This window comes from Grimontia kaedaensis (assembly GCF_023746615.1).
GTDB classification, from domain to species: Bacteria; Pseudomonadota; Gammaproteobacteria; order Enterobacterales; family Vibrionaceae; genus Enterovibrio; species Enterovibrio kaedaensis.
On the sequence record NZ_CP082276.1, the window covers coordinates 1,555,432 to 1,613,102 of the forward strand.

Here is a 57,671-nt window from a genome sequence, read left to right on the forward strand (position 1 = left end):
CTTTATTGTGTATGTCAATAATTACCAGAAGTTAAAAAATAGCGACTGATTAAATAATAAACCTCTCGTTTTATCCTATAGCTCTGATTTACAACCTGTATATAATTTAAACAATAGATATGCTTAAACTATTTTAAGATTGATCAAAATAACCACAATTAATGCGATTTAAAAATATACTCCATGCAATTTATTGTAATTAACCTAAATATTATTGTGACATGTGCCGCATCAAAAGAAACAAAAATAAACACATACAGCTAATGTAAAACATTGTTTATAAAGGACTTTGATCACATTATTAGGTTTGGGATTGTAAATTATTAAAAAAATGTGATGTTGATTCTAAAAACACAGCTCTTATTATTCCTCCAGTTGGTTAGAAAATAATAGAGAAGTAGAAATGATCGAACTAAGTGTTGTTATTCCCACCTATAACAGAAGAGATCTTCTTTCACATACGTTAACGGCTTTATCTGAACAAACCCTTCCTAAAGAAACTTTTGAAGTTATTGTTGTTGACGATGGCGGAATGGATGACTCCGAATATATTGCTCTGTCTTTTTCAGACCGACTAAATATTAAGTACTTCTGGCAAGAGGACAAAGGCTTTCGAGCGGGAAAAGCCAGAAATGTAGGCACTGCTATTGCAGAAGGGAAATACATCGTTTATCTCGACACTGGTGTGCTTCCAGGCACTGGCACCTTGGAAGAGCATCTGTTCCGACATAAGGTTTCCACGCACCCTATCGCGATTGTTGGTTATGTTTATGGCTTTGATCTTGATGACGAAGGCATTAAGAAAATGGAATCTGTCATCACACCTACAAACGTCGACCAAATTCTAGCAGAGCTGGATTCACAGGGCGCTTACGATATCCGCCAATCTCAGTACGATGACCTTGGCCACAACATCTGCGACTGGCCTGCGCCTTTTGACTTATTCTGGACTTGTCACGTCTCTGCAGAGCGCGAGCAACTGATCAAGGCTGGTCTGTTTGATGAAGGTTTTAATAGCTGGGGGGGCGAAGATGTTGATTTAGGTGTTCGTCTTTTCATCAACAACAACATGTTTATCGTTGATAAAGCGATGTCTTCCTTCCACTGGCCGCATCCAAAAGAAGTGAAAGATACCGGTGAAAGCTCACGAAGCGCTGCTGAGCGTATTCACAGCAAATACAACATCTGGCAAACCAGCTACTACGGCTTGGATCATGAGATTAACGATCTCCCATTAAACAAGCTGATCAAAGTGCTGAAAAGCAGCCCTAATCATCCTATGACTGATCCCTCTTTGTATAAACCACAACCTAAAACCCAGCCAATCGTAGCCCAGGAATAAGACCCAGATTTATGCCGTGTGTTTATGAAAATATCTTCCCCGTGTCTGAAGGAAGAACAACGGAAGATGTCCGAAGTCTTTTTCGCGAACAGATAGCTCTGGACGAGGACGCCACCTTTATCGGAGACCCCCATATTGCATTTACGCTCGCAAGGGACTCCGATAACTACGCCAGAGATGCTCAGTACTCGCTGATTGATGCACAGGATTTCGCTCAAAGCATTTCCATTGGTAAAGGGACGGTTTTGTACTCCGAAGACAATCTAGCCTTCGAAAACCGCGCAGTGCGTCTGACAGTTGTGAAGGTCAATAGCAGTCAGTCCGGTAAGATTTCGATCGGTGAAGGTTGTGTCATGCAAGGCACAGCGATTGTTTCTTACAACGAAGTAGAAATTGGCGACAAAGTTTTGTTTGGCCCAAAAGTCACTATTATGGACAGCAGTGGTCACCCGGTAACAGGACGTTGGAGTAATGATGAAGCGGCACGCACACGCGTCGCCAAAGTCACCATCAAAGACAACGCCTGGATTGGTATGGGAGCCACGATCCTCAAAGGCGTAACCATTGGTGAAAATGCCGTTGTTGGCGCAAACAGCGTTGTTTATCAGGATGTGCCCGACAACTGTATAGCAATAGGAAACCCCGCGACCATCGTTAAACAGCTGGACGCTGTTTCCTAACCTTTTCGCAGATCCTTCATTCTTCTAACTGAAGTCATCAAGCCCTCGAAAAGCTCGAAGGATCTGCTTTTTTCGGATACTCCTATGTCAAAATCTCACACCTTGTCATTAAGACTTCAGGCGAATGGACCTTTATTCGCCCTCGCCTTACCCGTCGCTATCCAAACCGCTGTATTTTCCAGTAAGAGTGTCGTTGACACCTTGATGCTGGGTGGGATTGGAGAGTTGGAAATAGCCGCTGTAGGCCTCGCAGCCAAAGCGCAAATGATCATCAGTTTCTTCATCATTGGTTTGAGCATTGGTGGCGGACAGGTCGCTGCACAATGCTTTGGCGAAAAGGGAGCAAGCGGCGAGAAAAAGCTCCTCAACACCGTTTTAATCACTCTGTTGCTAAGCCTGGCGACAGCGGCATGTTTCTTCGTTCTGCTGTTCATTTTCCCGGAAGCCCTCATGGCATTGGGCACCCAGTCGCCTGATGTCATTGCTAAAGGTGCCGATTACCTGAAGCCGATCGCATTCACCCTTTTCTGCTTTGCCGTGACATCATCTCTGGCTTGTGGTTTGCGAGCCATGCACCAACCCGGCATTGCCACTAAAGTGAGCCTTATTGGTGTCGTCCTCAATCTGTTCCTGAACTGGGTTCTGATCTTTGGTCACTGGGGAATGCCAGCAATGGGAATAAAAGGCGCGGCTATCGGCACTTTGATCAGCGCCGTAGTTGAGTGTCTGCTGCTCATTGGCTACCTAAAACTCACCAAGCACCCTCTCGCTATTCTTCGCCCTTCCCAATTCACCACATTGAAAGTCAGTGATATTCGGATAGTAGGCAAGCTTTCAATAACTGCCGCGATTAACAGCGTGGTTTGGGCTGCTGGTCTTTTCATCTTTCACGCCATTCTTGGGTATAGCGATGCGGATCTTCTGGTTGCGCTTTCCGTATTGGCACCTATTGAAGCTCTAGCCATGTCCCTGTTGATCGGTTTGGCGACAGCAGGTTCGATTCTGGTGGGAAATAAAGTGGGCGCAGAACAGCAAGGCGAGCTTTCTGATACCGTGCGTGCCAACATCATTACCAGCTTGGTGGTTGGGATATGTTCAGCGGTGTTATTGATGTTGTTCAAAGCGCCTTTGGTATCGCTGTTCTTTCACAATAACGTTCCTTCAAATGCAGAGGCTTTGGCGCTCAGCCTTTACGACATTATGGCCTTTTCATTGGTCATAAAAAGCCTTTCTATGATGCTTATCGTGGGTGTACTGCGGGCAGGCGGAGATGCCTCATTTTGTCTGTTCACCGATATTTTCGCCCAATGGATTGTGCTGTTACCCTGCGCCTTTTTGCTGACTCACTGGCTTCAATGGCCTGCCGTTTATCTGTTTGGCTTGGTGCTTGTAGAAGAAAGCTTAAAGCTGGTTGTGTGCCTTTGGCGACTCAAGTCAGGAAGATGGGTTCGTAACCTTGCCGCAGCGATGAGTTGATCAAAAAAGGAGCCAATTTGGCTCCTTTTTCAGTAAGGTTTACTTGGTGTTTTTAGGACTCAATGTTGCCCAAGGATTAGCACGATCTTCGCCTGATGGTTTGCGTTCACTGCGTTTGTTGGATTGCGGCTTTCTTGATGATTTTGCCACCTGCTTTGGCTTGCTGTTTTTCACGGGTTTTTCGGCCCCCGCTTTTGGCTCTCGCTTATTCTTCGGCACGTAATTCAGAATAGAAATAGGCACAGGTTTTCTTGGGGCAAAACCGCAGATTTCACGTCGTTCAATCAAATGCCCCAGACGGCTTTCAATCATGCAAAGGTTCTTGAAGTCATCTTTTGACAGAAAAGAAATCGCTTCACCTTGCGCACCCGCACGGCCAGTACGACCAATTCGGTGGATATAGTCATCGGCTGGGAATGGCAGGTCATAGTTGATCACGCGTTTAAGTTCTTCAATGTCGATACCACGCGCTGCAACACCCGTTGCCACTAAGAATTTCAGTGTACCGGCTTTGAATTCTTCCAAAAGTTGTTCACGCATTGCCTGACTGCGACCACTATGGAAAGACTCAGCTTCAATACCGCGCTTGCCCAACTGCTCCACCAGCTTTGCAGCGCCATGTTTGGTCTCGATGAAAATCAGTGCTTGGTCCCAACCATTTTCAGTGATGAGATGCGCCAGTAGCGTCGATTTCTTGTCTTTATCGACCGTGGTTAGCCATTGCTCGATTTCGGCTTTGCTATTACCCTCTGAGCTAATTTCCACTGGGTTCGGTACCGCGGTTTTAGCAAGAAAACGGACTTTGTCTGACAATGTCGCCGAAAACAACAGGTTTTGGCGCTCAGCCGGCAAGCGTTCAATGATTTTGTTGATGTCTTCAATAAAGCCCATGTCCAACATACGATCAGCTTCGTCCAGCACCAGACATTCCAGCTCATCGAAGTGAACAGCACGCTGTGACATCATATCCAGCAGACGGCCTGGCGTTGCCACCAGAATATCCACGCCTTCGATCAGACTTTGCTTTTGAGATGCTGAGCTCGTACCACCGTACATTGCCAATGTTTTAAGAGACGTCTTCTTGCCGTATTGATTGGCATTCTTTTCTACCTGCGCGGCCAGTTCACGGGTCGGAGCCAGCACCAACGCGCGCACACGTTTTTTGCGTCGAGTTTCGCCCTGACTCAGCATTTCCATCAAAGGCAGCAGAAAGCTTGCCGTTTTACCGGTGCCAGTCTGCGCCGTTGCCAATAGGTTCTCACCACGCAAAATAACAGGAATGGCTTTTTCCTGAATAGCAGTTGGATGCTGATAACCCAATTCAGTCACAGCGGAAACGATCGGTTGGCTGAGGCCCAGTTTAGAAAATGACATGAGAAATCTCGGCATAGTTGAGAAGACAAAGTATGGCAAAACGGCAAAAGCGCGCCTGACCAGAGGGCGCGCATTCTAACATGTGGAAGATGAAATGACAGTGCTAGGGTCTGCTGGGCCCAGGGCTGAGTTGGCCCTAAGCCTTAATTTTTTCGATCAGCTGTTCGCATTCACCCAAGGTGAGATAATGTGGAACAGGATAATTCCAGTTAGCTTCGCGAATGGCGCTCTTAGCTATCTGGGTGATGTCTTCCGATTTGATGTCCGGCAAGGAACGCGGCATGTTCATTGCCTCCTGCAGTGACACCACATAATCCACAAAGGCGCAGGCATTGGTTTGGTCATCCTTGCTTTCATCTCCTACTTCAACCATCTTAGCCAAATTCGAAATACGTGCTTTGGCGGAAGGTATCGACACTTCCAACACATGGGGTAAAGCCAGCGCGTTGGCTGCACCATGAGGCGTACCATATTTGGCACCCAGGTTGTGGGCAATGGCATGTGTGTAACCCAGACTCGCTTTCGTGAATGCCAATCCTGCGTAATAAGATGCCATCGCCATATTCAGCCTGACTTTCAGCGATTGGCCATCCCTGTATGCAGCAATCAAATTTGCATGAATGAGTTTCAGCGCAGCTATGGCGTAAGCATCCGTCTCTGTGGTGGCGTTGAGCGAGATGTAGGCTTCTACAGCGTGCGTCAGTGCATCCATCCCGGTTGCTGCAGTAATATGCGGTGGCAGCCCTGTCATCAACTGTGGGTCCAGCGCTGCCATCAGAGGCACCAGTTTAGGATCCATTAAGGGCGTTTTCTGGTGATTGGCTGGGTCAGAAATGACTGCGGCAACGGTCACTTCAGAACCGGTTCCTGCCGTCGTAGGAATCACGAACAAAGGTGCTGGTGAACGCCATACTTTCAACAACCCTGCCAGCTTTTTGATTGCTTTATTGTTAGTCACCCGCGCAGCAATCACTTTGGCGCAATCAATCGGTGAACCTCCACCCACAGCGAGAATCCCCATACAACTTTCTCGCTTGTAAACTGCCAGGCCTTCTTCTGCCTGCGGGTACGTCGGATCAGGCGTCACTTTATCAAACCTGACAAATTCGACACCATGACGACGTAAATAACCTTCCACTTGGTCTACGATTCCCACCCCCACCAAAGCTTTGTCGGTAACAAGTAAGAGCTTTCCAAGGTTCATCAGACTAATAGCCTCACAAAGCTGTTCCGCACTTTCAGCCCCTGTAAAAAGCGTGGGGCGGGGAATAGGAATGACACGCGCCGCTATTTTCAGTGCCTTCATATAGCTTTTGTGAGTTGCTTTCACCAACATGGATAAAACCTCCGGTTACTGTCATTTCAGACTAGGCAAGCATTGGAGCGTCCACTAGGAATTCCCCATAAAAAACAGCGATTCATCACGCAGAACTCATATTTCGGTCAGAGACAGATCTCAATAGGACCGATGAAATTGGTCATTAGTTCACCGGGTGTTATGTTGATTAAACTTAAGCCACAAGGACGGAAATACACTGATGGGACAAACCACCAAATCACTCAACGACAAACAAATCAGTTTTATTGAACAGCAGAAAATCTATTTTGTTGGCACTGCTGCCGATTCCGGCACAGTGAATGTTTCCCCCAAAGGTGGCGATTCGCTTCGCGTGATCAATAACAAAACCCTGGCTTGGCTCAACCTGACAGGAAGCGGCAATGAATCTGCAGCACATGTGATGAAAGACGCCAGAATGACCGTGATGTGGTGTGCTTTTGAAGGTGCCCCATTGATTCTGCGCGCTTACGGGCAAGCAAGGGCGCTACATAGAAACGATCCGGAATGGGAGATCTACATTTCACTGTTCCCGGAAAGCATCGCTTCCCGTCAGGTGTTTCTGTTGGACATTGATATGGTACAAGCTTCCTGCGGAATGTCTGTGCCCTTCTATAGCTATGAAGGTGATCGAGAAGAGCTAGCCAAATGGTCTGAGCGCCAAGGCGCGGAGGGCATACAAAAATATTGGTTGAAAAAGAATCAGGTCAGCCTTGATGGTTTTGAAACCGACATCGCCACTAAAGCTGGTATCAGCGTCGACGAATAGTCATTTCGAGCGCGGCAAATGTCGCGTTCTCACCCCCGCTTCTTGTCCATAAATTTGGCTTTTAGGACTAATTTTGCATATTTATTAGTTCTTCCTTGAATAATTGAATATACATTACTCATGCTTGCTGCTGAATATTGAACGGAATCACAACATTAAGTCAATTCGCAGGCAGTGGTGTACCGCAAGCCGTCATAGAATAAAGGAAGTTTTCCTGCCGGATATTCACAATGACAACAAAAATTATTCTGGACACTGATCCTGGGACCGACGACGCAATGGCGATTCTCTTTGCAGAGGCAAGCCCGGCGATCAAGTTGATTGGCTTAACCACAATCTATGGCAATGCAGACATCGACACCAGCACGAAAAATGCCCTTTACCTCAAGCAACGTTTTGGTTTCCAATGCGATGTGGCAAAGGGCGCAACGCAGCCTTTAAAACGAGAACCTGTTGGCGCAAGTGTCGCCGTACATGGCGAAAACGGGTTTGGTAATGTCCCCATCGAGCCACCCACCATCAGCGCTGACTCCCGACCTGCCCACCAGTACATTATCGAAATGTTGAAGGCTTCGCCTGGCGAGATCACCTTAGTGGCTATCGGTCCGCTGACCAATCTTGCACTGGCACTCCAACAGGCACCGGAAATTACCAAACTGGTAAAAGAAGTTGTGATTATGGGTGGCGCTTTTGGTACTCATGAGCACACGGGCAACGTGACACCTTTCGCCGAAGCCAATGTCCACGACGACCCCCATGCGGCGGATATCGTTTTCACTGCTGATTGGCCAGTCACCGCTGTCGGCCTTGATGTGACCCATGAAGCCTTCTTCTCAGCTGACTACATTGACACATTGCGCGATACCTGTGGCGAGGTTGGAGAGTTTATGTGGGACATAAGCCGCTTCTATCTCGACTTCTACAAAACACGTATGGGCGTTGATGGCTGCTTTGTGCACGACCCATCCGCCATTGCATATGTGATTGACCCAGACTTGTTTGAAGTGCGTAAAGGTCCAATCCGCGTAGTATGCGAAGGCCCCGCTGAAGGCCTGACACTGCAGAAATACAAAGATACGGGTCACAAGACAGATGAGTGGGCAAACTATCCCCAACAGAATGTGGCGGTGAGTGTCAACGATCAGGCTTTGCTGGATTTGTATCTCGACGCCATCACCAGCTACAGCGATTAGTCGCTAGGGTCTGTTGAACCTAATCCCCAAAAACTAAAAGGGGCGAGTGCCCCTTTTTTAAATTCACCATTTTTGTCCGTTATCTGCACGAAAACTGATAGCGGGTAACATGTCGATAGACCTCACCTTCCGCCAATATACCACCTGCTTTTTCCCACTCGGGGTGATTCGGGCCATCAGGTAAAAACTGAGTTTCGAGCGCAATACCAGCGTGGTTCAAATAATCTCCACTTGCTCCTTGGGTACCCTCAAGAAAATTCCCTGTATAAACCTGAATCGCGGGCATTGTCGTCGCAACGGACATCGCTAAGTCTGCCGAGGAAGAAGCAAGTCTGGCTACCTGTCTTTCACCATCAAAGTCTTTTTCATCAAACCAGAAAGCTTGGTCGTAACCCGCAGCCATGCGCTGCGCCTCGTCCTTCATGAAATCACGTTCGATTGTTTTTGGCTTGGTGAAGTCGAGCCCGGTATCTTTCACATCCTGAACTTGGCCTATTGGAATAAATGCTTCATCTGATGCCAGAACACGCGCCGCAGCCAGCCATAAAGTATGCTTCATGATGCTTTCACCACTACTTTCCCCATCGAGGTTAAAGTAAGCATGGTTGGTCAAACTCACTGGGCAAGTGCGGTCGCACTGTGCCTCATAATCGATAGAAAGCGAATTGTCACTGCTGAGGGTATAGGTGACGGTTACAGATAGGTTTCCCGGGAAACCTTGATCGCCATCCGGTGAGATGAGTCGGAAAGCTACTGAGGTTTCAGATTCGGCAATAACATCCCAGCGGCGTCTATCGAACCCTTCTGCGCCGCCATGTAAGGTATTGCCAAGGTTGTTGGTTGTCACCTCAAAGATTTGCCCATCCACTTCAAACCTCCCGGCCTTAATCCGGTTGGCAAAGCGTCCAATAGTCGCGCCTAAATAGGCGGATTGCGCTTGGTGAGCTGGCATGTCCTTGGCACGAAGCAAAACTTCTCTTTTTTCGTTACCAACAGGCACTCTGCAGCTTAACCACGTAGCACCAATATCCATCAGAGAAGCCGTCATACCCACCGCGTTTTCCAGATGGATAATTCTGGCCGGTAAGCCATCGAGTGCAGGCGTGTCGCTCATCGAGGACGTCAAGGCTTCAAGGTAGGCTTCAGACATTCACTGATCCCGCACCTTCGCTGGCATGGCAAACGTAAATTTCTGCGCGAAGCCCCGTGGCTTTTTCATAGTGCAGCTCAACCACCGATTTGACTGTTTCCACCAGTGAGGCAGGTACTAAAGACACCACACATCCGCCAAACCCTCCGCCTGTCATTCGCACACCGCCCTGCTCGCCAATCGCCTCTTTCACAATCTCCACCAACGCGTCGATTTCCTTCACTGTGATTTCGAAGTCATCCCGCATAGATGTGTGGGACTCTGCCATTAACACAGAGAGCGCGGTGATATCTCCAAGACGAAGCGCCTCAGCCGCATCTAAAGTCCGCTGGTTCTCTGTGATGACATGACGGGCCCTTCGAAACACCACGTCGTCCAATGCTTCACGGCGTTCGTTCAACGTATCCAGCGATACGTCACGCAGGGCTTTTACTTCGAAAAACGCTGATGCTTCTTCACATTGACGACGCCGGGTGTTGTATTCGCTATCGACCAAACCACGTTTTTTGTTTGAGTTGATGATGACAACGGCGATGTCTTCTGGCATCGAAACCGGTTGAGTTTTTAGGGAGCGGCAATCAATCAGCAGAGCATGATCTGCCTGACCTTCTGCAGAGATCAATTGGTCCATAATGCCGCAGTTGCAACCAACAAATTCGTTTTCCGCTTTCTGTCCGTTTAACGCGATTTCAGCCTGAGAGATGGGCAAGCCATAAAGCAATTGAAAGGTTTGTCCCACCACCACTTCTAAAGCTGCCGACGAACTCAATCCCGCGCCTTGCGGAACATTGCCACTCACTACGAGGTTCGCGCCGCCGAAATCCAACCCCCGTCTTTTCAGGCAATCCACCACTCCACGCACATAGTTCGCCCACATTTTCTCGGGGAGAAAGGCAATATCTTCATTCAGAGAGAAACTGTCTTCCTCGTTGCCATAATCCAGTGCGATGACCTTGACCAAATCGTCGTCCCGGCGGCTTGCAGCAATGACTGTTAGATAATCGATAGCACACGGCAAGACAAAACCATCGTTATAATCTGTGTGCTCACCAATCAGATTGACCCGGCCTGGTGCTTGAATAAGGTGACTCGGCGCGTCGCCAAAATGCTGGGAAAAAGCAGCCGAAGTTATCGTTTTTAAATCCGTCGCCATTGTGCTCTTCATACCCTGAATGGTTCCTTATTCTCGGCTTTTATAATGAATGTCGCTGAGGGCACGAAGCCTTTCCGCGGCTTGCTCTGGTGTAATATCGCGCTGAGATTCAGCCAACATTTCATAGCCCACCATAAATTTTCGTACCGTTGCGCTGCGGAGCAAAGGTGGATAAAACAGGGCGTGCAGTTGCCAGTGTTCTATGTCTGAATCATCTTTAAAAAATGGCGCATAGTGCCAACCCATAGAATAAGGAAACGGGCACTGGAAAAGGTTATCGTAACGCGACGTGAGTTTTTTCAATGCCAGCGCCAAATCTTCACGCTGTTCTTCCCCGAGATCATTCAAGCGTTTTGCCGGTACTTTTGGTAGCAACATGGTTTCAAAAGGCCATGCTGCCCAAAATGGGACAACAGCAAGCCAATGCGTCGTTTCCACTACGATGCGCGTTCTTTCTTTCTGCTCTGACTCTACGTATTCCGCCAACAAGTTTTTTCCGTGGCGTTCAAAGTGCGTTTTCAAGAGTTCGTCTTTTTTGGCAATTTCATTAGGCAGGAAACTGTTTGCCCAGATTTGTCCGTGAGGGTGAGGCTGAGAACATCCCATCGCTTCGCCTTTATTCTCGAACGCCTGAACCCAGAGGTAGTCTTTACCTAAAGATTCAATCTGATCGTTCCAGGTTTCTATGACCCCCCGAATCGCCTTTAGGGAAAGCTCTGGTAGCGTTTTACTGTGGTCCGGTGAAAAACAAATCACCCGACTCAAACCACGTGCACCTTCGATTTTGAACAGCGGGTTGTCGCTTTCCTCCGGATTGGGAGAATCCGTCATCAAAGCGGCAAAATCGTTGTCAAACACAAAAGTGCCCCCGTAGGCCGGATTTACATCGCCAGAGATCCGTGTGTTACCGGGACAAAGAAAACAGCTGCTCTCGTAAGCAGGAAGTGTCTCTTCTGGCGGTTTTTCATCCTGTCCACTCCATGGCCGTTTAGCGCGATGCGGAGAGACCAGCACATATTGTCCGGTCAAGGGATTATATCGGCGATGTGGGTGATCGGTTGGGTCAAACGGGGTATTCACTGTATCAAATGCCTTATTTCTCTATTGGGTCCTTCAGGCAACGCTTCTCGTATTGGAGCAATTATCTTAATTGTAAACGTTTACAAAGAAATGATAGCACCCGTTCGAAACATAACCAGTTTGCGGATAAAAAAAGCGGACATGGGTTTATTGGGGGATCTGTACCCAGCATCCTTGCGTCAGATCATCAAAATCCTGAGGCGTCAGTTCGAACAATTAGTTAGGCGTGCCTGCTGCCCATATCACTTCGAATTGTTTGAGATTGTGATCGAGCAAAGTAATAAGAAGCCCCTACAGGAAAGCCCCATCAAAAAAGCCTGAATTCTTGTGTTTCTGATACGCCCAGCCTTCTACACCAAATGGTGATATTTGCCGACATACAGCATTTAGCACACCGAACTCACCGCTTAAAAGCAACTACGGCTGATGGGCACAGATTTATGGGCTTCATTCCTATTTAATTTTATCTCAGTCTTATATCAATTTTTACGGCACTTTTCAGTCATCAAACCACCTTAATACTTTTTATAAATCAATTCATTAAAGACTCTCACAAGATAATTTTTCGGTTGTCCTTCCTTTTCTAATTGAACAGTATTTTTTATGTGCCACGCACAGGCAAGTTACGACGTGACCTTTCCAACAAAAAGGGTAGGTACAGAGAAAAGAGCATTGGAGATCGCGGAGTTCAAATACCTTCAGCTGATGAAGGCCCAAGCTGGGTTGGAGACAAAGTTGCGGAAGCCAGCGCAGACATACCGATAATCAACGACATCACCGCCGCGCCACCATGGTGGACGGTGTCACAGATGCGGCTGAGATTGTCACACACCACTTTGCAATGAACGTAGCTCAGGTTGGTCAAGCCGTTGCCGAAGTGATCGATACCACAGGCCAAGTCGTTGAAGCAGTTGCAGAAGGTAATGGGCACTGCGTACCCGAAATCATCAAAGATGGCTTTGGTGACATCGTTGAAACGGCTGAAGAGCATTTAGCGATGCACCTGGAGCACGACATTGAGCTTATTCAGATCCCAATCAAAGTCGTCGCTGAAGCGACAAGCGAACTACTGACAGGCGTCATCGGCGAAAACCACATTTCTCAAGCGCCATTGCTGCTTGATGACGCGCAGAGCTTTGTCTTCGACGACGTGATTCATGACGGCATTTTTGTACCCGCTAGCACTTGAACAATGAAGTGTTCGGCAACACAGTCGATGGTCTTTCCATTTAGAAATGGGCATGGGTTGGCTGACTGGCGAGCATGGCTCTGGTAAGCATGGTTCAGGTGAACACGGTACTGGTGGTCATAGCGGCCATGGTAGTCACGGTGAAACAGCGTGTGGTTGTGGCACTGACCCAATGCCAGCCGCTGATGAGTTTATGTGGGTGTAAAGTCACCCATCGGTGCTAAAACGCGAGTCTTCGGGCTCGCGTTTTTATTTCTGAACCACCCATTGCTTCCGCCATTCCGGAGCCTGAAACGGGTCTGGCCAATATTCTGTCTGTCGACAGATTTTGCCATCTCTGACGGTATGGAAGGTTATCGCTCTGTCCTGTCTGGTTCCGTCGGTTACCGAGACATCAGTGACTACCTGCTCTCTCTCATGCACCAAAGAGTTAATGGTAAAGCGCCATAAACCCTCTGCCGGGTAAGCACTGTTGAGAGCCCCAAAGTTTTCCCTGCCCTGAATAAGCTCACCGCTTTGCGGCCAATACAGCTCAAAATCATCAGAAAGCCACTCACCCACCGCATGAAAATCATTTCTTTCCATTGCCTGCCAAAAGGCCAGCACTACATCCTTTTCGCTCACATTAGCTCTCTTCTAATTCTGTGATCACATGTCTTTCAAGGGTTTGACGATGGCATCCAACCCTTCAATTTTCAGTGCCAGACACAAGGCCAAGAGTTGACCCAACTCCCCTTTGGGAAACCCCTGCTTCTCGAACCAAAGCAAATATTCTTCTGGTAGGTCAATCAACACCCTTCCGGCGTATTTGCCAAACGGCATTTTCATTCTCGCCAGTTTGAGCATGTTTTCTTTTTCGAGCATGGTCGTTTTTCACTTCCTATTGGGCAGAACGAGAGTCTATCACGCTGCACTGGTTGCTCGCGCGATCTTCTCCCCATCTGTCAAAGCAAGCATGAAATCGCGTCTCAGTTGTAGGGAAAACGGGTTATTCATCCTTAGTTAAAACAATCGCGACATAAACGCTGGCTAATGTGTATCACTTCACGATGACAGCGAGAGGTGACTGCCATGCCTTCACAAGGATTTAATACCGAGTTTTTGAGTGTTCCTGTTTCACTGCCACGACTGGGCGAGAGCCTTTTAGAGGTGGCTTGGGAATACGGTGAACCTTTGCACTATGAACACTTTTCACTGGTGATGAACAGTGAAACAAAAATGGCGTTTTACACCGCCCACAATATCGACAGGCAAACACTCATGAGCCTGAAGCGTGCCAGATGGAAGCTCGACCCCCGCGTCGATATTGATTATCAGGCTGGCCCTGAGGTTTATAAAAACAACGTCTGGGACCGTGGCCATATGGTTCGTCGCGCGGCCATTACCTGGGGCTCTCGCCCAGAGGCAAGTCAGGCAAACAAAGACTCTTTTTTCTATACCAACGCCAATTTGCAGCACGCGAAGTTCAACCAGGATGAATGGCTGGAATTGGAAAACTGGTTGCTGGAAGAAGAAGATCTCGACGACAAACTTTCTGTGTTCACTGGCCCTATTAACACCATCAATGACCAACCTTACCGAGGCACTTACATCCCGTCTGCATTCTGGAAAGTGATTGTGTTCACCAAAGGTGGCGAACTTCAATGCCGCGCGTTTTTGATGAAGCAAAGCGAGTTCTGGGACGATCACGATGGTCGGAATACCCTGAATCTGGAAAGCTATCAGGTTTCGCTTACCCAAATTACAGAGCTCACTGACCTCTATTTCCAGCAAGCGCTCTACGATACAAACCCCATGTTCTACTCCCCAAACAACTTCACCACGTCAAACGATATCGACACACCAGAAATGCGCCCTATCGAATCGCCGACTGACATCGTGGATAACCGAGGAAAATACACCGACATCATCCAGGAGCTTTGGGATGCCGATGACAACCGCTTCGATGTCACCCGTCTTGCGGATGGTCGCTGGATGAACGAGAACGCAGATATCCGCCTCTATGAGCAAGGCTACCGACGCCCGGGCAAACGTGATTTGGCCAAATTCTTCCTCTTCGATGAAGTGAATACCGACAAGCTGATGTTCCTGCCTTCTTATCAGGCGTTTAAGCGGTTGATTGATAACTACAACGAGCTTGAACGCGACGAAGAGAAATACAGCGATGTTGAACTGGCCGAGATTGAGCACTTCCTCGATACCTGCTTCGCCCGCTACGACGATGAAGACCGAATTTCACTCATGGAGTCGGTCTACCAATACATCACTGATGATCAAAGTGAAGGCGGTCTTGGATTTGCCCAAGCCAAACTCACCGAAATGCCTTTTACCAGTACCACCTTTGGTGAAGGGCAGTGCATAGACCTTACCAGCATCGAGACCTTTCGCGAAACGGTAAGAAATATTTGGTTCGGGCTCTATACCAACAATTTTGGTAACCGTCAGGTGAAACATGCTTCTGGCTTTGAACATGTTTTTCTTGGTGAGATTAAGCGTGAAGGGTCTCGCTACGAAATCGGGGGTTATCACTTCTGGGCGAAGTTCTTCTGGGATGAGCAAAATGGTAGCGGCGGAAAAGCCGATTTGGAGTATCTAGGCTCTTTCTACGACGGCCCTGAAGGAAACCTGAATACTGATGTCGCGACGTTGGCGATGAGCTGGCGTGTGGGCGAGAAGATCGCCTGGAAAGAGAAAGGCGGATTCTTCGTGGGTATGAGCCCAGAATGCCTCTTGGCACTGGGCACCATGCTGACATTTGAAAGCTTCCGCAACGACACCCAGCCACTGTCGTTTTTTGATGGAGAATCCAAGCGCAGAGCCGCCATCAATGGCTGGCGCTACGATTTGGTCCTGTACCGCGAGACGCTGAAAAACCAGGATCGCGGCTTCCATTTGCGCTCTTTCTATCCGGTACTTAAAAGTCGTGATAATCGCGATCCGTTATTGGCTCCGCATTCCAATACCGATGTCTTGCTGTATGAAGAAGGCGATGTGGTCATTGCTTCTGCGATGCCAAATCCACCGGGTGTCGACGATCAAAATGAGTGGGTCTCCATTCGCAATGAAACGCCGGGACTGATTGACGTCACTGGCTGGCAAATACGGACTAAATCCGGCACCACAGTCCTTCGCGAGAAAACCAAGTTACCACCGGGTCGTAAGCATAAAATTGTTGTTCGCGCAGGGGGCGGCGGGGCTGCACTTTCGAATAAAGGGACAGTAATTGAGCTGTTAGATACGGAAGATACTGTCATTTCCAAAGTGGAATACAAATCGGTGAGCCGGCGTGCTGAGGGACAGGTACTGAACTTCAGTTAACGAATCTTCGCAACCAAAGCCAAAGGCGCGGAACTCCGCGCCTTCCTTCTTTCAATACGTTAATCCAAGGCGCAGGGTTCGCAACCAAACATCTTGGCATGCATCCAACAGCCCACACAGAACCCCAGCACCGCTTCCAGCCAGGTCAGCATAAAGCAGATACCCAACACAGCAAACAGCCAAATGTCTGGCATTTCCAGTAAGCGAAATGTCAGACAGGTGATCCCCATAATAGCCCCGAGACTCCATGCAAAACGTTTGGGCTTTATCGGTTTCCAAATGGCCTTGGTTCGCATGGTCATCGCCGTTCCCAACAATCCTGACGGGCTTAAGGGCGTCAGCCCGAATATCGCTGCCATCAACATGTCAAAAATCACATAAGGGCCGACATAAATCACAGGATCCCATTCAGGACGAACCAACAGGATTACCATGGTGACCGCGGATAAAACATTCAATAGTCCCGCTCGGGCACGCGTGGCAGTCTCGTTGATCCGCAGATCGCTCTCACCCGGAATGCTCTGTCCCATTGCCAAAATCGGGGTGGTTAAGAAGGTATGGTATTGTTTTAATTCGTCAGCGCGCATGAACCTTTCCCGGAGCTATTTTCTTATAAGTCTATACGCTGGTTAAATTCCTACCTGAGTGTCGGCCAAATCTTGCTCGCTGAGCAACTTTTCGCCCAACCCGCAAGCAATACCTTGCTCTCCCCTTTTCATGATTGGTTTAAGTGACTGTTTTCATTGAACTCCATCACTGGCACACCCCTTGCGTTATTCCCACTGTAGTAAACAACCTCCTCCGAATTTTTATAGGGAAATGACAATGCCAACTCCTTGCTATATCGCCATCGAAGGCAAAACCCAGGGCAACATCACTGCCGGTGCCTTCACCGCTGATTCAGTCGGTAACATCTACGTGGAAGGCCACGAAGACGAGATGCTGGTTCAGGCCTTTGACCACATCGTGACCGTCCCGACTGACCCACAAAGCGGTCAGCCGTCAGGCCAACGTGTTCACAAGCCATTCAAGTTCACCGTGGCGCTGAACAAAGCGGTTCCCCTGATGTACAACGCACTGGCGTCTGGCGAGATGCTGCCGAAGATTGAGCTCAAGTGGTACCGCACTTCTGTCGAAGGTAAGCAGGAGCACTTCTTCTCCACCATCCTGACCGACGGCACCATCATCGATATCGATTGCAACATGCCTCACTGTCAGGACGCACAGAAGAAAGAGTTCACTCAGTTGGTGACCGTCTCTGTGGCGTACCGCAAGATTGACTGGGAGCACACGGTAGCAGGCACTTCCGGTGCGGATGACTGGCGTGCGCCTATCGAAGCTTAAGGCTTCCTAGCAGAAGGCTGATGATTCTACTCATTGGCCTTTCTGACCCCACCCGCCCTTGCGGCGGGTTTTGTCGTCAGACAGTGACGTCTGATGAAGCTTCTGAAGTCTCTCAGAAGCAGTGGATAGTTCTTGCTGGGTATCTCTATGGCTACGGAAAGCGGTCTCCAATTTACTCTTAACGTCGAAGGCTTGCCTGACGACACCTTTGTGGTGGTCGACTTTCAGGGCGATGCCCATCTCTCGGCCCCTTTCTGTTTTGATATCAAGCTGGCCAGCCGCCATGAAGCCGTCTCTGAAAATGACACGGTGGACCGTAATGTCACACTGGTGATTTGGCAGGACGGGGAGCTCAAGCAACGCTTCCATGGGATTGTCCGCCGGTTCTCAAGAGGCGATACGGGTTTCCATCACACCCGCTATGCACTGGAGATGGTGCCGTCCCTTGCCAGATTGTCCCTTCGTCAGAACAGCCGTATCTTCCAGCAGCAGTCTGCCCCGGAAATCATGAGTATCCTCCTGCAGGAGATGGGCATTGATGATTATGCGTTTTCTTTATCCGGCAGCCCTCAGACCCGTGAGTATTGTGTCCAGTACCGCGAGACGGACCTTGAGTTCCTGGAACGTATAGCGGCGGAAGAGGGCATTTTCTATTGCTTCCTGCATGCCAAAGACAAGCACACGGTGCTGTTTTCTGATGATACCCAGACCCTGTCAGCTTCGGGCCTTGCGCTGCCTTATAACGTGAATGTGGGTGGTATCTCCAAAGAGAACTTCGTGAAAGGCTGGCAGTCTTCGGCGCAGGCAAGACCATCATCCGCGCAGCTGAAAGATTACAGTTTTAAAAAGCCGGCCTATGGCTTTTTACATGAACACGCGGGCACGGAGATGGCCTTTCAGCGTGGTACGTATGAGCATTATGACTACCCGGGGCGCTATAAGAGTGATGCTGCCGGGAAGCCCTTTACCCAGTACCGCCTTGAGCATTTAAGAAGTGATGCCATCACGGCGACGGCACAAAGCAATGTTCCACAGGTTCAGCCGGGGATGCTGTTTGACCTGGTGGACCATCCGGATGACGCCACGAACCGTGACTGGGTGGTTGTCTCTACCCAGTATGAAGGCACTCAGCCTCAGGCACTGGAAGAGGCTGGCGGTGAGGGAATGACGACGTTCCACAATACTTTTTCGGTCATTCCTGCTCACCGGCCTTGGCGTCCGACGCCGCAGCCGAAACCTTGTGTCCATGGCCCGCAAATTGCGATTGTCACCGGCCCCGATGGTGAGGAAATCTTCTGTGATGAGCATGGCCGGGTGAAGGTGCAGTTCCCCTGGGACCGTTATGGCAACAGTGATGATGCCTCCAGTTGTTGGGTACGGGTCTCTCAGGGCTGGGCGGGCGGTCAGTATGGCATGATGGCCATTCCCCGCATCGGCCATGAGGTGATTGTGTCTTTCCTTGAGGGTGACCCGGACCAGCCGATTGTTACCGGACGTACTTATCACGCCACCAATGTGCCTCCCTACCCGCTGCCTGCCAACAAGACGCGGACGGTACTTAGAACCGAAACCCATCAGGGGGAAGGCTTTAATGAGCTTCGCTTTGAGGACCAGGCGGGGCAGGAAGAAATCTATGTCCATGCCCAGAAGGACATGAACCTGCTGGTCGAGAATGACCGCAAGGATAACATCAAGCATGACCTCCATCTGGATGTCGAGAATGAAAGGTTCCAGCATATCAAAGCTGACGATCATTTAACGGTCGATGGCAACACCATGACACACGTTAAAAGTGACAAAACTATCGTCACTGACAGTTCCCTACATATTAAAGCGGGAGCCGCCCTGCTAAACGAAGCAGGCAGCGAGATCCACCTAAAGAGTGGTCATAAATCAGTGCTGGAGGCTTATACAGAAGTCACGCTCAAAGTCGGTGGCAACTTCGTGAAGATAGATCCTTCAGGCGTTCATATCGTGGGTTCTGTTATCAACATAAACTCAGGTGGCAGTGCAGGATCTGGTTCAGGGTTTGGTGGAGTGATGCCGATTTTGCCGGGCGGGGTTGAGGCGGAGAAAACTCCTGAAGAAACAGAGCCAGTCCTTTTTAGCGCAACTCAGTATGCTGCCAACCCAAAACTTATTTCTCCCGATGCTTTTGCATATCTATCAATATCCGACCGCCCTTTGGCAAAAATGTGCCAGAAAAGGCCTGACGGTAGCTGTCCTCGATCAGATTGTCCTTGTTTAAGGAGAAGCTAAATGGGAGTTTCACTAGAAAGCTTCTTCCAAAATAGCGGTCATAGATATTGGATTGTAGCGGATCCGGTTCGAGTACCCGAAATCAAAAGTTTTTTGTATCAACACGAACCTAAAGCCGATGTCATCCCCTTATTGAGTGACCCGGCATTTGAACACTTGAAAGAAGTATCTCCCATTGCTTCTCCCTTAGAAGCCACGTTAGAACTCAAAACACGTTTGATGAATGATGAAGTATTTTCTTCTAGCTGTATCTTTCTAAAGGCAGATACACAAATAGAAAATGATCAACTCATCGAACACTTGCGCGCGTTGCTTACAGTAACAGTTGAAGAATACCTTACATATTTTAGATATTACTCTTCGAGTTTTTGGCGCATGCATGCAAGCGATATCAAAGAAGGAGATCTTAATTGCATACTAGGCCCTTTCTCTTCAATAGCTTGGTTTACATCAGAATCATCCTGTTTATCTGTCATACACCCAAAGCATGTTGATATAGAAAACCTTAAAAAAGCAACCTCTCCTATCCGCCTTCACTCGGCAGTTTTCAAGGAATTAGTTTAACGATATGCCTGGTCAAACTGATACGTATTTAATTCAACAAGATGACTGCTTAAGTCTCATTGCTAAAAAATTTAATGTAAACGTTGAGGATCTAGCAAACCTCAACAGCGACCAGATTGAGAATGTCGATCTTATTTTTGCAGGCGACACCATCAAACTACCAGGTAATGAAGCCGCTCCTATCCCAGTGAAAACGGGCGAAAGAGTACCTCTTCCAGATCCTCCAAAAACAAATGCTTGTGGTAATGATCTTTGCGGCTCTAGCGCCCCTGAGTTCGTCGATATTCTTTATGTTCCTTCTCACCCAGAAACGAAAAATGGCGAGAAAAGGTGGTATGCAGTAACTGATGTGGCAAAAGAAGCTATCACAAAAGAAATGTCGTTACTTGCCGAAGCTATGGTTGCGGATAATCGTGAAACATCTCTCCAAAATTTGAACAATCTTGGAATCCTCTCGAAATTTGAAGCTAAACCACATGAAGCCTTTCTCAGTGAGAGTGAAGGCAAAAGGCTTCGCCATCTTGAATGGCTGATAAGCACAATAAATTCAGGTGCAGCAAAGCTTTATGAAGATGGAGGTCAAGACGGCTTCATTATTAGGGTTGCTGAACAAGAAAAATTGGACTACCGAAAACTCTTAGGTCGAAGCGTATTTTGGGAGCAATTTAAACAGTTTTATTTGGATTACCACATAGGCGCTCGCGCTTTCCGATATGTTCTAGAGTCTACCGACTTGGTCAAGGAAATTAGTGAAAAAGAAAAGCAAGCTAAACTCATGGAAAGAGCGAGATTATCTGTATTTCACGGTGTGGTAGATCACCTCAATGACAGTATTGAAGAGTTAAAAGAAAAAGCTATAAAGAATGCAAAAACAGTGACTTCTAAAGATGGCACTAAGTTTGTTTGGGATAAAGAGCGTCGCTATTTTACGAGTGAAAAACAAGAAACTGTTGCAAAGCAAATTAAAAAACTCGTCGATGCCCGTAAGTGGACAGAAGACGAAATTGCGTTAACACCTCATGAAGAGGCATTATCTCAACTAAAGCGTTTCTGGCTCACACATGTGCCTAATTCTAATGCCCACCTCGCGAAAAAGCGACGCACACGCGTACCGTCTAAAGCAACTTACGCCTATGGTGTCACCAAGGCGTTAAGAAAATTAAACAGTCACGGCTATGTCATTAAAGAACAATGTCTCTCCTTTGATGAACTAGAAGGTTCATTGCCTATCCATCAAGGCCCTAAGGCGCTCTCTGGATCTGATAGTGCGTTCGGGAAATGGCGTGAGAATGACAATCTAGTGTTCGGAATAAAAGCAGCAACACTTGATGAAAAAGGACTGATCGAAGAAGCAAAATTGAGACAAGAAATACTGCGTGAACTCGGTTTGTATGGCAAAAAAGAAGAAATCACCCAAGCAGGTATACAACTAGCTTCTGATAATGTTGCTTGGGCATACTATCCAACAATAGCTCTATTGAGAGTTATTGACGTTACCTTGAAGAAACATATGTCTGCGTTGAGCTCAATTCTGAATGGCAACGAAACTGTGCCCGGTATTTTCAATGAACTTCTCACAATAAAAAAAATTGCCATCTACAGACTCAATAAACTCAAGAAAGAAGCAGAAAAAAGAGCAATCGCAGGTGATATTAGAAACATAGTTTTATTCGATGATATGCCAAAGAGTCTCCATCTAATATGGGAAGAACAACAATACGCTCCAACCGAAATGAAAAGAGGGATATTTAAAAATGATGCTGGTGCCGCTGACCTTCAAGCCGTCGAGTGCAGCTTACTGTCTGATGGTGAAGTCAAATGGATACGCGGTCCAAGTTGGTTAATTCCTAAATCATCAGCAAATAAATCACATTTGGGTCACGTCAAGGATATCACTGAAAGTATCACTCTGGCAGATCCAATGGTGAGCAAAGATTCACCCGGAACGACATTGAAAGATGCTCTAAAAGACCTAGGCAAAGGCCTAATCACCGCACCCGAAGCTAAGAATGATTTCGTGCTGAAGCCTTTGAACTTAAGTGAGCAAGTGAAAGATTTTGATAAAGCTTTTTGGGAGGATAATTATCATTGGCAAGATGGTATCGGACCAAAGGGTAAATCGTCTTCATACATAGCCAATGCGCAAGCCCAATTTTTGAGATTAACGGTCAGTCGATCTGGAGATTTAAACTTACCGGGTAGTGAGGTTAATGGCTTAAGCACTAACATGTCTCTCACTGGATCTGCTTCAGCCAAAGTTAAGCTAACGCTTCTGAGTGGTGAAATCTCTTTTGCTACGTACCTCCCTAAAAAAGAGGGATTTCATTTAGAAATAGCCTATATTGCTCAGCCGGATAAGGCTAAAAAGCCAGAAAGAAAGAAATACAATGCGGGTCATTTCAGACTCAAACTCTCCACAAAGATTTACGGTGTAGCTGGGGCTAGTTGCATGTTATCCGGTAACCTCGCTTTTGGCCCCTCAGAAACACAGCCAGGTCAAATTGGGGTCAAAGGTAAAGCCTTCAAAGCCCCAGACTATAATGCGTATGTTAAAGGGGGGCACAATGTACGTACTCGTGATGTTAATAGCCCCAAAATACCTCAGAGCATTTCAGCGCAAGCTGGTGCAAGCATTGACGTTTTTGCCGGAGTAGAAGCTGGAGGAATAAGCTCTACAGAAGTATCATGGCTGCCACCTTTGGTTGAAGTTAGTGGTAGTCAACATAATTCTGACTTTATTGAGCTCGGTAGTATTTCAGGACAAATTGCCGTCAACTACGGTATTGGTTTTTCGGGTGAGTTAAGAATCGGATTTCACAATGGACAATTTTTTCTTATCACCGCAGCGAGGCTCGTGTGTGGCCCTGGCGTAAGTGGAAAAGTTGCAATCAAAGTGAATCCAGTCAATGCCGACAGAGTTGTTGATTGTCTGCTCGCTATTTTAAAAGAAAGTGGGTTTAAGTATGTCGAAGTGCTGGGTGATATTGATGTAGATGGCAACAATAAAGATTTCGAAGAACTCAATCGCGTCCTCACCGTTGCCATGGCATTGGGTTTGACTTTCGCTGAGGTCTTGCTGCTGCCGACCAAAACTTACAATGATTATCTTCAAAGTGTGCTAGAAGAAGATTATGCTCCAATGATAGCGAAACACATTGTCGAGCGTCCAAGTTCAAAAGTGGAAACATGGGTGAAGAATTTGCCACCAGAAACACTCTCAAGATTGTTCCTCAGTTTGAGCAATAAGAAGTATGACACCTGGCGTGCTTCTCCCAATACCGAGTATGTACCAGACTTCTTAGAAAAGGATGTCGACGTACTTTACGATGAAGTGTTAAAGGCACAGGCTATAGTAAAAATCATGGAATGGATATCTCCAAAAGATGATAAAGACAAAGATTCAAGGTGCTCGCAATTTGAAAAATCTTTGATACTGATGCAAGGAAATTTGGAGACTGCGCAAAACCGGATGGAAAGGTGTAGAAGATTTGCTGAAGGCTGGGGTACCTTAGCTAATTTTATATCCACACTAGATACCAATGGTGCAAATAATCTTAATTTCAGAGTAACAGAGACAAGAAATCTATTCAATAAATTGTCTCCAGTCTTATGTTCGAGAATGACATTATATGTAAATAACAAAACTTACATTGCAACCGTAAAAGATGCTGTGCTGTATAGAGAGTTTTCCAGCGAGAACTATAGTGAACTTTCAGAGAAAATAAAAAATACCCCTGGCTGGAAAGAGAAAAAATGGAAAATTCTATGAAAATTAAAGTAAAGAATATTCTTGTAATATTATTTGTTATTTTGGCCACATATATTGCTGTTGAAAGTTACCCCAGTGGTTTTCAGAAAAAGATTGCGGAGGGTCCAAGCTTTCTATCACGCCAACTATCTTCATATTTAGATGACAACAAGGTCAATAGTGATCCCTACGCCGCCAGCCGATATCGCCCAGAAGATCCAATGTATTCCCCACTTCTAGCCATCCAATATGGAGACAAAGAGAGAGCCGAAACTCTGCTAACACCTCTAGTAGAAAAAGGCGATTCAGAAGCAATGTTTTGGTTAGCAGAAATTACCTACGGACAAAGTATCTACTCAGGGAATACTGCCGGCGAACTATTTAAAAAAGCTGCCGAACTCGGTAACCCATACGCAGCGATCAGATTAGACAATAGAAACATTGAATGTACTCGATATATGGGACATCACTGCAGCGAAGAATGGGGAGAAAAGGGTAGAGTAATACTGAAAAAATTGGCAGAAACTGGTGATGCTAGAGCTGGATATGCTCTTTTTCAGCATGATGTTATGTTGGATGGGGGGAATGGAGTTTCTTTAGGGGAAGATAGTTTCAGTACTTTGGCAAAAGCTGCCGTTGATGGTGTAAAAGATAATTATTATTACCCATTAATAACACTACTAAATTTTTATCAACTAAATGCTAGCTATCCAGTTTGGAATAGAATTAACGATTCTGATGATGGCACTCATATTCTTTCTGAAAAAGATAAAGAGATTATTAAATCTCTTTATATGCTATCTGTAAATAATAACGACATCTATTCTATTAATGTAGCACTTTCATATAGAAAAAGTAATAAAAACTCAATTCTAGATGATGAGTACATTGATAGGCAAAGAATAAGAACATTACCGATATGGAGCACAAAATTTGGATATGCACCTGCCTATGCGAGAATAGCAATACTAGATAGAGATGCTCTTTTTCAGGGTGCCGCATGGGCAATAGTTAATGATATAATGAGAAATGATAATAATTTCGATTATGGCAGGTGGCTTACTAGTTTTGAATATATAATAACAAGTGAATTTAATCAGAAATTTTTAGACCAAAATGAACTTAAAAAATCTCAAGAGATCTCCAAGGAGCTAATAAAAACCCTTACTCCAACGATCTATCTCGATGAAAATCAAACTTATGTTCTTTAGACATAGCTATACTTAAACCAATAACTTTCCTTTTATCCCATTATACACCGCCAGTACATGATCGTGTGCTGGTTTGTGATCGGCGATAAATGACAGGTATGTCAGCGCGCTATTCTCTTAGTTCTTTGGTAAATCAAGATTCAGGTCGCTAGCGTTTCGATATATCCTAGACCAATTCGTAATGTTAAAATATTTTTTCACTCTTAATGATGACGCTGCTCTTTTTTGGCAGGATGACGTAAGTACCGAAATTGAAGTTAAAAAATAACTGAGGCGAAACATGCCAAAAAGAATCAATAAAGTTTCTGATGACCTTTGGATCGGAGACGAACAAGAAGGCTACGCGCCGCATTTTAGAAATACAATCAAAAGAAGAGGAAAAGGTTTTAGTACTGGTTTTGGTACTAGCCATATCATGGAGGACGTTCTTAGCCCTCCCGCAAAAACTGTGGAGCTGATTGATGAAAACGAAACAGATGAAGGCGGGTTTTATGACGCATCTTATCTCCTTTTCTCAGCGGGAACGCATGGAGATTTCATTGATATGAGAGTGAACAGCGTGCATAACAGGCAAACTCTGACTCGCTTTTCACAATTTTTCATGTTCCCAATATTTTTATTTACATATCTAGTTATAAGATTACTTCGCGACGACACTCCTTGGCTATATTTAGATCCAGCCGAATTAGGCATTCTTATCTTCATATTTTCTCTGTGTTTTGTTGAATTTTTTCGACCAATACGAACCCCTGTTAGATTCCATCATAAAAATCAGGAGGTTTACGTTTACCACAAAAAAGCACTATATCGGATCCCTTGGAGTGAATGCGAAATCGCTTCAATGTATGCACCTCACCATGTCGGTTATGGTGCTTTTTCGGATGCATATAATCTAAACCTTTGGTTGTACCCTAAACACTGTGTAGAAGGAGAATGCGGAAGCCAGCCAGTAGCTTTAAACTTGGTAACTGCGGTAGGCGAGCATGGAGAAGTATATACCTATTGGGAGTATATCCGCCGATTTATGACTAAGGGAGAAAAGGGTATCCTAACAGGAAACATGCAACAAAAAGTGCTCTTTAGTTTTCCTAACCCTGAATGGAACACAAAAGCCAAAGTGATTGGTTGGTGTTTGTCACCGATCTTTTATGGGTTGTTGCCTTTTATTTCCCCCTCACAGTTTGCTATTCGCTTCAACCCAATCAAAGACCATTGGCCTGAAGAGGTTCACAAATGGACAGGGAAAACCATTGATTGGCACTAAGCTGACCCCATTAAAGCCAGCTCGTGATCATGTGCTGGCTAAAAAAAATACGCATACTAATTTTATGCAAAGTTATGAGATATAGTTTTTCTACGAAAAAAGTCATATTGCTACTAGGTGTCGTCTTAACGCCGGCAACCGGGTGTTTGCAAAATGAAGAGCCAAGCTTCAATGAGCTCATCCAGCAAGGCCCCTCCGTTCTAGCCTATTATTTTGGCGAGCATTCACCGATTAGTCAGCAATCTGATCCTTATATTTCTAGCTTATACCGACCTGGCGACCTTCTATATCAACCCATCCTGGATTTTCAAAATGGTCGCTTAGACAAGGCAGTTCCAAAGCTAAAATCTTTGTCTGAAGGTGGCAACGCTGATGCAATGTTCTGGTACGCGGATTTTCTAACAAAAAGTAGTGTTAAGACTAAGCACGAAGGGTATCTATGGTTTGAAAAGGCCGCAAAACTGGGTAATCCGTATGCTGCAATGGTGCTTGTACCTACAAGTAAGATTTGTAAAGACTACTTCAAGGAGTTGTGCAGTATTCATTGGCAGGATACCGCAAAGAGCCTATTAGAAAAACGAGCCGCAGGCGGCGATCTACGGGCCAAGTATTATCTTGAAAGGCCAATTAACCCTCACACCAAAGCAGATTTCGAGAAGATGTTAGCCTTGGTCGACGAATCAGCCAAGATGAACTTTTTTATCCCTACTTTGGATATGCTTAAATTCTATGAAGGCATGGGAGATAGCACTGATTCCGAAATAGTACGCATTCTTCAAATCGTAGCGAAATATAACTTCTTGCCTGCTTATATCGCTTTAAATGAGTTTTCAACCAAAAATGAAATTTATCCAACGGCAATAAAGTTGGGTTCAAAAGTACAGTTAGAAATAGATGCTCTTCGCTGTACCAAAGAAAGCCATAAACTGGCTATACAAGATTTAATAGATTGTTTATCCAAAGCGTACACACTGAATGACTTTTATAATGAGCCTTTTACACTTAAATACATGGTTTTACCCGATGATCCAAACCTCATTCAGAAGGCAAAAGAAAAATCAAAAGCCTTCATCGATACAATGACCCCTACTGTTTACATAGATGAAATGCATGTAGATGGCTTCTTCTAGTCCTTCAACAACTTCCCCTTAACCCCATTAAACACCGCCAGTACACGATCGTGTGCTGGTTTGTGATCGGCGATAAAAGACAAGCATGTCAGCGCGCTATCCTCATAGTTTTTCGGGAGTGCCAAGTTCAGATCGCTAGCGATAGTACGAACATAATCGAGTTGCTTCTTTGAAGGTAATTTCAACTCATCAGGGATCGCATCTTGAATCGTGTCTGTCAGTTTCTCGGAAAAGTCCGGCCAGTCATTGAGGTTGATCTTCGTTTCCTCTGCCAACCTCAAAAAGCGTTGCTGTTCTTCGCTAAGCGAATAGGTAAAGGTGACTGCGCCAACCGAAAACTCGACTTCTTTCATTTTTATGCTCTTATCGAAACTGCTGTTTTCTCGATGCTATCAATGCAGTCGCTTGAATGTTGTCTGACTCCTGCGAGTTTCCGTCCATGAGTTTCTCTCTGATCTTTCGGCCAAATCTTGCTCGCTGAGCAACTTTTCGCCCAACCCACAAGCAATACCTTGCTCTCCCCTTTTCATGACTAGTCTAACTTACTGTTTTCATTGAACTCACTCACTGGCACACCCCTTGCGTTATTCCCACTGTAGTAAACAACCTCCTCCGAATTTTTATAGGGAAATTAAGATGCCAACTCCTTGTTATATCGCCATCGAAGGCAAAACCCAGGGCAACATCACTGCCGGTGCCTTCACCGCTGACTCTGTCGGTAACATCTACGTGGAAGGCCACGAAGACGAGATGCTGGTACAAGCCTTTGACCACATCGTGACCGTACCCACTGACCCACAAAGTGGTCAGCCTTCAGGCCAGCGTGTTCACAAGCCGTTCAAGTTCACCGTGGCACTGAACAAAGCGGTTCCCCTGATGTACAACGCACTGGCCTCCGGCGAGATGCTGCCGAAGATTGAGCTCAAGTGGTACCGCACTTCTGTAGAAGGTAAGCAGGAGCACTTCTTCTCCACCATCCTGACTGACGGCACCATCATCGATATCGATTGCAACATGCCTCACTGTCAGGACGCACAGAAGAAAGAGTTCACTCAGCTGGTGACTGTCTCTGTGGCCTACCGCAAGATTGACTGGGAGCACACGGTGGCTGGTACTTCCGGTGCAGATGACTGGCGTGCGCCTATCGAAGCTTAAGGCTTCCTGGCAGAAGGCGTGTTTCTTTGTGAAGCAGGCCTTTCTGACCTCACCCGCCCTCGCGGCGGGTTTTGTCGTCAGACAGTGACGTCTGATGAAGCTTCTGAAGTCTCTCAGAAGCAATGGATAGTTCTTGCTGGGTATCTCTATGGCTACGGAAAGCGGTCTCCAATTTACTCTTAACGTCGAAGGCTTGCCTGACGACACCTTTGTGGTGGTCGACTTTCAGGGCGAAGCCCATCTCTCGGCCCCTTTCTGTTTTGATATCAAGCTGGCCAGCCGCAATGAAGCGGTGTCTGAAAATGACACGGTGGACCGTAATGTCACACTGGTAATTTGGCAGGACGGGGAGCTCAAGCAACGCTTTCACGGGATTGTCCGCCGTTTCTCACGGGGTGATACGGGTTTTCATCACACCCGTTATGCACTGGAGATGGTGCCGTCCCTTGCCAGACTGTCCCTTCGTCAGAACAGCCGTATCTTCCAGCAGCAGTCTGCCCCGGAAATCATGAGTATTCTCCTGCAGGAGATGGGCATTGATGATTATGCGTTCTCGCTCTCCGGCACGCCGCAGACCCGTGAGTATTGTGTTCAGTACCGGGAAACGGACCTTGAATTCTTAGAACGTATTGCGGCGGAAGAAGGCATTTTCTATTGCTTTCTGCACAGTAAAGACAAGCACACCGTGCTGTTCTCGGATGATACCCAGACCCTGTCTGCCTCGGGCCTTGCGCTGCCTTATAACGTGAATGTCGGTGGTATCTCCAAAGAGAACTTCGTGAAAGGCTGGCAGTCTTCGGCGCAGGCAAGACCGTCTTCCGCGCAGCTGAAAGATTACAGTTTTAAAAAACCGGCCTATGGCTTTTTGCACGAACACGCGGGCACGGAAATGGCCTTTCAGCGTGGCACGTATGAGCATTATGACTACCCGGGGCGTTATAAGAGTGATGCCGCCGGGAAACCCTTTACCCAGTACCGCCTTGAGCATTTAAGACGTGATGCCATCACGGCGACAGCACAAAGCAATGTCCCGCAGGTTCAGCCGGGCATGCTGTTTGACCTGGTGGACCATCCGGATGACGCCACGAACCGTGACTGGGTGGTGGTCTCTACCCAGTGTGAAGGCACTCAGCCGCAGGCGCTGGAAGAGGCTGGCGGTGAGGGCATGACGACGTTCCACAATACTTTTTCAGTGATTCCTGCTCACCGGCCGTGGCGTCCGACACCGCAACCCAAGCCTTGTGTCCATGGCCCGCAAATCGCGATTGTTACCGGTCCCGATGGCGAGGAAATCTTCTGTGATGAGCATGGCCGGGTGAAGGTGCAGTTTCCCTGGGACCGTTATGGCAACAGTGATGATGCCTCCAGTTGTTGGGTACGGGTCTCTCAGGGCTGGGCGGGCGGTCAGTATGGCATGATGGCTATTCCCCGCATCGGTCATGAGGTGATTGTCTCTTTCCTTGAAGGTGACCCGGACCAGCCGATTGTTACCGGGCGCACGTATCACGCCACCAATGTGCCGCCTTACCCGCTGCCCGCCAACAAGACGCGTACGGTACTCAGAACCGAAACCCATCAGGGGGAAGGCTTTAATGAGCTGCGCTTCGAGGACCAGGCGGGGCAGGAAGAAATCTATGTCCACGCCCAGAAGGACATGAACCTGCTGGTCGAGAATGACCGCAAGGACAACATCAAACATGACCTCCATCTGGATGTGGAGAATGAAAGGTTCCAACATATCAGGGTCGATGACCACCTGACGGTAGACGGGCAATCCAAAGAGCATGTGAAAGGTGATATCAGCCTGACAGTCGATACCTCACTGCACATCAAGCAAGGAAAGAAACAACTGCTCGAAGCAGGCACCGAAATTCACCATAAAGCGGGCGACAAAGTCATCATCGAAGCAGGCACCGAAATTACCGTCAAAACCGCCGCTGGCTTTGTAAAGCTGGATCCTGCAGGGGTTCATATTTCAGGTCCTGTAGTCAACCTCAACTCAGGAGGCAGTGCGGGAAGTGGTAGCGGGTTTGGGGGACTCAAACCTATGCTGCCAAACGAACAACGCGCATTTAATCGACGGGTCATGATACTTCACGACAAGTCTGAAGAACCTGTTCCATTTGTGGATTATCGAATCGAACTCGCTGACGGAACTGCGTTTGAGGGTCAATCTGACAAAAATGGCATTGCTTACTTCGTTGAGTCTGGCGAAGAACCACAACCCTTTAAAGTTTACTTGAGAGATGAAGGATGAATTGGAGATTAGCCAGTGAAGGGAGAACCACACCTTCCAGTGATTCTGAGCCACTAGTCGTTCGTGCCCCTATGGGGAATCAGTTTTGGCTTGAGAATACCAGTGGCAGCAGCTTAGATGTTAAGTACTATGTTAACGGTCAAGCTTCTCCTTCGCTTCCCCAAACAGCAGATAAACCAACAGTGTTGGACAACAGCCTTGCGGGAACAACGGGTAAGCTAGAAATAGAAGTCGACGGGGAAAAAACGACACTCATTGAGAATATTGATTCATCGTTACTCTCCGCACCGGGTGACCTTCGTGGAGGAATAATTGTTGGCAAACCGGGAGAGGTTGCACCAACGCCTAGCCCCAAAGTTCACTTTGACCCGACAGCTCCCCCTCTCGATTCAAGGATATTGTTGCCTGACAATGCGTTAGGAAACACGGAGGTAGATGTTATTTCTGTTGTGCCCAGCATGCCTAATACCCAGGCGATCACCGAAGAAGGTATCTACAGTGTCGATACATTGTCCGACGGACAAGTGTTTTGGGTACTTGAGTCGTTTATGCAGAACTCAATTGCCACGTCAGCAAACGAGTTTTCGGTGGCCATCGGCCAAACCGTTCGTCATGGAAAGGAACTTGGTAGTGCAGGCGCAAGAAGTTTTTTGAAAGAAGTGCTCTTTCAAGGAAAGTTTGCAGTGAAAAACATTTCCTCCTGGGGGGGTAAAGCCGCAATTGTATTTAAAGGCAATCACCGCTCACGCTCCTTTCTGACAGCTATCATGTATGGCGTCAAAAACAACAAAATGTCATATATATCTAGTTACGCTGAAGTTGCAACTGAGTTACTCAACAAAAATATAACTGGCGCATATAAAGCCGCGGCAACTGGAAGTATGCCCCTTAAATCTGGGAATTTTATCGGTTTCGCAATAGCAACGGCATTTGATATTCATGCGTTCATGAAAGACGACGACCCAGAAAAAAATTGGGGCGATCTTCTGGGGATGTTAGGTGTGACATTTGTAAAAGTCTGGGCAGCAGGTTTTGTCGGTCTACTCACAGCAGCAGGTCTATTGGCTTTTTTCGGCGCCCCCGTTCTCTTGGTCGTAGGTTTAGGTGCAGTTGCGTCTATTGTTGCTGGGGTGGGTCTAGATTATCTGGACTCTTATTTTGGAATCAAAGAAGGTGCCCGTAAGATAGGACGGGGGTTTGTTGAGATTATAGACAGCCTGCTTAGCTTTTCGTTTGATGACCTTCAGCGTATGGTGGAAACTTGGGAGCAGGACTTTAAGTCCTCCTTAAGAGAAAACGACCCGAATGGCTACTGTGCTCTATTTTGCAGCGATCCGCTCAACCAATTAGATGCGTGGATGAGGGGTCTCGGTGGTAGAGGGCTTGGAGGCAGATTCTAGTGGCAACCACAACTACGACGTTTAACACCGGAGAGAAGGCCGTAAATGCAGCAAGCTTCGCATTTATTTTTAGTTCGATTTTTTGCCTTGTGTTTACGCTAATCTTCTATTTGACGAATGATGAGAAGTACCTTTTTAAGAACATTGCATTCGCATTCATAATATTTGTAATTTCTTTTTCCTACATTTCTGGTCGGAGTTATAAAAACGGCAATCCCATCCATTATTGGGCATCAACATCTCAAAAAGTAATGATTTGCTATTATTTAACGTTCGGCTTACAGCCTTTATTTTTCATTACCTCTCTTCCCGGCACTGCGTATTGGGCTATGACGTTCATCTCACTGAGCTCTGGTCTAGTGAGCTATGCTTTTGGTAAACATTATTTTGACCCCAAAACACAGAGCCAGAAAATGGCAAAAGAGGGCATGCTAAAACAAGACTACGCTGCTGGGTCTCGAACGGCTTCGGGCAGTATTTTTCATGCATTTCGAACGCCAACTAACCCTGTCGCATTGCTGTTTGTAAAAACCTTCAAGTCCATACTCATTGGGTTTGCCATTCTCGCTGTATTGTTCGGAGCTGGTGCAGGATTTATTCTCTTAGCTTTATTTAAAACAATAGTGCCGGCCACGACTGAAATATCCCCCCATGCTGTCGTTTTGTTTCTGGTCATGCTTCCCATGACAACGGCAGGAATGGCTTACTTATACCCCATAACAGCGTTTATAAAACAATGGGGATTGAACAGTACAGCGAGTAGCGAAAAATGATCACTCAATTAGGAAGAACATTTTTCGTATTTATATGTTTATGTAGTGCAATACCTATAAAAACCTTTGCATCAATAGAGGGCAGCTATTCCACTCCCTCTGATGCAAGGGCATTGAGACAATATGTGGTTGGTGTGTTCAGCGGTAAGCTCGCCATCGAAAATGACGGAGACATCTACCTCGCGAAAGAAATGGATAGGACTGAAAGAGCAGAGTTTGCGGAATATCTTATGATGGGTAGCTCCGAGCTGAATGAGGCGAAATGTCTAGTGACACCGTCTAAAGACATCGCGTTAATCGAAACGGCTGCGTCATCCGCCGGAGCTGATGTCACCGAGGTAATGGCATCCGGTGAATCCGCACTGAAATTTGTTGATGATCAGAACCAAAAGGCCATTATCACGCTCACGCCGAAATACAAGATCCGCCAGATACTGTGTGCTTCGGAAACAGAAATTGAGATCGCTAAAAGTAAGACTTTCTTCTTTAGCAGGCTGATGGGTATTGTCCCTTTGGTTAAAAACTAAGAATTTAATAAGGAATAAGTCATGGGAAATGCAGTTCGACTGGGGGATACGGGAACAGACCACGATGGTTTCCCACCAACGCTAACAACCGCGGGTTCTGGCACAGTTAAAATTGATGGTATCCCAGTTTGCAGATTGGGCGATCCACTGGCGCCTCATGACAAACCTAAGCACCCTCCACATGGTCGCAGTATTGCGGCAGGTTCAACGACGGTTTTTGCAGATGGAAAACCCGTAGCAAGAACGGGAGACCCAGTAAGCTGCGGTGGCGTGGTTATTGGCGGCGGCACAGTAAATATCGGTTAGACCTGTTGTCTTGCTCTGACTTTTCTTAGTTTATCTTCCCAAACTAACCGCCTGATCTCTGAATATATTGGGCGGAATCAACCTTCACCAATTCAAATACCTAGCCCCAGAAACTTCTTATTTCAGCTCAAACCAACCTGACTAATCCGGCCAAATCTTGCTCGCTGAGCAACTTTTCGCCCAACCCACAAGCAATACCTTGCTCTCCCCTTTTTAGGTTTAATCTAAACCATTGTTTTCATTGAACTCCATCACTGGCACACCCCTTGCGTTATTCCCACTGTAGTAAACAACCTCCTCCGAATTTTTATAGGGAAATTAAGATGCCAACTCCTTGTTATATCGCCATCGAAGGCAAAACCCAGGGCAACATCACTGCCGGTGCCTTCACCGCTGACTCTGTCGGTAACATCTACGTGGAAGGCCACGAAGACGAGATGCTGGTACAAGCCTTTGACCACATCGTGACCGTACCCACTGACCCACAAAGCGGTCAGCCGTCAGGCCAGCGTGTTCACAAGCCATTCAAGTTTACTGTGGCACTGAACAAAGCCGTCCCTCTGATGTACAACGCACTGGCGTCCGGTGAGATGCTGCCGAAGATTGAGCTCAAGTGGTACCGCACGTCTGTCGAAGGTAAGCAGGAGCACTTCTTCTCCACCATCCTGACTGACGGCACCATCATCGATATCGATTGCAACATGCCTCACTGTCAGGACGCACAGAAGAAAGAGTTCACTCAGCTGGTAACCGTCTCTGTGGCGTACCGCAAGATTGACTGGGAGCACACGGTGGCTGGTACTTCCGGTGCAGATGACTGGCGTGCGCCTATCGAAGCTTAAGGCTTCCTGGCAGAAGGCGTGTTTCTTTGTGAAGCAGGCCTTTCTGACCTCACCCGCCCTCGCGGCGGGTTTTGTCGTCAGACAGTGACGTCTGATGAAGCTTCTGAAGTCTCTCAGAAGCAATGGATAGTTCTTGCTGGGTATCTCTATGGCTACGGAAAGCGGTCTCCAATTTACTCTTAACGTCGAAGGCTTGCCTGACGACACCTTTGTGGTGGTCGACTTTCAGGGCGAAGCCCATCTCTCGGCCCCTTTCTGTTTTGATATCAAGCTGGCCAGCCGCAATGAAGCGGTGTCTGAAAATGACACGGTGGACCGTAATGTCACACTGGTAATTTGGCAGGACGGGGAGCTCAAGCAACGCTTTCACGGGATTGTCCGCCGTTTCTCACGGGGTGATACGGGTTTTCATCACACCCGTTATGCACTGGAGATGGTGCCGTCCCTTGCCAGACTGTCCCTTCGTCAGAACAGCCGTATCTTCCAGCAGCAGTCTGCCCCGGAAATCATGAGTATTCTCCTGCAGGAGATGGGCATTGATGATTATGCGTTTTCTTTATCCGGCAGCCCGCAGACCCGTGAGTATTGTGTCCAGTACCGCGAGACGGACCTTGAGTTCTTAGAACGTATAGCGGCGGAAGAAGGCATTTTCTATTGCTTCCTGCACAGTAAAGACAAGCACACGGTGCTGTTCTCAGATGATACCCAGACTCTTTCTGCCTCGGGCCTTGCGCTGCCTTATAACGTGAATGTCGGTGGTATCTCCAAAGAGAACTTCGTGAAAGGCTGGCAGTCTTCGGCGCAGGCAAGACCGTCTTCCGCGCAGCTGAAAGATTACAGTTTTAAAAAACCGGCTTATGGCTTTTTACATGAGCACGCAGGCACGGAGATGGCCTTTCAGCGTGGCACGTATGAGCATTATGACTACCCGGGGCGCTATAAGAGTGATGCCGCCGGGAAGCCTTTTACCCAGTACCGCCTCGAGCATTTGAGACGTGATGCCATCACCGCAACGGCGCAAAGTAATGTCCCACAGGTTCAGCCGGGGATGCTGTTTGACCTCGTGGACCATCCGGATGACGCCACGAACCGTGACTGGGTGGTGGTCTCTACCCAGTGTGAAGGCACTCAGCCTCAGGCGCTGGAAGAGGCCGGCGGTGAGGGTATGACGACGTTCCACAATACCTTTTCGGTCATTCCGGCTCATCGGCCTTGGCGTCCGACACCGCAACCCAAACCTTGTGTCCATGGCCCGCAAATCGCGATTGCCACCGGTCCCGATGGTGAGGAAATCTTCTGTGATGAACATGGCCGGGTGAAGGTGCAGTTCCCCTGGGACCGTTATGGCAACAGTGATGATACCTCCAGCTGTTGGGTACGGGTCTCTCAGGGCTGGGCCGGCGGTCAGTATGGCATGATGGCCATTCCCCGTATCGGTCATGAGGTAATTGTCTCTTTCCTTGAAGGTGACCCGGACCAGCCGATTGTTACCGGGCGCACGTATCACGCCACCAATGTGCCGCCTTACCCTCTGCCGGCGAACAAGACGCGCACGGTGCTTAGAACCGAGACCCACCAGGGGGAAGGCTTTAACGAACTTCGCTTTGAGGACCAGGCGGGGCAGGAAGAAATCTATGTCCATGCCCAGAAGGACATGAACCTGCTGGTCGAGAATGACCGCAAGGACAACATCAAGCATGACCTCCATCTGGATGTGGAGAGTGAAAGGTTCCAGCATATCAAGGTGGATGACCACCTGACGGTTGATGGGCAATCCAAAGAGCATGTGAAAGGTGACAAGACGGTCATCAGTGACAACAAAGTCCACATCAAGCAAGGCACAGGGCAACTTGTCGATGCAGGCAATGAAATACACCAAAAGTCCGGTGCCAAGTTAGTGATTGAAGCAGGTAGCCAGATCACGCTAAAAGCGGGGGGCTGTTTCGTCACTGTTGATACTTCAGGGGTACATATATCAGGCCCCGTTGTTGATCTGAATGCAGGAGGCGCAGCAGGAAGCGGAAGTGGATACGGCGGTGCAGCACCCACATTGCCAGGACAACTGCCACCCAAGCCAGAAAACCCACTCCCTATGCTGACACCAGCACAAATAGCTACCATGAAGTCCGCCGCGCCATTCTGCGAAGAATGTGAAAAATGTAAGGATGGCCAATGCGAGATATAGCCCAAGAGACAGAGGCTCCTCTCTATTGGTATGCCATATTCAACGGAACCTGCGATGACAAAGCGTTGGCAGATTTCTATCGCTTTGGCGGTAATGACGCCAAACCACTTTGGAGCGGGACCCCCTACGCAGAATGGCATGAGGTGATGCCTTATATCGCTGACGTTTCGCACTTGCCTGATTTCATTACCTGGACGGAGCAGGAAGCGAACGAGGACTGGGGCATTCTCGTTGCAAGCACTCTCCTCTTGCCGGACATATTCCAACATTTTCGCAGTCTCACACTGGTGTGGATGCCATCAGGCAACCATGCCTTTTTCCGTTTCTATGACCCAAGATTCAGTATCGATCTAGCGAACTTCTGTGATGAAGAACAGCGCAACCAAGTGATGGGTCCTTGCCAGCAATGGGTTTCAAAACAACGCACCGTGACCAATTCTACCCCTGTATCTTCAGTCGTTGAGAAACCCTTTCCGTGGTGGGAAGTGCCTGAAGCTGTCGTTAAAAAACTCAGCGAAGAAGACAAATCCGTCCTCATCGCCAACAGCATTAAATGGCTCCGGGAAAATCATGCCGATATCTACTTTTCTTTTCCTGAAAGAACCATTGAAGCCAAGGTCAAGCGCTTGGTTGAGCGCTACAAGGAAGAATTCGGCACGTTAAACAGTTACATCAAAAATGCATTGGATAAAGAGGTGTATCGGTGAGCAGTAACTTAATGACGATGGCTGACGTCGATAACATGTTCAGCAAGATTAAATCGGATTTCGAGACCTCGATTGATGAATACCGCAAACACTCAGAGAACTGGTTTTATGGGTGGGCGCTGGATATGGAACAAAAGGTTATCGTCAATGATAACGAGCAGTCTGCAGATACAGACGAATCAGAAATCGAAGCCGATATCATCACCTGCCCACTTGATGGAAAGATCACTCTTGTTCATTGCTTTGAAGCAGAAGCCTTTGTTCCCATCACTGGCACGCCATTTAAGGTGCAACCGGTCAAATTCGATGATGGGATATTTATCGATTCATACGAACCTGATGGCCCAGCAGTGTCCGGCACAATCGGTAGCGACGGCACCGCTGAGGTCACGCTAGACCCCAAATATCGGGGTAAACCTGTCCGTATCACCTTTTATCCCGAGGTGAGCGAAAGTGACATCAAAACCATGCTCGATTCCTATGACCCAACAATCAACAAGCTCACTGCTTGGTTGGATAAAGAATGGAAAACGCAGCGTAGCGAATGGCAAATCTATCTTAACGATCCTATTGATGTCTGGGACGAAGTCGGGAAGTTTCTCGACAATATGCTGGATGCTGTCGTTGATGCCTGGGATGAAATTGCGGATTTATTCAAGCTACTCGCCAACCCGACAGAGCTAGCGAAAAAACTCTCCAAATATTTGGAAAATCCAGAGTTGATTGCAGAGAAGCTGGCCTCAGCAAAAGAAGAAGCAGAAAGAATGCTGACACTGATAAAAGATGAAGCGCGCTGCTTCTTGTGTCTCAACGCAGTCATCTCTTGGTTCAAAATTCTTAGCCCACTCCAGATCCTTACTCTGGTGTCTGTATCTCTCGCCTCCATTCTGGTTGAGGTTGTCCTCAGTATTGTTATCCCCGGCGGCGCAGTTTTAAGAAATATCAATCGACTCAGAGATGTTGCGGGTACCGCAACCATGGTAGGTGCGTAAATGAGCAGGAAAGGACGCGCCGTCAAGGCCGTGAAGAAAATCAAAGAAGTCGTTGATATCACAAAAGTGGACGCGGTGGATAACATCGATACATTAAAAAAGGTCACCCAACATGGTAATGGAAAGCTCAACGCCAGGGCTAAAGCCACTCAGAGTGTCGAAGGGAAAAACCTAGACGGCGCGACTTCGGAGAAACGCTCTGCGACCCAAAGTTCGCATATCACTTCTGAAAAACCTCGGGATATCGATAACAGCAAAAGCACCACCGAGAAAGGCGACGCAACACAAGGTGCTGGTAAGGACGCATCCGAAGGCTGTCCGGTATCTATGGTCACGGGTGAAGAAACCCTTCAACTTAGCGATGTTACGCTTCCCGGTGCGTTGCCTTACACTTTTACCCGAACCTACAAAACATCAAGCTGTGAGCTCAACTCAAGTTTGGGTTATGGCTGGAGTCACCCTCTCAGCCAATCTCTGATATTCGAAGCGGGCAAATTGTTCTGGAAAGATGCCGAAGGCAAGCGCACCCAACTTCCAGAGCCTACAGAGTCGCGACCTGAAATCTATAACGACCTCGCAGGAGCAGCAGTATTTCTGGGAGAAAAAGGGAATGAATATGTCTTGGCGCAAGCCGGGCAACCCTTTCATCACTTCACCCGCAAAGGGAATACTGCTCAGCTAACGGGTTTATCAGACAAATACAATAACCGCTTAACGGTCGAATACGACGGCTATCAACGACCTCAAGCAGTTATCAACGAACAGGGTATTGCGCTTTGGTTTGTGTATCAAAATGGCCTCATTTCAGCGATTGAGTTCCGCACGCTGAAAACAGACGGCTCAAAAAAAGAATGGGTAACAGAGCGCACCAGTTTCACCTATCACTACAACGAAAACCAGCAACTCATTGATGCCCTTAACACTTCAGGCGAAGGCGAGCACTATCAATATGACGAGGCCAACGTCATCTCACTGCGCAAAATGGCAGGTGGCGTCGAGTTCGGCTGGCAGTGGGAAGGTGAAGGAAAAGAAGTTCGTTGTGTCCATCACTGGAGCAATACTGGTTACGACACCAAATTCGAGTGGGATGACGCCTCCAATGCCGTCGAAATCACCTATTCAGACGGCAGCACTGCCGCTTACCAACATGATGAAAACGCCAAGCTGATAGCGCAGACAGATCCCGATGGCGCCGTTACAAAAAACGAATTCAATGAAAATGGCGATTTAGTCCTCACTGTCGACCCGCTTGGTAATGAAACCCGTCACTTCTACAATGACTTCCAACAACGCGTACTGACCGTTCTACCTGATGGTGAGGTGATTGAATACCAATACTGGCGAGGCAACCTTCGCCGGGTCATTCAAGGCAAGCGCAACTGGCGCTACAAATATAACGCGCAAGGAGACATCACCGAAAAACGGGATCCACTTGGCCAAGACACTTTCTACCGATACAACGGACAAGGTCAGTTAACCGAAATCGCCTACCCGGACGGCAGCAAGCATAAATTGGCTTGGAATAGACTGGGTATGCTGATTGGCGAAACCTATCCCGATGGTTCTCAAGCTTCCTATCGCTACGATATTTTCGGTCGCATCATTGTTGAAAAGTCGGCTATTGGCGCTGTCACTCAGTATGAGTGGGACAACGCTGATAGGCTGAGCAAGGTGAAGCTCCCTTCCGGCCAAACTAAGCACTTCGAATACAATGCTTACGGCAAGGCAACCCGTGTTGTTGATGAAAACGGTCTGGAAACCCAGTACGACTATCACCCGAACACCGACCTTGTTAGTCAGGTCATCCAACCTGACGGCTCTACTCTTCGTTACCAGTACGAAAACGCCAAAAACTTCGTTACCGCCATTATCAATGAGCGCAACGAAACCTATCACATCGATTATTTCGCCAACGGTCTCGTTCGCAGTGAAACGACCTTTGATGGCCGTCGCTTTGCCTATGAATATGACCTCAACGACAAACTACTGAAGAAAACTGAGACCGGCACTCAAGGCACAGAACTGGAAACCGTTTTTGAGCGCGACGCCATAGGCAGGCTAACCAAGAAAATCCTGCCTGATGGACAAGAGGTCACCTACAGCTACGACGCTTACGGACAGTTGATTGGTGTTGATGATGGGGACACTCCCCTTGCGTGGCAATATGATTTGCTTGGCAGGCTCACCGAGGAACACCAAAGCTGGGCATCGAACTTCTTCGAGTATGACAGTGTCGGACATCTCTCCCACTGGCAATTGCCAGATGCCAATAAGCTCAGCTTTGAACGCTCTGCTGGCGGTGTGCTCAACCGTATCATGCTCAACGATGAGCAACTGACCCGTCACCATTATCAAAATGGTTTGGAAACGGCCCGCAAACAAGGCGACATTCTCAGCCGCTTTCAGCATGACGAACAGGGGCGACTGACTGCTCATACCCAGCACCAAAACGGACGACAGACACAATCCCGTCAATATCTGTATGGCGCTGATGGTAACCTGAGCGAGATGGCCGACAGCCGATTTGGTACGGTTTATTACGACTATGACCCGCTTTCACGACTGAAGAATACAAGGGGTGTGGTAGAAGAGTCGTTCGCCCACGACCCAGCAGGAAACCTGCTTGATCAAGTCATCGGTGCCAAGGCTGGCACTAAGCCATTCGATGTTGAAGGTAATCAACTCAAATTCCACGGCGACAGCCACTATGAATACGATGAATTTGGCCGACTGACTGCAGAAAAACGCGGCAAAGAGCAAAGCCTAGTCACGCAGTATGAGTACGACTGCCAACACCGCTTAACCAAAGCCACATTGCCAGACGGTTCGTTCGTCACCTATAAATATGATGCGTTTGGTCGGCGCATTGAGAAGCGTGTGACAAACAAGCTTGGCAGTGTGAAGACTACTGAGTTTGTCTGGCAAGGCGACACCTTGATTGCCGAAACCAGCAAAGACCATTATCAGACCTACATCTACGAACCCGGCACCTTCAAACCGTTGGCAATGCTGTCAGGTGAAGGCACAGATTGTCAGGCTTGCCACTACCACCTAGACCAAATCGGTACCCCAACAGATATTACCGATTTACACGGTAAATCCGTTTGGTCGGTGCAGTACCGCGCATACGGCAATGTGCTAAGAAAGCATGTTGAAGAGATCTCCAGCCCATTGCGTTTTCAGGGGCAATATTTCGACGAAGAAACAGGCCTTCACTACAACCGACACCGTTACTACAGCCCAAATACAGGGCGATTTGTTACAGCTGACCCCATCGGTTTAGCGGGTGGATTAAACAACTACCAGTATGTACCCAATCCGACGGGATGGGTGGATCCGTTGGGGTTGATTAATAAATCGGCGAATGGGTGTCCCACTGGAAATAGTGTAGATACTGAGCCCGAAGTCGAAGTCCCTCAAAATCAAAGAAATGTTCTTTCTGAGGCAGAAACACCGAAAATAAAATATAGAGCATTAACGGAATCGCAAGCTAAAGATGCCCTACAAGGAAAAGACATAAAACCCAAAAACATCAATGAAAATTATTCAATACAAGAGCATATTGACGATGGAAGTTTATCTACGCAGTATATATCATTAGGTTCAGAGAAAGCTGCGAGGCGATATGCTCGCCCGAACCCCAAACGGGGAAAGATTAATAAAAGTGTTATAATTGAAGTCGACACTTCAAAGATAGAACTATCTAGCGTTCATGATGTATCAAAAGGTATAGATCCTTCAACAGGGAAAAAGTTAAAGGATCCTGGATATAGATATTCTAGAAAAGACAAGGAAGTTCTAATTGAAGGAAAAATTCCATCTAATGCTTATAAGGTTATAGAATAAAAATGAACATTGATGAAGAAATAAAACAACTTTCAAATCAGATTGATATAGCTATGAAATTTGAATCTTACGATGAAGATGAAGAGTATGAAAAAAACAAATCATCAAAATATGACGTCTTAAAATTCATATTAGAAAAGCATGATGAATTGAAGAAAAAAATAATCAGCAACACTGAATTTGTTAATTTATTCAATAAGTGCATTCTTATACTTATTAATAATACAGGATGTTCAGAAGACTTTGAAATACTAGAGGAGATATTGGATAATCTTTATGAAAAAAACTTAATAGACTCAGTTAAATATAAGGAAATTATTAGCAAGTCAAATTTAGGAAGATGGATTGAATAAATTTAACTTTCTAAGATATTTTTTCTTAATCAACAGTCCGTGACGTTTATTAAGGATGCATGACATGTGGAGACATCATCCACTCTCAACAAAAGCATTATGACGAATTTTCATGTCGAAACATCATAATTGATAGTTCAGGTGGAAACATGGACATCGAAAATCGATATGAGATTAGGACTCTCAGAAAAGATAAATAAATTATCAAAGGAATCAATGTTATAGAGAAGTCTGCATATTTATCGTTAGCAGTGCTCTGTTGCTGCCTCGTAGTTCGGTAGAGAAAATGAAACATCTCGAGGTAACAGCAGAGCGACAAATTAAGTGATAGTTAAAAATGTAGATTTTAAGTTCAGCACATGGGTGCATGATGATAAAGAAGTAATGTTCCGTTATTCAAATTCTGGCGCCGCGGTTTTTAGTCAATCCCACAGACTAATTGTTGCTATGGAGTACTTACCAAGCGGCCATCTAGATGCAAAGGTGCTAGGTTTAGATGGAAATATTGTTACGTCAATTACCCCATCAGAAGAAGATATTTCCTATCAATACATCGTTGCCCATCCTTCATCTAAGAGTGGCATAGCTGTTGTTGCCTCATATTCAGAATTGGTTGGTCATTTCCAAGATTGGCACTTTGAAGTCAACCTTGATGATTTCAGTATTGGTAATAGGCTTACTCCAGCCTATTGAAGTCGAAAGCCGAAGCTAATTCCTGACTTTCACCAACAACCACTCACAAAACGCATGGGTCGACAGGTTTCGTTGCTGAGCTTTCTCATCCATTCGGCCTGATGCCACCACACTCACCCAGTCTTCCAGCATAGCTTTAAAGCCCTTGGTTTCGAGAGTATCTGTCCAATCTGCCAGTTCAACAGTTTGGGTGACGCCGTTTTCGAATTTCTCGCCTTTCAGGAAGCCGTTAAATTGATAAGCTTCGTTTTCAAAGGCCAACGACACTGACTCGCAGGTTTTGCCAAACTGGCGGTTCATTTGGCCATTGAACAGAGTGCCATTTTCTTCCCAGGAGAGGTTGATCATGGCGATTTCATCGCCCGCTTTCTGGCACACCACCTGAATGTCTTGCTGATCAATGTTTCCATGGATATTGAGCGAATCAATCACGTGGATCATGTCATCAAAAATGAAGTCCTGTGCTTTGCCTGTCAGATTGAGTCGATGTTTGTGCCATGTAAGCGTTCGAAGATCAGCTCGGCCCACCAGCGTGTTCCAAAGTGGAATGTAGCGGCGATTGAAGCCAACTAACAAAGGGACGGATTTTTGCTCTGACAAATCATGAAGCTTTTGGTAGTCGGCAAAATTCAGCGTGGCAGGCTTATCAACGAAAACGGGAATATGCTGCTCCATAAAGAACGTTGCAATAGCAGCATGCGTCTCGCTGCTGGTGTGGATCATCACACCATCGATATTCATCTTTACCAGCTCGCGATAATCGCGGCAGGTTTCCGCAATGCGATATTCGCTAGCGACTGCTGCCAGTTTTTCTGGGTTGCGGGTACAAAAGATAAGTTCGAGATTTGGCATGCGGGTGAGCAAAGGAAGGTAGGCTTTAGTAGCAATATCACCCAAACCGATAACGGCAATTCTCATTCATTTCCCTTTCATTGTTGAAGCAAATTGCTTGCTGATTCGGAGCCATTCGCAAGCTGAAAACCTGGCTTGGAGGGTATCATTTCTGTACCAATTTAGACTCCAGACGCGTCACACTAAAGAGACATTTTCGATATTCACCTTCTCTATTCCGTTCTCACTGCTTTTGTTGTTCCCTCGCTTATTGACACCTATTTGGCGCCATTGATAAGTTACGTTATAACATAACAAATCAGTTTGGCTAGGATGCTCATCCAGACCATAGAGAAGCATGTTAGATGCTCGCGTTGGGTCTGTATTTCAAGGGATATATGAATGAAAGACATTAAACCTATTTTCCGGAATCTCGAGAAAATGCTCCGGCAGTCGTCATGGTTTGATGATGGTTGGGAAATCTATAACCGTGGCGTGTACATGCAGCTTTATAAGGAAAATTGGCACAATGAGGCTCAAGGCGGCATCCACTTTGAAACCTATATCGAAGCGCCGCAGTTAAAGCAGAAAGAGTTTCCTATCTGTATGCACGCAGAAGAAGACTGCCCTTCACAATCTGAATTTGTCCGCAAATTTATGGATCTTGAAGGTGAGAAAATCAAGGGCTGGAAAGGCTATCAAACCATAGGGAGCGGTTATCACATTTGTCAGCGCAACCTGCCTCTCAACTTCAAAAATCTCGAACAAAAGCTGTATGAAGAATTTAACCGTCTCCGACAACTTGAAGGCGGTATTGAGCAGACATTAAGTGAGCTTTGAAGGACAGATAACGATGAAGCGGAATCAAAGTCCTTGTATTGATGTGTGTGATTTTTCTGGCCCCAAAGGGTGGTGTTTGGGGTGTGGCCGCACACGCGAAGAATGCCAAACATGGAAAGGCATGAAACCCTACGACAAGAACACCCTTCAAAAGGCACTGAAGAAACGGATGGTAAAGATTAAAACCCTACACAGTGAGAAAGACTAGACCCCCAGCCTTTCACTTCTATTCTACCCGTCCATTACTCAATGTATCTAAAGGCTGTAGTCGCGTTCTACTTTAGCGATGCGGGTCGTGAATGCGGCATACCATTTTTCCCGCCCAAGCTTCTGAGCTCCCACATGCTCAACGTTCGCTTTCCACTGTTTGATGGAGTCGAGATCCTTCCAGTAGGAGACCGTGATCCCCAAACCATCTCTGACTGATTCTATGCCAAGAAAACCTGGCTCCTGAGCGGCCAGTTCAACCATGCGTTCAGCCATATCGCCATAACCATCTTCAACATCAGTTCTTACGTTGGTAAATATCACCGCGTAATAAGGGGGTTTAGGGGTTTTCGCAATGTCAGGCATAGGTATTCCTTTACCAATGAGGGATTCGCTACTCAGCATACGGAAGCGTATCCGTAAGTACACCTTTGCAGTGCAGGTAAAGTGTTTTTTCGTCACAAAGTAGCATTGTGCATGAACACTTAACTGCTTAGCTTTAAATCTGTTCCCACCGGAATCAAGAGGTTAAGCAGTTATGGTCAGCATCTCTCTTACTAGGTTAATACGCAGTCTGTTCTTGGCTATCACACTGATGGCAGTATCTTTATCAGCACTCGCGAAAGACCTCCCTGTGGTCAAAGTTGGGGTTTTGAAGTTCGGCACCATTAACTGGGAAATGGATGTTATTAAACGTCACAAGCTGGATGAAAGAGCAGGCTTTATCCTTGATATCACACCTCTGGCTTCCAAGAATGCCTCTTCCGTCGCGCTACAAGGTGAGGCTGTCGACGTTATTTTTTCTGATTGGGTCTGGGTCAGTAGGCAACGTGCAGCGGGCAAAACCTACACCCTCTCACCCACTTCTGCGACGGCAGGCGGTATGTTCGCAGCTGCCGATATTCAGCTCTCTTCACCCTGCGATATTGAGGGTCAGAAGCTCGGCATCGCAGGTGGCGCGGTCGACAAAACCTGGCTCCTTTACCAAGCCTATTGCGAAGCCAAAGAAAACAAAGCAATCAGCGCGTTGACTGAACAACAGTTCGTTGCGCCTCCACTGTTGAACAAGCTTCTGATGCAAAACAAAGTCCCGGTCGGAATTAACTTCTGGCATTACGGCGCAAGACTCGAAGCGGCAGGGTTCCAGCCTGTTATCAGTCTTGATGAAATCGTCAAAGGCTTGGGGATCGATACTCAAGTGCCTATGCTTGGTTGGGTGTTCGATGAGAAGTGGGCGAATGCGAATCCATCTTTGGTCTCAGCGTTTTTGAAAACATCTGCCGAAGCGAGAGCTATGTTGCGATCCTCCGATGCAGAATGGGATGTCATCAAGCCACTCACCAAGGCAGAGAATGACGAGGTGTTCAATGCGCTTAAAACTGCTTATCGGCGCGGCTTCTCGGGCACGTTTGGTGAGGAGCAGTTGAATGCCGCCGCAAAAATCTTCGATATTCTCGCCAAAGAAGGCGGGCCGAAACTGGTGGGTAAGTCAACCACACTGAGTGACGGCACATTCTGGCTAAAGCCATAAACGGGAACAGCTAACGAGTGAGCTTATCGAGCTATCAACGCTACCTACTCCCCGTTCTGCTGCTGGTGTTTTGGCAGTGGTCAGCGGCGCTGGTTAACAGCGCCGAATATCCAACGCCTGTTCAGGTCTACAACGCGTTTGTTTTTGAGCTACTCAATGAGCAGATGCTTTCTCATCTTGGCATCACGCTTTGGCGGGTGTTTCTGAGTTTCATTATTTCCATGGTGCTCGGGGTGATATTTGGCATCATGATGGGTCGCTTTCCAAGGCTCAATGAGCTGTCGGATCCCTTGTTGATTCTTGCGCTCAATATCCCCGCTCTCGTAACCATATTGCTTTGTTACCTGAGTATTGGCTTGGTAGAAACCGCCGCAGTCACCGCCGTTGCGCTAAACAAAATCCCCACAGTCGTCGCGATGATCCGAGAAGGTGCTCGGGTGATTGATAATGATTTGATGGATGTCGCCAAGGTTTTCCGCCTCTCCCCGACCAAGCGCTTTTTCAACGTTTTCCTTCCCCAGCTTTACCCATACATCATGGCATCGGCTCGCACCGGTTTATCGCTGATTTGGAAAATCGTACTGGTCGTTGAGCTGTTGGGTCGCAGCAATGGCGTCGGGTTCAAACTTCACACCATGTTCCAGTTCTTCGATATCGCCGGCATTCTTGCCTACACCTTTGCCTTCGTCACCGTGATTTTCCTGCTCGAATCTCTGCTTTTCCGCCCTCTCGACAAAGTGATTTCAAGGGGTCGTGCATGATTTCGATTACGCTGAATATCGACGAAAAAAGCTATGGCTCTGAAACGCCGGTGCTGGGCTCACTGCGTGGTCAAATTAAACCTGGGAAAATCACCGCGATTGTTGGCCCTTCTGGTTGTGGTAAATCTACTTTACTCAACATGATTGCGGGGTTGGAAAACTCACAAAAAGGAGAGATCGGCTTTTCTAATGTATCCGAAGAAAAACCGAGGGTGGGTTACATTTTCCAATCGCCGAGGTTGATGCCTTGGCTCACTGCCGAGGAAAACCTTGAACTGATAGCTGGGAAGAACAATCCCGCCATTCAGGAAACGCTCAGTGCCATGGGGATTCTTGATAAGTTGGATAGCTATCCTGCTCAGCTTTCAGGTGGCATGCAGCGTCGAGTCAGTATTGCCCGGGCATTCGTTTATGACCCAGAACTACTGCTGCTAGACGAGCCTTTTACCTCGCTTGATGCCCCAACAGCCGATCAACTTAGGCTACAACTTATTGCGCTTTGGCAGCGCCAACAATCGACTATGGTGTTTGTCACCCACGATCTTCGTGAAGCAATTTCACTGGCAGATGAAATCTGGTTTTTAAGCCGCCCTCCCACGGAGGTCATTCATACCCTTTCCATCAGCCAACCACCGAAAAGGCTATTGAGTGACATACAAGGGATTCAGGAAATTGACCGCATTGCGTCATCACTATTACAGCAGCACCCCAAATTACTCAGTGGTATCGCACACCACTAGGAGCTGTAGACCTTTGGTGATGATTTTTGCAGCCCCTAGCGCCACGCCACTTAGATTGAGATATACTGCATTCCTTTCTCATTGCCCGGTGGAAATCAAAATGGCAAAGACGCTGACTCAGGAACGCATTGCTGAAATCCTGAAATTCGACGTAGACCAACGTTACAAATATCTGGTCAAGGAAGTGGTAGAAAACCGAGAAATCTGGATCCTGACCGATGAGCATGGTTGTGTGATGCTCAACACCGAAGACGAAGATTGTGTGCCAGTATGGCCGAATGAAGAATTCGCACAAGAATGGGCAACCGGCGAGTGGGAACATTGTAAACCAGAGCCAATCGGGCTGAATAAATGGCATAGCCGCTGGACCAATGGCCTTTTGGACGATGAGCTTTCTATCGTGGCTTTCCCAAATACCGATCTGGAAGGTGTAGTGCTGTTCCCAGATGAGTTTGATTTCGACCTGACCAACCAGGCGAAAAAGCAAAAGCGTTAATAAAACTTCTGACTTGAAAAGAGCGGGCAATGCCCGCTCTTTTTTAGCAATCACTCTGACCTTGTTTTCGTAAACTACGCTTAGTGTTTATCACGAATACGTTCACTGAACAGGCTAGCTTTAATGAACCAAGCCTCTTTTCAACCGCATTTTAATCAACCATTTTGTACCATCACCTACGATGTTGGACTTGAGATATAACGCCATGGTTATCACAACAACCGGGAGCGTAACGAAAAGAGTTGGAAGGTCAATTAACCAGTCATTCAAGACGCTATTGAGTGTGAGCATAAGTACTGAAATACCCGCACAGATAAGCCACTTGCTATGTTTGTAGGGAAGCGTCTGCTTTCGTTGACTGACCATGTAGAAAAGAACCAATCGCAGTGTGTAGGCGCTGAAGAGTACTGCAAGAATTCCAACTACCCCCCATTGTGGCGTAAGCAACATATAGCCGATCATCGCTACCAAAGCGCAGCTTGCTTGTATCCACATTTGAGCTTGGCTAGAGTCACCGCTATAGCAGCCTAAATTAATGTAATCCCCCGCATTCTTGATCATCGCGATACCCAGTAAAAATATGACTAAGGTACTCGAACCTTTGTAGCTTTCGGGTAACAACCAGTCAATTGCAACGGGAGCAGTCAGCATAATCAAGGTTCCCAAGATAATGCCAAGGTTGACACCAAGCATCGTCTTATCAGCACATTGTCGCTTACCATCGGACTGCTGCAGCATTGGGATTCGGTTAGGAAACCACCAAAGCGCATAGGGTTGCATTAGCAAACCTAAGATCAGAGTAAACTTCGCCGCAACCGCGTAAACAGCCAACTGCTCCACACCAACACCATGGGCAAGGAACCATCGGTCAGCACCTTGAATAAGATAAATAGAGACGGTTCCAATTAGCACTGGAGCCCCAAAAGAAAGGAGCATTTTGGAATCTGCGAGATGACCAAATTGCCCCATCTGTTTGCTTTGATAACCCACCAAGCAAAGGGTCAAAAAGACACTCGAAATGGCACTGGAGATCAGTATCCCATCTATTCCATAACCCGCTTCAAGCAAAGTAATAGTCAGACCAGCTTGTAAAGTGGCTTTGATGACATTGAGATAGCAAAAACGCTTAGCAAGTGCTTGCATGCGCATCAAAGTGAGGGGGATGGCAATAACGCCATCGAGCATAGTGGGGATCAACAATAGCGCAATCTGATACCATTTAAACTCTATCGGCATCAGAGTGAGCAACCACGGTGTACTCGTCAGGATGATAACGCCACAGAGCAGACAAATAATGACACTGAGCGAAAAGCAGTTTGAAACCAATTGAGTACGTCGCTCCCCCTCTGCAGTTCCCACATAGCGATACATAGCATCAACTATCCCAAAACTGAATAAGATAGTGCCAACATCTGCCAGCAAGACCAATGACTCCAACGAGCCATATTCCACCAACGACAATTTATGCGTCAGATAGGGCAACATTAATAATGAAATCCCCTTCATCATGACGATGCCGATGGCGTAATAGAAAGATTGTGTCATCCAAGCCATAGCAATTTACCAAGCCAATTTGAGTGCACTTCGACAATCGCCCAACAGGCTACGAACCCTGCGTCTATGCATATCAAGGCGAAGTGAGTTCAGTCCATGCCAGATGGCTTTGGCGTACTGTTGCCTGCTGCGATAGTAGTCCGCATAGCCTTCGAGCAAGAACGCTTTGCCTTTTGGCAGTGCTTGGGGTGAAATCTGTTTGTGGAGATGTTTGCAACAATATTGGTCAAATATTCGCTCTACATGCTGCAAATTACTCAGTTTTCTTTCTTGAGTTTGCGTTAATGAACTTTGCCGCATCAGGTAAGCAGTTTGCACCGAGTTGAGCACACCAATAGGGTGCTGTTCGCAAACTCTGAGCCACAAATCCCAGTCTTCACCATAGCTCAACGTATCATTGAACCAAATCGGCTCTGTAAGCTGATGTCGGCTAAGCATCACGGTTGATGTGCCAATGATGTTATTGATAAGAATCGTCTCAAGCGCTTTTTCAATACGCAGACCTTGTTGGCTGTCATCTTGATAATGGCCCCAGTAAGCAAAGCAGTCGATAATAGGTTCGAGTGCTTCATCCAAGTGTTCGTAGTTAGTGAAGCTCAATGCGATATCTGGATAACGTTTGTGTAAGTTCAGTTGAAGTGACAATTTGTCGGGGTGCCAAAAGTCATCAGCGTCGAGGAAGGCAATGTAGTCGCCCGTAGCATGCTGAATACCTATGTTGCGTGCTTTGGCCGCGCCTCCAACGGCAGTGTGAAACACACGTATCCGGCTGTCTGTCATAGTGTTTAAGTACTTATCCGTACCGTCGCTACTGTTGTCGTTAATAATCAGCAGCTCGAGGTTCTTGTGGGTCTGGTTGAGTACGCTTTGCGTCGCTGTAGGTAAAAAAGGCAAACAGTTGTAAGAGGGAGTAATCACTGAAATCTTGTCCATTGTGTGCTCCTGATGCCAAACGAAAAACCGACATTTGCACAGAGCATGCCATTAATTTAAAGCATTGATATAATTAAAATTAATTCAAAAAAGCACCTCAGCGGACCGAAAAGTTTCATTTTGAGTGTCAATATACGAAAAACATATTTCTCTCAGAGTGTTGTTAACCTCTCTAAGTGCTAACCAATTAATAAATAAAACTAATTTTAGTTGGCATTTTATTTGCTGATACATAAATACACAGGAAAAAATTGCAGACCGAGTGCGTTCCAATGAAAAAAGTGGCCTTTGTTGCACCTACTTACCCTGTCCTAAGTGAAACGTTCATTCAAACCGAAGTAGATTCAATTAAAGCGTGTGGTCATGAGGTGATGGTGCTTGCCTTTGACATCAACAAAAGCGAGCAAAGTTTCAGCTACGATTTAGCAAAAATTGGGCAGAATGTTGACTGGACACTATTGCGTAAAGTCTCTCCACGAGGGTTTAGACAAGCAATGAATTTCGTCTACAACCAAGCTGGTTTACCCAAGCGCTCTTTGTTCTACCATGGCCTGAAACTGGCACTGCAGTTGTCAGCGAACAAGGTTGAACATGTTCACGCTCATTTTGCTCAGCATACCGCTGCGCATGCCGTTGTTGCAGCAAAACTGCTCAATATCAGTTGTTCATTTGTAGCGCATGGGCACGATGTGTATGAAGCAGCATTTGATATCAAGAGTAAAATCGAAGCGAGTGACTTTGTTGTTGCCGTTTGCCAGGACATGCTCGATGAGTTCGATAATCTAGCAAGTGGTAACGTCAAATTACTCCACTGTGGTGTCAAAACAGACAAATTTTTCCTTCGCGATAAGCAGCCTTCATCTCGACTACGCCTCGTGTTCTTGGGGCGTTTGGTTGAGCAAAAAGGTGTGAATTACCTCATAGAAGCCTTGGCGTCTATGAAAGACAACATTGAGTTTCAGCTCGATATTGTGGGAACTGGCGATATGCAAGAAACTTTGGCCAATCAAGTTAGCGAGCAAGGCCTTTCCGAGCAAATAACCTTTCTCGGCGCGAAGCCCCACCAATGGGTTAAAGAACACCTTGCCGATTACGATTGCTTAGTTGCACCATTCTGTTTTTCACAAACAGGTTGTGTTGATACTGGTCCACTGGTTCTCAAAGAAGCCATGGCAGTAGGTACCCCCGTTATTACAACCAATATCATGGGCTGCAAAGAAATCGTGACGCCAGATACGGGTTACCTTGTGAGTGAGAAGAACGTAAAACAGTTGGCATTGAGTTTGGCGCAATTTGCTCAGCTTACGTTTAACGAGCGAGTCGAAATGGGTCAGCGGGCCCATGAAAGAGTCCTAAATAGCTTTAATGCTTATGTGCAAGCACAGCGATTGTCGGGCTGGATTGAAGGGGCTTAGATTTAATCCAAACCGTGAGATGAAAAAGTAAAAGCACTAAGCAAAAACCGATATTGAAAAGAGCGGGCAATGCCCGCTCATTTATTTACACCTCTATTTTTGCAGATCTGCAAATTTATCAGCTCAATTTCACTGGCTTCACATGGGTGTGATCCGCCAACACATTGATGGCTGATGCTTTAAATAACGGATTTGCATCCAGTTCTTCAAACAGCCATTTGCAGCTGAATACCATCTTAATGGCATGCACTTCCGGCACTTTGCGAATTCCACTGGCAATGTCTGCCCAATCGATGGCATTCACGTAAGCCAGCGCATCTTCATCCAACGTCGGCAGGGTTTTCGGATAACCCTTCTCGATGTAAAGACCCGTTAACCATATCCAGTAACGTTGCCATAGTTCAGCCAACAAAGGACGATAACCATTCCCTTCTGCCAACACACGCTTGGTGATGTCTGCCAACGCCTGGAAGCTTGTAACGGCATGAAGCGTTGTCAACGCAGGTTCATACAGGTATAAACCGATCGCCCTGTCGCCAATTTCACGCATCTTCAGCTCGATGTTTTCTTCAGTAATAAAGAACTCATCTGCTACCGAAATATCATGAAGCACGGTATCTGAGCAGAGCATCTCGCAGATTTGCAAGCTACCACCGAAACGGGTGATTTCAGGTTTGGCAGCATGCACTTTCAGCCATTGCTCTTCTGCAGTAATAGACTGTGCTGACATATCAATGCGTGGCGGCAGCATGCGCTTGTACATATCCTCAAAACGGATCGCCCAGTACGCCAAGGCATCTGCAATCAACCCTTTGTCGCCATGCATAATGGCAAAACTCAAACGGATCATCGGATGAAACAGACCCATTGGCAGCGCGTATTGCAGTTTTTCAAGTACGCCCATCAGATACGCCGTTTGGTCGTTCGCTGCTTCCTGCCCTTCGAAGAAAAGGCGTTGGAAATCGGCAAGGTATTCCGCTTTACCCAGGTATTCCGTCCAATTCTCTTCGGTCACGACACCGGTATCGCGCAGGTGAAGGTCTTCTTCAATACGTGCACGGTAACGTGGCCAGCTGCTGCGAAATGCTTTGATTTCATTATCCGTCGCGCCTAACCCCTGCAGCGACATAATCGTCATTGGGTAATGGTTCGACATACCGCCTTTGGTAACACCACCAAGGTTCGGGTGGAATGCGCTGTCGCGCTGCATTTCGTCATTGACCAACGCAGACATTTCTGTTGCCGCGTTAAAGCGTCTTTCTTTGTTTTTGGTTGAGAACAACATAGTGAATCCTCCTTGCGTTGATTGCTGTTGGTTTAATCTAGAAAGCTCACGTATGGCGCAACGGGCACAATGCCGTGCGGATTTCTGAGTGGACTTTTCGAGTTATAGCCACGGCGATAAACATCCAAATCTATGGTGTCTTTCACGCCAGGCTGCTGAACCAGTGTTTTCAAATACGCTGAGATATTTGGGTAATCCCGCAGTGCTTTCAGGTTGCACTTGAAGGCGGTGAAGTAACCCACATCAAAGCGCACCAGTGTCGGTAGCAATCGCCAGTCTGCTTCGGTAATGGCATCACCCAGCAAGAACGCTTGCTTACCAAGACGCCCTTCAATCTCTTCAAGTGATGCAAACAACGCAGTAACTGCCTCGTCATACGCATCCTGCGTTCGAGCAAACCCGGATTTGTACACGCCATTGTTGACCGTGTTGAAAATCCAGTCGTTGGTGTCATCAATCTCTTTAGCCAACGCTTCCGGATAGAAGTCCTGCGTATCACCGGTAATCTCGTTAAACGCACTGTTGAACATGCGGATAATTTCTGACGATTCATTGCTCACAATGGTTTGGGTCTTTTTATCCCAAAGCACGGGCACCGTGACTCTGCCGGTAAAATCAGGATTCGACTTCACATACAACTGGTGCATCGCTTCAAGCCCGAGCAAATTGTCGGTAAAGCGTTCCTCGGTGTTATCGAACACCCATCCTTGCTCGGTGCGAAGCGGTGCCACCAGCGACAAACCCACCACGTTTTCCAGTCCTTTGACCTTGCGGTAAATCAGGGTGCGATGCGCCCATGGACAGTTCAGTGCTGCAAACAAGTGATATCGACCTGCTTCGGCTTGAAAACCAGCTTCACCACTTGACCCGGCTTCCCCCGTTGCGGTGACCCAATTGCGGAACTTAGCCACGCCGCGAACGAAACGTCCATTTGCTTCTGAATACTGTTTTTCTTCCCACTCTCGCAGTTGGTCATCGTTGAGCCAACGGCCTTCAATTAACTTGCCCATCTCTAACCTCCTTACTGCGCAGCGCCGACGTTTTCACGTCCGTGCGGTGCATCGAAATCCAACGCCGGGCCAATCGGCACAATGCGGGTTGGGTTGACCGTTTCATGGCTGACGTAATAGTGCGCCTTGATATGGTCGATATTTACTGTCTCTGCGATACCCGCGAACTGATAGAGCTCACGAAGGTAGCCTGACAGGTTTGTGTATTCACTGATCCGGCGACGGCTGCACTTGAAGTGTCCGACATAAACAGCATCGAATCGGATAAGTGTGGTGAACAAACGCCAGTCTGCTTCAGTAAGCTGCCCACCCACGAGGTAGCGATTGGTCGCCAGATGCGCTTCCAGTTTGTCCAGTGCACTGAATACGTCTTCCACTGCTTCATCGTAAGCCTCCTGCGTGGTCGCAAACCCAGCGCGATACACACCGTTATTAATGTTCGGGTAGACAAAATCGTTCATCTCATCGATGGTTTCCCGCAGTGCTTCTGGGTAGTAATCACCCGGAAGCGCGCCGACGTCATCAAATGCACTGTTGAGCATACGAATGATTTCTGAAGACTCATTGCTCACTATGGTTCCGGTCTTCTTATCCCAAAGCACTGGCACCGTGACACGCCCGGTGTAATCCGGTAATGCGCTCGTATACACCTGGTGCAAATAGGTCGCGCCGTAAATCGCGTCTTCGACCACATCATCACCCGGCAGGAAGGTCCATCCGTCATCACCCATAAAGCCATTGACCACCGAAATGGAAATCATCGCTTCCAGCCCTTTCAGCTTTCTGAAAATCAGTGTGCGATGCGCCCAAGGGCACGCCAGTGAAACATAAAGGTGATAACGACCCGGCTCTGCTTCAAAGCCGCCTTCGCCTGTTGGCCCTGCCGAACCATCTTTCGTGATCCAGTTTCGAAAGCTCGGCGCCTTTCGTGTAAAGCGTCCGTTTGTTTTGCTGGTGTCATACCAATCGGTGCGCCAAACACCATCTACCAATAAGCCCATTGCCGTGCCTCCAAGCTGTGTAATTTGCTGATGGGCTAACAATAGGTGTTATTAAGTTGAGGAAAAACAGTATTAAGATGAAATGATTGTTCTCCAATGGAGAACGAAAAGACATATTCAGCCCACCGAAGCAGGCTGAAAGAAGAAAGATAGGGAGGGTCAGTGTTTTTCCAGAAGCACCATGACTTCGGCATGTTCTGTGTGTGGGAACATATCAAACCATTGCAGACGTTTGACGGTGTAGTTCACCCAACCATCGACATCGGCTTTCAGCGTTTCTGGATTACAGCTGGAATAGATAATGTGTTAGGTGCCAACTCGCTAAGTTGTACCACCAACGGCACGTCGTTGAATAGCTCGATAAGGTGTTCATCTTCTGTGAGGAAGATTTCCTCATCGCCTTCAAGACGCGCCATGTGGACGGGCTGCAAATTAACCGACACCACACGGATTTTCGGAAACGCCTCACGAAGCCTCACTAAGTTTGCTTCCACGCGCGGCATTGCATCGCGGCTTCGCATAACAAATCGCAGCATGACCTCACCAAAATGTGCCGAGCGGGTCAGCAAAATGTATTTAAGCTCGCCTTTCCTTTTAGCTTTGTTATAAGGCGGAATACCGGAGGTGCGAATCCAATCTTGCAGGTAATCCAGCAATACGGTCATATCTTCGGTGTAGAGTGGGCAATGGGTCAGGCTCACCATTTCAAGGTTATCCCCCGACTTCACGTCTGCACCCAACACAGGTTGGTGCGCAGCCCCCAGCAGCACCATCCTCGCTTTGTTGCGGCAGCCCGTTTCTTTGCTCAATACCGGCCATAGCCACTACTCTGGCAGTCGGTTCTCAAACAGGGATTTCAGCGCGTTGTCTTTGTCAGAGACTTGCTGGGTGTAAGGAGCACCCCTCAACTCACATGAACGGCACTTGTGCTGATCGAAGAATTTGCAATGCATAACGCTCTACCACAGAAAAAGAAGGGAGAGTCCAAGCATCCTAACGGAAATGACCATTCACGTTGCTACTCGTTAAAATCGAATATATTGATGGTATACCCAAACGACCTGGAGATGCTCGCATTCAGAGGTCATCAATGCGTTCAATTCGAGGCAAATTTTACGAGGAATAGTGGTTCTTTTTCTGTGGAATTTAACGAAGAAGTGGGCGCACTGAGGCCCGCCCTTCGGGCGAGTTGACTGGCGTCGTACTCGTTGTTGTCCCTTTTTGATGGAGATGACTACACCTACAAAGGGACGCCGCGATCACAACGCCAGTCAAACTCGCTGAATCATGCATCATCAGGTTGTTTGGGTATAAAAACCAAGCGTCATAAGGCCCGGTTCAAGCATGGGAAAAATGCCTTTTTCCTTGAGTTTATACCTGCGCTTCAGGAATACTGGTCTCACAAAAATCCGCTGATAAATGAGCACACTACTGATGAAAATAGATCTCAC

Annotated in this window: 52 protein-coding genes and 1 pseudogene (1 of these 53 running past the window's edge); 36 read left to right on the top strand and 17 right to left on the bottom strand. The window is 47.2% G+C overall.

Going from position 1 to position 57,671, the window contains the following annotated elements:
* Positions 1–403 precede the first annotated feature (403 nt).
* The 3 genes from K6Q96_RS23940 to K6Q96_RS23950 all read left to right on the top strand — a co-directional run bounded on the left by K6Q96_RS23940 (position 404) and on the right by K6Q96_RS23950 (position 3,498).
* On the top strand, positions 404–1,342 hold the full coding sequence (locus K6Q96_RS23940) for a glycosyltransferase (RefSeq protein ID WP_251880876.1): 939 nt from the start codon (positions 404–406) through the stop codon (positions 1,340–1,342).
* Between the two features lie 11 nt (positions 1,343–1,353).
* Positions 1,354–2,022, top strand: a complete 669-nt coding sequence (locus K6Q96_RS23945; protein ID WP_251880878.1) for an acyltransferase — start codon at positions 1,354–1,356, stop codon at positions 2,020–2,022.
* 84 nt (positions 2,023–2,106) lie between these two features.
* Positions 2,107–3,498: an MATE family efflux transporter gene (locus K6Q96_RS23950; RefSeq protein WP_251880880.1), complete on the top strand. Its 1,392-nt coding sequence runs from the start codon at positions 2,107–2,109 to the stop codon at positions 3,496–3,498.
* A gap of 39 nt (positions 3,499–3,537) precedes the next feature.
* On the opposite strand, the gene K6Q96_RS23955 is transcribed toward K6Q96_RS23950, so the two are convergent.
* Both K6Q96_RS23955 and K6Q96_RS23960 read right to left on the bottom strand, forming a co-directional pair.
* Positions 3,538–4,872 carry a DEAD/DEAH box helicase gene (locus K6Q96_RS23955; RefSeq protein WP_251880882.1) on the bottom strand — a complete coding sequence of 445 codons (1,335 nt, stop codon included), beginning with the start codon at positions 4,870–4,872 and terminating at the stop codon, positions 3,538–3,540.
* A 136-nt stretch (positions 4,873–5,008) separates the two neighbouring features.
* Complete coding sequence (locus K6Q96_RS23960; RefSeq protein ID WP_251880884.1) at positions 5,009–6,208, bottom strand: iron-containing alcohol dehydrogenase; 1,200 nt, start codon at positions 6,206–6,208, stop codon at positions 5,009–5,011.
* Positions 6,209–6,410: 202 nt separating this feature from the next.
* Between K6Q96_RS23960 and K6Q96_RS23965 the strand changes: the two genes are divergently transcribed.
* The gene (locus K6Q96_RS23965; protein ID WP_251880886.1) at positions 6,411–6,977 is read left to right on the top strand and encodes a pyridoxamine 5'-phosphate oxidase family protein; all 567 of its coding nucleotides are present in this window, start codon (positions 6,411–6,413) and stop codon (positions 6,975–6,977) included.
* 230 nt (positions 6,978–7,207) lie between these two features.
* Complete coding sequence (locus K6Q96_RS23970) at positions 7,208–8,170, top strand: nucleoside hydrolase (RefSeq protein ID WP_251880888.1); 963 nt, start codon at positions 7,208–7,210, stop codon at positions 8,168–8,170.
* A gap of 79 nt (positions 8,171–8,249) precedes the next feature.
* On the opposite strand, the gene galM is transcribed toward K6Q96_RS23970, so the two are convergent.
* From galM to K6Q96_RS23985, 3 genes are read right to left on the bottom strand one after another with little or no spacing between them, the layout of a single operon-like run.
* Positions 8,250–9,320: a galactose-1-epimerase gene (gene galM, locus K6Q96_RS23975; RefSeq protein WP_251880890.1), complete on the bottom strand. Its 1,071-nt coding sequence runs from the start codon at positions 9,318–9,320 to the stop codon at positions 8,250–8,252.
* Positions 9,313–10,473 carry a galactokinase gene (gene galK, locus K6Q96_RS23980; protein WP_251882383.1) on the bottom strand — a complete coding sequence of 387 codons (1,161 nt, stop codon included), beginning with the start codon at positions 10,471–10,473 and terminating at the stop codon, positions 9,313–9,315. Before galK ends, galM begins: the two co-directional genes overlap by 8 nt.
* 27 nt (positions 10,474–10,500) lie before the next feature.
* The gene (locus K6Q96_RS23985) at positions 10,501–11,553 is read right to left on the bottom strand and encodes a UDP-glucose--hexose-1-phosphate uridylyltransferase (protein WP_251880897.1); all 1,053 of its coding nucleotides are present in this window, start codon (positions 11,551–11,553) and stop codon (positions 10,501–10,503) included.
* Between the two features lie 790 nt (positions 11,554–12,343).
* On the opposite strand from K6Q96_RS23985, the gene K6Q96_RS23990 reads away from it, so the two are divergent.
* Positions 12,344–12,742 carry a hypothetical protein gene (locus K6Q96_RS23990; RefSeq protein ID WP_251880899.1) on the top strand — a complete coding sequence of 133 codons (399 nt, stop codon included), beginning with the start codon at positions 12,344–12,346 and terminating at the stop codon, positions 12,740–12,742.
* A 52-nt stretch (positions 12,743–12,794) separates the two neighbouring features.
* On the top strand, positions 12,795–12,947 hold the full coding sequence (locus K6Q96_RS23995; protein WP_251880902.1) for a hypothetical protein: 153 nt from the start codon (positions 12,795–12,797) through the stop codon (positions 12,945–12,947).
* A 44-nt stretch (positions 12,948–12,991) separates the two neighbouring features.
* On the opposite strand, the gene K6Q96_RS24000 is transcribed toward K6Q96_RS23995, so the two are convergent.
* Both K6Q96_RS24000 and K6Q96_RS24005 read right to left on the bottom strand, forming a co-directional pair.
* Complete coding sequence (locus tag K6Q96_RS24000) at positions 12,992–13,366, bottom strand: nuclear transport factor 2 family protein (protein ID WP_251880904.1); 375 nt, start codon at positions 13,364–13,366, stop codon at positions 12,992–12,994.
* A 24-nt stretch (positions 13,367–13,390) separates the two neighbouring features.
* On the bottom strand, positions 13,391–13,606 hold the full coding sequence (locus K6Q96_RS24005) for a DUF3820 family protein (RefSeq protein WP_251880906.1): 216 nt from the start codon (positions 13,604–13,606) through the stop codon (positions 13,391–13,393).
* A gap of 207 nt (positions 13,607–13,813) precedes the next feature.
* Between K6Q96_RS24005 and K6Q96_RS24010 the strand changes: the two genes are divergently transcribed.
* The gene (locus tag K6Q96_RS24010) at positions 13,814–16,060 is read left to right on the top strand and encodes a DNA/RNA non-specific endonuclease (protein WP_251880908.1); all 2,247 of its coding nucleotides are present in this window, start codon (positions 13,814–13,816) and stop codon (positions 16,058–16,060) included.
* Between the two features lie 59 nt (positions 16,061–16,119).
* On the opposite strand, the gene K6Q96_RS24015 is transcribed toward K6Q96_RS24010, so the two are convergent.
* The gene (locus tag K6Q96_RS24015; RefSeq protein ID WP_251880910.1) at positions 16,120–16,647 is read right to left on the bottom strand and encodes a DUF4395 domain-containing protein; all 528 of its coding nucleotides are present in this window, start codon (positions 16,645–16,647) and stop codon (positions 16,120–16,122) included.
* Between the two features lie 238 nt (positions 16,648–16,885).
* Between K6Q96_RS24015 and K6Q96_RS24020 the strand changes: the two genes are divergently transcribed.
* The 7 genes from K6Q96_RS24020 to K6Q96_RS24050 all read left to right on the top strand — a co-directional run bounded on the left by K6Q96_RS24020 (position 16,886) and on the right by K6Q96_RS24050 (position 27,580).
* Positions 16,886–17,404 carry an Hcp family type VI secretion system effector gene (locus tag K6Q96_RS24020; RefSeq protein ID WP_062667983.1) on the top strand — a complete coding sequence of 173 codons (519 nt, stop codon included), beginning with the start codon at positions 16,886–16,888 and terminating at the stop codon, positions 17,402–17,404.
* Positions 17,405–17,551: 147 nt separating this feature from the next.
* Positions 17,552–19,663, top strand: a complete 2,112-nt coding sequence (locus K6Q96_RS24025) for a type VI secretion system Vgr family protein (RefSeq protein ID WP_251880912.1) — start codon at positions 17,552–17,554, stop codon at positions 19,661–19,663.
* On the top strand, positions 19,664–20,227 hold the full coding sequence (locus K6Q96_RS24030; RefSeq protein WP_251880914.1) for a DUF4123 domain-containing protein: 564 nt from the start codon (positions 19,664–19,666) through the stop codon (positions 20,225–20,227).
* Positions 20,228–20,231: 4 nt separating this feature from the next.
* Complete coding sequence (locus tag K6Q96_RS24035; RefSeq protein ID WP_251880916.1) at positions 20,232–23,996, top strand: LysM peptidoglycan-binding domain-containing protein; 3,765 nt, start codon at positions 20,232–20,234, stop codon at positions 23,994–23,996.
* Positions 23,993–25,186, top strand: coding sequence for an SEL1-like repeat protein (locus K6Q96_RS24040; RefSeq protein ID WP_251880918.1), 1,194 nt, complete (start codon positions 23,993–23,995; stop codon positions 25,184–25,186). Before K6Q96_RS24035 ends, K6Q96_RS24040 begins: the two co-directional genes overlap by 4 nt.
* Positions 25,187–25,466: 280 nt before the next feature.
* Entirely contained in the window at positions 25,467–26,450 is a 984-nt protein-coding gene (locus K6Q96_RS24045) for a DUF6708 domain-containing protein (protein ID WP_251880920.1), read from the top strand.
* A gap of 74 nt (positions 26,451–26,524) precedes the next feature.
* Positions 26,525–27,580, top strand: coding sequence for an SEL1-like repeat protein (locus K6Q96_RS24050; RefSeq protein WP_251880922.1), 1,056 nt, complete (start codon positions 26,525–26,527; stop codon positions 27,578–27,580).
* Here K6Q96_RS24050 and K6Q96_RS24055 read toward each other — a convergent pair.
* Entirely contained in the window at positions 27,577–27,933 is a 357-nt protein-coding gene (locus K6Q96_RS24055; protein WP_251880924.1) for a hypothetical protein, read from the bottom strand. The two genes, K6Q96_RS24050 and K6Q96_RS24055, sit on opposite strands and share 4 nt — an antisense overlap.
* A 283-nt stretch (positions 27,934–28,216) precedes the next feature.
* On the opposite strand from K6Q96_RS24055, the gene K6Q96_RS24060 reads away from it, so the two are divergent.
* The 13 genes from K6Q96_RS24060 to K6Q96_RS24120 all read left to right on the top strand — a co-directional run bounded on the left by K6Q96_RS24060 (position 28,217) and on the right by K6Q96_RS24120 (position 43,616).
* Entirely contained in the window at positions 28,217–28,735 is a 519-nt protein-coding gene (locus tag K6Q96_RS24060) for an Hcp family type VI secretion system effector (protein WP_062667983.1), read from the top strand.
* Between the two features lie 148 nt (positions 28,736–28,883).
* Complete coding sequence (locus K6Q96_RS24065; protein ID WP_251880926.1) at positions 28,884–30,992, top strand: type VI secretion system Vgr family protein; 2,109 nt, start codon at positions 28,884–28,886, stop codon at positions 30,990–30,992.
* Positions 30,989–32,392 carry a hypothetical protein gene (locus K6Q96_RS24070; protein WP_251880928.1) on the top strand — a complete coding sequence of 468 codons (1,404 nt, stop codon included), beginning with the start codon at positions 30,989–30,991 and terminating at the stop codon, positions 32,390–32,392. Before K6Q96_RS24065 ends, K6Q96_RS24070 begins: the two co-directional genes overlap by 4 nt.
* Complete coding sequence (locus tag K6Q96_RS24075; protein WP_251880931.1) at positions 32,392–33,165, top strand: hypothetical protein; 774 nt, start codon at positions 32,392–32,394, stop codon at positions 33,163–33,165. Before K6Q96_RS24070 ends, K6Q96_RS24075 begins: the two co-directional genes overlap by 1 nt.
* Positions 33,162–33,692, top strand: a complete 531-nt coding sequence (locus tag K6Q96_RS24080; RefSeq protein ID WP_251880933.1) for a hypothetical protein — start codon at positions 33,162–33,164, stop codon at positions 33,690–33,692. Before K6Q96_RS24075 ends, K6Q96_RS24080 begins: the two co-directional genes overlap by 4 nt.
* A 21-nt stretch (positions 33,693–33,713) precedes the next feature.
* Positions 33,714–33,998 (top strand): type VI secretion system PAAR protein, encoded by a 285-nt coding sequence (locus tag K6Q96_RS24085; RefSeq protein ID WP_251880935.1) that lies wholly within the window; start codon positions 33,714–33,716, stop codon positions 33,996–33,998.
* A gap of 323 nt (positions 33,999–34,321) precedes the next feature.
* On the top strand, positions 34,322–34,840 hold the full coding sequence (locus K6Q96_RS24090; protein ID WP_062667983.1) for an Hcp family type VI secretion system effector: 519 nt from the start codon (positions 34,322–34,324) through the stop codon (positions 34,838–34,840).
* 148 nt (positions 34,841–34,988) lie between these two features.
* Positions 34,989–37,025, top strand: coding sequence for a type VI secretion system Vgr family protein (locus tag K6Q96_RS24095; RefSeq protein WP_251880937.1), 2,037 nt, complete (start codon positions 34,989–34,991; stop codon positions 37,023–37,025).
* Positions 37,013–37,732, top strand: a complete 720-nt coding sequence (locus tag K6Q96_RS24100) for a DUF4123 domain-containing protein (protein ID WP_251880940.1) — start codon at positions 37,013–37,015, stop codon at positions 37,730–37,732. The genes K6Q96_RS24095 and K6Q96_RS24100 overlap by 13 nt, the downstream gene beginning before the upstream one ends.
* The gene (locus tag K6Q96_RS24105; protein WP_251880942.1) at positions 37,729–38,724 is read left to right on the top strand and encodes a Rhs family protein; all 996 of its coding nucleotides are present in this window, start codon (positions 37,729–37,731) and stop codon (positions 38,722–38,724) included. Before K6Q96_RS24100 ends, K6Q96_RS24105 begins: the two co-directional genes overlap by 4 nt.
* Complete coding sequence (locus K6Q96_RS24110) at positions 38,725–42,570, top strand: RHS repeat-associated core domain-containing protein (protein ID WP_251880944.1); 3,846 nt, start codon at positions 38,725–38,727, stop codon at positions 42,568–42,570.
* Between the two features lie 2 nt (positions 42,571–42,572).
* Positions 42,573–42,923, top strand: a complete 351-nt coding sequence (locus K6Q96_RS24115; RefSeq protein ID WP_251880946.1) for a hypothetical protein — start codon at positions 42,573–42,575, stop codon at positions 42,921–42,923.
* A gap of 324 nt (positions 42,924–43,247) precedes the next feature.
* On the top strand, positions 43,248–43,616 hold the full coding sequence (locus tag K6Q96_RS24120) for a hypothetical protein (RefSeq protein ID WP_251880948.1): 369 nt from the start codon (positions 43,248–43,250) through the stop codon (positions 43,614–43,616).
* Between the two features lie 15 nt (positions 43,617–43,631).
* Here the strand turns inward: K6Q96_RS24120 and K6Q96_RS24125 are convergent, their stop codons facing one another.
* Entirely contained in the window at positions 43,632–44,534 is a 903-nt protein-coding gene (locus K6Q96_RS24125; protein ID WP_251880950.1) for a Gfo/Idh/MocA family protein, read from the bottom strand.
* A gap of 315 nt (positions 44,535–44,849) precedes the next feature.
* Between K6Q96_RS24125 and K6Q96_RS24130 the strand changes: the two genes are divergently transcribed.
* Both K6Q96_RS24130 and K6Q96_RS24135 read left to right on the top strand, forming a co-directional pair.
* Positions 44,850–45,287, top strand: a complete 438-nt coding sequence (locus K6Q96_RS24130; protein WP_251880952.1) for a hypothetical protein — start codon at positions 44,850–44,852, stop codon at positions 45,285–45,287.
* A 13-nt stretch (positions 45,288–45,300) separates the two neighbouring features.
* Positions 45,301–45,495, top strand: coding sequence for a DUF1289 domain-containing protein (locus K6Q96_RS24135; protein WP_165018664.1), 195 nt, complete (start codon positions 45,301–45,303; stop codon positions 45,493–45,495).
* Positions 45,496–45,542: 47 nt separating this feature from the next.
* Here K6Q96_RS24135 and K6Q96_RS24140 read toward each other — a convergent pair whose 3' ends face one another.
* Positions 45,543–45,860: an antibiotic biosynthesis monooxygenase family protein gene (locus K6Q96_RS24140; protein ID WP_251880954.1), complete on the bottom strand. Its 318-nt coding sequence runs from the start codon at positions 45,858–45,860 to the stop codon at positions 45,543–45,545.
* Positions 45,861–46,074: 214 nt separating this feature from the next.
* Between K6Q96_RS24140 and K6Q96_RS24145 the strand changes: the two genes are divergently transcribed.
* The 4 genes from K6Q96_RS24145 (at position 46,075) to K6Q96_RS24160 (ending at position 49,022) form a co-directional block, all read left to right on the top strand.
* Positions 46,075–47,025: an ABC transporter substrate-binding protein gene (locus K6Q96_RS24145; protein WP_251880956.1), complete on the top strand. Its 951-nt coding sequence runs from the start codon at positions 46,075–46,077 to the stop codon at positions 47,023–47,025.
* A gap of 17 nt (positions 47,026–47,042) precedes the next feature.
* A complete protein-coding gene (locus tag K6Q96_RS24150) occupies positions 47,043–47,786 on the top strand; it encodes an ABC transporter permease (protein WP_251880957.1) in 744 nt (247 codons plus the stop codon).
* Positions 47,783–48,526, top strand: coding sequence for an ABC transporter ATP-binding protein (locus tag K6Q96_RS24155; protein WP_251880958.1), 744 nt, complete (start codon positions 47,783–47,785; stop codon positions 48,524–48,526). Before K6Q96_RS24150 ends, K6Q96_RS24155 begins: the two co-directional genes overlap by 4 nt.
* Positions 48,527–48,626: 100 nt before the next feature.
* Complete coding sequence (locus tag K6Q96_RS24160; RefSeq protein ID WP_002540717.1) at positions 48,627–49,022, top strand: DUF2750 domain-containing protein; 396 nt, start codon at positions 48,627–48,629, stop codon at positions 49,020–49,022.
* Positions 49,023–49,142: 120 nt separating this feature from the next.
* Here the strand turns inward: K6Q96_RS24160 and K6Q96_RS24165 are convergent, their stop codons facing one another.
* Together K6Q96_RS24165 and K6Q96_RS24170 are read right to left on the bottom strand one after the other, a co-directional pair.
* A complete protein-coding gene (locus K6Q96_RS24165; protein WP_251880959.1) occupies positions 49,143–50,576 on the bottom strand; it encodes a lipopolysaccharide biosynthesis protein in 1,434 nt (477 codons plus the stop codon).
* A gap of 6 nt (positions 50,577–50,582) precedes the next feature.
* The gene (locus tag K6Q96_RS24170; protein WP_251880960.1) at positions 50,583–51,509 is read right to left on the bottom strand and encodes a glycosyltransferase family 2 protein; all 927 of its coding nucleotides are present in this window, start codon (positions 51,507–51,509) and stop codon (positions 50,583–50,585) included.
* Between the two features lie 272 nt (positions 51,510–51,781).
* On the opposite strand from K6Q96_RS24170, the gene K6Q96_RS24175 reads away from it, so the two are divergent.
* On the top strand, positions 51,782–52,924 hold the full coding sequence (locus K6Q96_RS24175) for a glycosyltransferase (RefSeq protein ID WP_251880961.1): 1,143 nt from the start codon (positions 51,782–51,784) through the stop codon (positions 52,922–52,924).
* A gap of 118 nt (positions 52,925–53,042) precedes the next feature.
* Here the strand turns inward: K6Q96_RS24175 and K6Q96_RS24180 are convergent, their stop codons facing one another.
* The 4 genes and pseudogenes from K6Q96_RS24180 to K6Q96_RS24195 form a co-directional block, all read right to left on the bottom strand.
* Positions 53,043–54,209: a questin oxidase family protein gene (locus K6Q96_RS24180; protein ID WP_251880962.1), complete on the bottom strand. Its 1,167-nt coding sequence runs from the start codon at positions 54,207–54,209 to the stop codon at positions 53,043–53,045.
* 32 nt (positions 54,210–54,241) lie between these two features.
* Positions 54,242–55,219: a glutathione S-transferase family protein gene (locus K6Q96_RS24185; RefSeq protein ID WP_251880963.1), complete on the bottom strand. Its 978-nt coding sequence runs from the start codon at positions 55,217–55,219 to the stop codon at positions 54,242–54,244.
* An 11-nt stretch (positions 55,220–55,230) separates the two neighbouring features.
* On the bottom strand, positions 55,231–56,220 hold the full coding sequence (locus K6Q96_RS24190) for a glutathione S-transferase family protein (protein WP_251880964.1): 990 nt from the start codon (positions 56,218–56,220) through the stop codon (positions 55,231–55,233).
* 159 nt (positions 56,221–56,379) lie between these two features.
* Positions 56,380–57,173, bottom strand: a pseudogene (locus K6Q96_RS24195) (class I SAM-dependent methyltransferase).
* Positions 57,174–57,654: 481 nt separating this feature from the next.
* On the opposite strand from K6Q96_RS24195, the gene murQ reads away from it, so the two are divergent.
* Positions 57,655–57,671: the beginning of an N-acetylmuramic acid 6-phosphate etherase gene (murQ, locus tag K6Q96_RS24200; RefSeq protein WP_251880965.1), read on the top strand. It continues 883 nt past the right edge of the window; the window shows 17 of its 900 coding nt (coding positions 1–17); its start codon is at positions 57,655–57,657; the stop codon falls past the right edge of the window.

What these genes read in the sequence shown, in the direction of transcription:
- K6Q96_RS24060 (WP_062667983.1), top strand. Translation starts at nt 28,217, where the DNA reads ATGCCAACTCCTTGTTATATCGCCATCGAAGGCAAAACCCAGGGCAAC.
- K6Q96_RS24055 (WP_251880924.1), bottom strand. Translation starts at nt 27,933, where the DNA reads ATGAAAGAAGTCGAGTTTTCGGTTGGCGCAGTCACCTTTACCTATTCG.
- K6Q96_RS24025 (WP_251880912.1), top strand. Translation starts at nt 17,552, where the DNA reads ATGGCTACGGAAAGCGGTCTCCAATTTACTCTTAACGTCGAAGGCTTG.
- K6Q96_RS24030 (WP_251880914.1), top strand. Translation starts at nt 19,664, where the DNA reads ATGGGAGTTTCACTAGAAAGCTTCTTCCAAAATAGCGGTCATAGATAT.
- K6Q96_RS23990 (WP_251880899.1), top strand. Translation starts at nt 12,344, where the DNA reads ATGGTGGACGGTGTCACAGATGCGGCTGAGATTGTCACACACCACTTT.
- K6Q96_RS24140 (WP_251880954.1), bottom strand. Translation starts at nt 45,860, where the DNA reads ATGCCTGACATTGCGAAAACCCCTAAACCCCCTTATTACGCGGTGATA.
- K6Q96_RS23945 (WP_251880878.1), top strand. Translation starts at nt 1,354, where the DNA reads ATGCCGTGTGTTTATGAAAATATCTTCCCCGTGTCTGAAGGAAGAACA.
- K6Q96_RS23995 (WP_251880902.1), top strand. Translation starts at nt 12,795, where the DNA reads ATGGGTTGGCTGACTGGCGAGCATGGCTCTGGTAAGCATGGTTCAGGT.
- K6Q96_RS23970 (WP_251880888.1), top strand. Translation starts at nt 7,208, where the DNA reads ATGACAACAAAAATTATTCTGGACACTGATCCTGGGACCGACGACGCA.
- K6Q96_RS24160 (WP_002540717.1), top strand. Translation starts at nt 48,627, where the DNA reads ATGGCAAAGACGCTGACTCAGGAACGCATTGCTGAAATCCTGAAATTC.
- K6Q96_RS23960 (WP_251880884.1), bottom strand. Translation starts at nt 6,208, where the DNA reads ATGTTGGTGAAAGCAACTCACAAAAGCTATATGAAGGCACTGAAAATA.
- K6Q96_RS24170 (WP_251880960.1), bottom strand. Translation starts at nt 51,509, where the DNA reads ATGGACAAGATTTCAGTGATTACTCCCTCTTACAACTGTTTGCCTTTT.
- K6Q96_RS24045 (WP_251880920.1), top strand. Translation starts at nt 25,467, where the DNA reads ATGCCAAAAAGAATCAATAAAGTTTCTGATGACCTTTGGATCGGAGAC.
- K6Q96_RS24155 (WP_251880958.1), top strand. Translation starts at nt 47,783, where the DNA reads ATGATTTCGATTACGCTGAATATCGACGAAAAAAGCTATGGCTCTGAA.
- K6Q96_RS24050 (WP_251880922.1), top strand. Translation starts at nt 26,525, where the DNA reads ATGAGATATAGTTTTTCTACGAAAAAAGTCATATTGCTACTAGGTGTC.
- K6Q96_RS24085 (WP_251880935.1), top strand. Translation starts at nt 33,714, where the DNA reads ATGGGAAATGCAGTTCGACTGGGGGATACGGGAACAGACCACGATGGT.
- K6Q96_RS24040 (WP_251880918.1), top strand. Translation starts at nt 23,993, where the DNA reads ATGAAAATTAAAGTAAAGAATATTCTTGTAATATTATTTGTTATTTTG.
- K6Q96_RS24115 (WP_251880946.1), top strand. Translation starts at nt 42,573, where the DNA reads ATGAACATTGATGAAGAAATAAAACAACTTTCAAATCAGATTGATATA.
- K6Q96_RS24175 (WP_251880961.1), top strand. Translation starts at nt 51,782, where the DNA reads ATGAAAAAAGTGGCCTTTGTTGCACCTACTTACCCTGTCCTAAGTGAA.
- K6Q96_RS24180 (WP_251880962.1), bottom strand. Translation starts at nt 54,209, where the DNA reads ATGTTGTTCTCAACCAAAAACAAAGAAAGACGCTTTAACGCGGCAACA.
- K6Q96_RS24070 (WP_251880928.1), top strand. Translation starts at nt 30,989, where the DNA reads ATGAATTGGAGATTAGCCAGTGAAGGGAGAACCACACCTTCCAGTGAT.
- K6Q96_RS24095 (WP_251880937.1), top strand. Translation starts at nt 34,989, where the DNA reads ATGGCTACGGAAAGCGGTCTCCAATTTACTCTTAACGTCGAAGGCTTG.
- K6Q96_RS24090 (WP_062667983.1), top strand. Translation starts at nt 34,322, where the DNA reads ATGCCAACTCCTTGTTATATCGCCATCGAAGGCAAAACCCAGGGCAAC.
- K6Q96_RS24100 (WP_251880940.1), top strand. Translation starts at nt 37,013, where the DNA reads ATGCGAGATATAGCCCAAGAGACAGAGGCTCCTCTCTATTGGTATGCC.
- K6Q96_RS24190 (WP_251880964.1), bottom strand. Translation starts at nt 56,220, where the DNA reads ATGGGCTTATTGGTAGATGGTGTTTGGCGCACCGATTGGTATGACACC.
- K6Q96_RS24080 (WP_251880933.1), top strand. Translation starts at nt 33,162, where the DNA reads ATGATCACTCAATTAGGAAGAACATTTTTCGTATTTATATGTTTATGT.
- galM (WP_251880890.1), bottom strand. Translation starts at nt 9,320, where the DNA reads ATGTCTGAAGCCTACCTTGAAGCCTTGACGTCCTCGATGAGCGACACG.
- K6Q96_RS24020 (WP_062667983.1), top strand. Translation starts at nt 16,886, where the DNA reads ATGCCAACTCCTTGCTATATCGCCATCGAAGGCAAAACCCAGGGCAAC.
- K6Q96_RS23955 (WP_251880882.1), bottom strand. Translation starts at nt 4,872, where the DNA reads ATGTCATTTTCTAAACTGGGCCTCAGCCAACCGATCGTTTCCGCTGTG.
- K6Q96_RS24135 (WP_165018664.1), top strand. Translation starts at nt 45,301, where the DNA reads ATGAAGCGGAATCAAAGTCCTTGTATTGATGTGTGTGATTTTTCTGGC.
- K6Q96_RS23940 (WP_251880876.1), top strand. Translation starts at nt 404, where the DNA reads ATGATCGAACTAAGTGTTGTTATTCCCACCTATAACAGAAGAGATCTT.
- galK (WP_251882383.1), bottom strand. Translation starts at nt 10,473, where the DNA reads ATGGCGACGGATTTAAAAACGATAACTTCGGCTGCTTTTTCCCAGCAT.
- K6Q96_RS24035 (WP_251880916.1), top strand. Translation starts at nt 20,232, where the DNA reads ATGCCTGGTCAAACTGATACGTATTTAATTCAACAAGATGACTGCTTA.
- K6Q96_RS23965 (WP_251880886.1), top strand. Translation starts at nt 6,411, where the DNA reads ATGGGACAAACCACCAAATCACTCAACGACAAACAAATCAGTTTTATT.
- K6Q96_RS24125 (WP_251880950.1), bottom strand. Translation starts at nt 44,534, where the DNA reads ATGAGAATTGCCGTTATCGGTTTGGGTGATATTGCTACTAAAGCCTAC.
- K6Q96_RS24185 (WP_251880963.1), bottom strand. Translation starts at nt 55,219, where the DNA reads ATGGGCAAGTTAATTGAAGGCCGTTGGCTCAACGATGACCAACTGCGA.
- K6Q96_RS24130 (WP_251880952.1), top strand. Translation starts at nt 44,850, where the DNA reads ATGAAAGACATTAAACCTATTTTCCGGAATCTCGAGAAAATGCTCCGG.
- K6Q96_RS24015 (WP_251880910.1), bottom strand. Translation starts at nt 16,647, where the DNA reads ATGCGCGCTGACGAATTAAAACAATACCATACCTTCTTAACCACCCCG.
- K6Q96_RS24065 (WP_251880926.1), top strand. Translation starts at nt 28,884, where the DNA reads ATGGCTACGGAAAGCGGTCTCCAATTTACTCTTAACGTCGAAGGCTTG.
- K6Q96_RS24110 (WP_251880944.1), top strand. Translation starts at nt 38,725, where the DNA reads ATGAGCAGGAAAGGACGCGCCGTCAAGGCCGTGAAGAAAATCAAAGAA.
- K6Q96_RS24165 (WP_251880959.1), bottom strand. Translation starts at nt 50,576, where the DNA reads ATGGCTTGGATGACACAATCTTTCTATTACGCCATCGGCATCGTCATG.
- K6Q96_RS24005 (WP_251880906.1), bottom strand. Translation starts at nt 13,606, where the DNA reads ATGCTCGAAAAAGAAAACATGCTCAAACTGGCGAGAATGAAAATGCCG.
- K6Q96_RS24010 (WP_251880908.1), top strand. Translation starts at nt 13,814, where the DNA reads ATGCCTTCACAAGGATTTAATACCGAGTTTTTGAGTGTTCCTGTTTCA.
- K6Q96_RS23950 (WP_251880880.1), top strand. Translation starts at nt 2,107, where the DNA reads ATGTCAAAATCTCACACCTTGTCATTAAGACTTCAGGCGAATGGACCT.